Genomic DNA, 54,661 nt, shown 5'->3' with positions numbered 1-54,661 from the left:
GCACGGCAGCGTCTGCAGGGAGACCACCCGCGCGTCGGCGTAGCTGGTCCCCGCCGGCAGGAACGTGGCCGCGACCTGCTCGGCGCGGGTCGGCTCGTCCCCGGGCCAGAGCACGACCAGGCCGACCACGGTGGCCAACCCCACCGGCACGAGCAGCAGGAGCATCAGCGTGACCGCGCGGCGTCGCCGGGTCAGCGTCTCCGGGCTCGGCGGGGGCGCGTCGGGGTCGGGCCCGTGGCTGTGGGTGGAGGGCGGCACCCGGCCAGGCTAGGAGCAGCCCCCGGACCGGGACCGACCGACACCGCGGTTCCGCCCCGCCGGTCAGGCGCTGCGGCCGTCCGGCCCGTCCGGGCGCCGCGACGGACCCCCCGACGGCGGTGCGCCGCCGGCGTCGGCCGGCCCGGCGCCCTCGCCGACCACCTCGAAGCGGCGCCACAGGCCGGTCAGCTGCAGCGGCCGGGCGACCGCGGCCGGCGGCTCGACCAGCGCGACGGTGACCGCACGGGGCTGGGTCATCCGCTGCAGCTGCACGAGGACGGCCATCCCGGCGGAGTTCATGTAGGTGACGCCGCTCAGCTCCAGCTCCACCCGCGAGAGCGTGGGCACCGACAGCAGCTGGTCGGTGACCACGCGGACCAGCGGCCGGCGGGCGGCCTCGGTGAGCTCGCCGGTCACGGCGATGCAGCTGACGTCGCCGTCGAGCCGGGCGTCGACCTCGGGCTCGCCCTCGTGGGGCGCGGCGCCGGGGTCCTCGGGCGCGGGTCCACCGGGTTCTCGGTGCTCGTCCATGCCCGGGGTCTGCCCCCGTTGCCCGCCGTCCATGCGCGACTGGGAACACCCGCCGACGACAGACGTTTACACGGATGCCCGATCGAGGTAATCTCCATTTGCCACTGGAGGTTCATCCTCGGGCAGCGAACTCCACACCGGATCTCCCAGGAGGTTCACCAGCCATGGTGCTGACCGCGTACGACCCCTTCCCGACCGCGTCCGCCGCCTTCCGCGCCCTGGACCAGCTCACCGGCCGCACCGGCACCGCCCGCGCCCTGTCGGGCATGCCGATGGACGCCTACCGCGTCGGTGACAAGTTCGTCGCCCACTTCGACCTGCCCGGCGTCGACCCGGGCTCGATCGACCTGTCGCTCGAGGGCACGACCCTCACCGTCAGCGCGGAGCGCTCGATCCCGCAGCTGGAGGGCGCGGAGTGGGCCGTCGCCGAGCGCCCCTACGGCGCCTACACCCGGCAGCTGGTCCTCGGACGCAGCCTCGACACCGACCGGCTCGAGGCCAGCTACCACGACGGCGTGCTCACCGTGAGCATCCCGGTCGCGGAGAAGGCCCGGTCCCGCAAGATCACCGTGACCCGCGCCGACGTGCCGGCCGCGGTCGAGAGCCGGACCATCGAGGGCGAGCAGGAGCCCGCCCAGGGCGAGACCCGGGCCGTCGAGGGCTGACCGGCGTCCCGTCCGCGGGGGCCGGGCCGGTGCGGCCCGGCCCCCGCGCCGCATCCGGGGCCCCCCGCGCCGCATCCGGGGCCCGCCGGGCCCCGGCACCGCAGGGAGGAGGAGGTCCCGTGCCCGGCCCCGCCGACCGCCAGCAGGGCGACCCGCAGCAGGCCGACCCGGCGGCCGACGCCGTGCGCCGGCTCGACGACCCCGACTTCCCGGCGCTGACCATGAGCCAGGCCGCCGCGCTGCTCGGCGTCCAGGCCGCCTTCCTGCGCAGCCTCGACGGCTCCGGGGTCCTGCAGCCGCACCGCTCCCCCGGCGGCCACCGGCGCTACTCACGCCACCAGCTCGTCCTGGCCGCGCGGCTGCGCGGCCTGCTCGACGACGGCCACACGCTCGCCTCCGCCGAGGTCATCCTCGGCCTGCAGGACGAGCTCGCCGACGCCCGCGCCGACACCGTCCGCCTGCGCGAGACCGTCGCCCGCCTGCGCGCCGGCCGACCGGAGGAGCCGGAGCAGGGCGGCCGTTGATACCCCCTGGGGGTAGGGGTACAATCGGCCGCGTGACCGACTCGGAGAGCGCCCCCGGCCACGTCCACGGCTACATCCACCGCAAGGACGACCACCTCAAGCGGCTGCGCCGCATCGAGGGCCAGGCCCGCGGGCTGCAGCGCATGGTCGAGGACGAGAAGTACTGCATCGACATCCTCACCCAGGTCTCGGCGATGACCTCCGCGCTGCAGTCGGTGGCGCTGAGCCTGCTCGAGGAGCACCTGTCGCACTGCGTCGCCGAGGCCGTCGCCACCGGCGGCCCGGAGGCCGACGCGAAGGTCCGCGAGGCCTCCGCCGCGATCGCCCGGCTCGTCCGCTCCTGATCCCCACCCGCACCCCCGGAGGACCCCGCCATGAGCACCGCCAGCTACACCGTCACCGGCATGACCTGCCAGCACTGCGTCGCCTCGGTCACCGAGGAGGTCAGCGAGATCCCCGGCGTCACCGACGTCGAGGTCGACCTGGCCAGCGGCGGCCTGACCGTCACCAGCGACACCCCCGTCGACGACGCCGCCGTGCGCGCCGCCGTCGCGGAGGCCGGCTACGAGGTCGCCGGCCGCTGACGCGGCCGGTCGGGAGGGAGCCGTCGTGCGCACCGCCACCCGGGTCGCCGCCGTCCTCGGCACCGCGGCCGCCGTCCTCGGCGCCGGCTGGGGCGTGGGCGCCCTCGCCGGACCGGTGGGCGCGCCCCCGGCCGGCGTCGAGGAGCACGCCGGCGACGGCGGCCACGCGCCGGCAGCTCCGGCCGGGGAGCACGACCTGCCCGCCGGGCTCGCCGTCTCCGCCGAGGGCCACACCCTCGACCTCGCGTCCGACGTCCTGCCCGCCGGCGACGCCGTCCCACTGTCCTTCCGGCTGCTGGGGCCCGACGGCGCCCCGGTGACCGCCTACGAGACCGTGCACGAGCAGGACCTGCACCTGGTCGTCGTCCGCCGGGACCTCACCGGCTACCAGCACGTGCACCCCGAGCTGGCCCCCGACGGCACCTGGACGACGACGGTCGCGCTCGAGCCGGGCGCCTGGCGGGTGCTGGCCGACGCCACGCCCACCGCGCTCGGCGAGGACCTCGTGCTCGGCGCCGACCTCGCCGTCGGCGGCACGTGGGAGCCCGCGCCGCTGCCCGCCCCCGCGGCGACCGCGGAGGTGGACGGCTACACCGTCACCCTCGACGGCGACCTGGTGGCCGGCCGGGAGTCCGAGGTGGTGCTCACCGTGAGCCGCGACGGCGTGCCGGTGACCGACCTGCAGCCCCACCTCGGCGCCCGCGGCCACCTGGTCGCGCTGCGCGCCGGCGACCTCGGCTACCTGCACGTCCACCCCACCGGGGAGTCCGGCGGGCAGGTCCGCTTCGCCGTCGAGGTGCCCGCGGCCGGCGAGCACCGGTTGTTCCTCGACTTCCGCCACGGCGACGTCGTCCGCACCGCCGCCTTCCCCGTCACCGCCCGGAGCGCCCCGTGACCACCCCCACGCAGATCGAGCTGTCGATCGGCGGCATGACCTGCGCCTCCTGCGCGGCCCGCATCGAGAAGAAGCTCAACCGGCTCGACGGCGTGACCGCCACCGTCAACTACGCGACGGAGAAGGCCCGGGTCACCTTCGGCGACGGCGTCGCGCCCGAGGACCTGGTCGCCACCGTGGAGAAGGCCGGCTACACCGCCGCCCTCCCCGCGCCGCCCGAGGAGGACGCCCCGGAGGCCGACCCGGACGCCGGGCTGCGGCAGCGGCTGCTGGTCTCCGCGGTGCTCAGCCTGCCGGTCGTGCTGCTGGGCATGGTCCCGGCGCTGCAGTTCGAGTACTGGCAGTGGGCGTCGCTGACGCTGGCCGCGCCGGTGGTCGTCTGGGGCGGCCGGCCGTTCCACCGCGCCGCCTGGACCAACCTGCGCCACGGCGCGGCCACCATGGACACCCTCGTCTCGCTGGGCACCCTCGCCGCGTTCGGCTGGTCGCTGTACGCGCTGTTCCTCGGCACCGCCGGCGAGCCGGGCATGACGCACCCCTTCTCGCTGGCCGTCACCCGCGGCGACGGCAGCGGCGACGTCTACCTCGAGGCGGCCGCGGGTGTGACCACCTTCCTGCTGGCCGGCCGCTACGCCGAGGCGCGCGCCAAGCGGCGGGCCGGGTCGGCGCTGCGCGCACTGCTGGAGATGGGCGCCAAGGAGGTGTCGGTCCTGCGCGGCGGGGCCGAGCAGCGGGTGCCGGTCGAGCGGCTGCAGCCCGGCGACCTGTTCGTCGTCCGGCCCGGCGAGCGGGTCGCCACCGACGGCGAGGTCGTCGAGGGCTCCTCCGCCGTGGACGACTCGATGCTCACCGGCGAGTCGGTACCGGTGGAGGTCGGCCCGGGCGACGCCGTCGTCGGCGCCACGGTCAACGCCGGCGGCCGGCTGGTCGTGCGGGCCACCCGGGTCGGCGCGGACACCCAGCTCGCGCAGATGGCGCGGCTGGTCGAGGAGGCGCAGAACGGCAAGGCGCAGGTGCAGCGGCTGGCCGACCGGGTGTCCGGGGTGTTCGTGCCGGTCGTGCTCGCCCTCGCGCTGGCCACCCTGGGCTTCTGGATCGGCACCGGCGCCGGCGTGGCCGGGGCGTTCCCCGCCGCCGTGGCCGTGCTGATCATCGCCTGCCCCTGCGCGCTCGGGCTGGCCACGCCGACCGCGCTCATGGTCGGCACCGGCCGCGGCGCGCAGCTCGGCATCCTGGTGCGCGGCCCGGAGGTGCTGGAGTCCACGCGGCGGGTCGACACCGTCGTGCTCGACAAGACCGGCACGGTCACCACCGGCCGGGTGGGCCTGGCCGGCGTCGTCGCCGCCGACGGCGAGGACGCGGACGAGGTGCTGCGCCGGGCCGGCGCGCTAGAGGACGCCTCCGAGCACCCCATCGCCGCGGCCGTGGCGTCCGCCGCCCGCGAGCGCACCGGCGCGCTGCCGGCCGTCACCGGGTTCCGCAGCGAGGCCGGGCTGGGCGTGCGCGGCACCGTCGACGGCGTGCCGGTCGTCGTCGGCCGGCCCGCACTGGTGGGCCCGCTGCCCCCGGAGCTGGCCGCGGCGGTCGCCGACGCGGACGCCGCCGGGCGCACCGCGGTCGCCGTCGGCTGGGACGGCGCCGCGCGCGGCGTGCTCGTCGTCGCAGACACCGTCAAGCCGACGTCGGCGGCCGCCGTCCGGCAGTTCCGCGCGCTCGGGCTGCGGCCGGTGCTGCTCACCGGCGACTCGGCCGCCGCGGCCCGCGCGGTCGCCGCCGAGGTCGGCATCGACGACGTCGTCGCCGAGGTGCTGCCCCAGGACAAGGTCGACGCCGTCCGCCGGCTGCAGGCCGAGGGCGCGACGGTGGCGATGGTCGGCGACGGCGTCAACGACGCGGCGGCGCTCGCCCAGGCCGACCTGGGGCTGGCGATGGGCACCGGCACCGACGTCGCCATCCAGGCCAGCGACCTCACCCTCGTGCGCGGCGACCTGCGCGCCGCCGCCGACGCCGTCCGGCTGGCCCGCCGCACGCTCGCGGTGATCAAGGGGAACCTGTTCTGGGCGTTCGCCTACAACGTCGCCGCGCTGCCGCTGGCGATGGCGGGGCTGCTCAACCCGATGATCGCCGGGGCCGCGATGGCGTTCAGCTCGGTCTTCGTCGTCACCAACAGCCTGCGGCTGCGCCGGTTCCGCCCGCTGCCGGGCAACGACACCTCCGTGGCGCCCGCCGGCACACCGGCGCCCGCGCCCGCGTTGGACCCGGCATGACGAGCCGCTGGACCACCGCCGACCTCCCCGACCGGACCGGGCGCACCGTCGTCGTCACCGGCGCCGCGAGCGGGCTGGGGCTGGCCACCGCGCGGGCGCTCGCGGAGCGGGGCGCGCGGGTGGTGCTCGCCGTCCGCGACACCACCCGCGGGGAGGCCGCGGCCGCCGGCCTGACCGGCGACGTCGAGGTGCGCGCGCTGGACCTGGCCGACCTCGCCTCGGTGCGCGCCTTCGCCGGCGCCTGGGACGGTCCGCTCGACGTCCTGGTGAACAACGCCGGGATCATGATGGTGCCCGAGGGGCGCACCGCCGACGGCTTCGAGCTGCAGCTCGGCACCAACCACCTCGGCCACTTCGCGCTGACCAACCTCCTGCTGCCGCACGTCACCGACCGGGTGGTGACCCTGTCGTCCGGAGCGCACCGGATGGGCGCGATCGACCTCGACGACCTGAACTGGGAGCGGCGGCGCTACTCCGCCGAGCGCGCCTACGGCCAGTCCAAGCTGGCCAACCTGCTGTTCACCCTCGAGCTGCAGCGCCGGCTGACCGCCGCGGGCTCACCGGTGCGGGCCCTGGCGGCGCACCCGGGCTGGTCGGCCACCAACCTGCAGGGCCGCACCGGGAACCGGCTGAAGGACGCGTTCGCGCTCCTGGGCAACCGGGTGGTCGCCCAGTCCGCCGAGCAGGGCGCGCTGCCGACGCTGTTCGCCGCGACCGCCGACCTGCCCGGCGGCAGCTACGCCGGGCCGGACGGGCTGGGCGAGCTGCGCGGGTACCCGACGCTGGTCGGCCGGACGGCCGCGGCCAGCGACCCCGACCTGGCGGCCCGGCTCTGGACGGCGTCCGCGCGGCTCACCGACGTCGACTTCCCGGCGGCCCTGCCCTCCCGCTGACCCCGTGGTCGCCTCTCGCGCGGGAGGCGGTCTACAGGGCCGGGAGGAGGAGCAGGACGGTCGGCACCAGCAGGAGCAGGCCGGCGCCGAGCAGGACGGCGGCCCGGACGGCGGCCGGCAGCGGCGCCGGCGGGCTCACCAGCCGCAGCACGCGGGCGGCGACCGCGCTGCCGGTCACCGACAGCGCGCCGCTCGGCACGCCCCCGCCCGCGCCCCCGGCCGTGACGACGATCGCCTGCGCCAGCGTGCGCCGCGGGTCGGGCCCGGCCAGCGAGCCGACCGCGCGGTCGTCGGCGCGCATCTCCACCAGCTCGCGGACGGCGGCGTGCGCGCGGGCGGCCGCGGGCAGCACCGGCAGCGCCGCCTCCCACGCGACGAACGGCAGCAGGTAGAGGTGGTGGTGCTCGGCGAGGTGCGCCCGCTCGTGCGCGACGACGGCGGCCAGCTGCCCGTCGTCGAGCTCGGCGACCATGCCCGAGGACAGCACCAGCAGCGGGCGGGCGCCGGGGATGCAGAACGCCACCGGCGCGGGGTGCTCGAGCAGCCGGGCGTCGGGGGCGGCCGACGACGGCTGCACGACCAGCTCCAGCAGCGCCCGGTGCCGCCGCCGGGTGCGCGCAGTGCGCGCCCACGACAGCGCCAGGACGCCGAGCAGCTCGGCGGCGAGGACGGCGGCCAGGGTGAGGGTGACCCAGTGGTCGCCGCGGACCGGGTCGCGGGCCGGGTGCCCGGTCAGCACCGCCCAGCCGGCCTCGGGCAGTGAGTGGCCCCACGGCGCCAGCCCGTGCACGAGCAGCGCGCCGATGATCGACAGGCCGCCGGCCAGCCCGATCGCCTGCCAGCAGACCAGCGCCACCAGCGGGTCGCGCCGGGGCCACCGGGCGCGGCCCAGCAGCGCCGGCACCGGCCAGGCGAGCAGGGCGGCGAGGACCGCGAGCGCCGCGGCGGTCGCGGGCAGCACGTCAGCGCGCGTCCGGCGCCGTCTCGCTGAGCAGCTGCCGCAGGAGGCGGGCCTCCTCGGGATCGACGCCGCCGACGAACCGGGCGAGCACCGCCTGCCGGTCACCGGCCTGGCCGAGGACCTCGTGCATGAGCTCGGCGGCGTGGTCGGCGCGGCTGGCGCGCGGGCGGAAACGGCGCGGCCGGGCCTCGTCGTGCTCGACGAAGCCCTTGGCCTCCAGCCGGGACAGCACGGTGTGCACGGTGGTGAGCGCCAGCTCGCGGTCGGCCAGCGCGTCGCGCAGCTCGGCCGCGGCCAGCGGCCCGTCGGCCGCCCACAGCACGTCCATGACGGTGCGCTCCAGGTCTCCCAGCGACGCCACGACGACTCCTCCCGGCTCGGCTTCTCTACCCAGCGTAGAACGCGCCCCACCGGGCCGTCGTGCCCCTGGTCCCTGCCCGGCGGGACGAAGGTCCCTGCCTGTCCGCGACCTCACACGCCGATCGTCTACGCGGCGTAGAAAACGACTTCTACAGAGCGTAGAAAGAGTGTGTCGGCTCGAGAGCGGCACAGACGAGGAGCAGCGCGCGTGGACGTGCTCGACATCGCCCGGTGGCAGTTCGGCATCACGACCGTCTACCACTTCCTGATGGTCCCCCTGACCATCGGACTGGGGATCCTGGTGGCGGTCATGCACACCTTCTGGGTGCGCACCGGCAAGCCCGAGTGGCTGCGGATGACCCGGTTCTGGGGCCGCGTCTACCTGGTCAACTTCGTGCTCGGCGTGGCCACCGGCCTGGTCCAGGAGTTCCAGTTCGGCCTGGCGTGGAGCGAGTACTCGCGCTTCGTCGGCGACGTGTTCGGCTCGCTGCTGGCGATGGAGGCGCTGCTCGCCTTCTTCCTCGAGTCGACCTTCCTCGGCCTGTGGATCTTCGGCTGGGGCCGCATCCCGAAGAAGCTGCACCTGGCGGCGCTGTGGGCCGCGGTGATCGGCTCCATCGTCAGCGCGTACTTCATCATCGCGGCCAACTCGTGGATGCAGCACCCGGTCGGCGTCACCGTCGGCGAGGACGGCCGCCCGCAGCAGGTCGACTTCCTCGCCGTCCTGACCAACAACACCGCCCTGGCCGCGTTCAGCCACGCGATCGTCGCCGCGCTCATGGTCGCCGGTGCCCTGCTCGTCGGCATCGGCCTGTACCAGCTGCGCAGGCGCAAGCTGGCCGGCGCCCCCACCACGGACGTCGACCACGCGGTCTGGCGCCGCTCGGTGCGGCTCGGCGGGTACGTGTCGCTGGCCGCGTTCGTCCTGGTCGCCGTCACCGGCGACTGGCAGGGCAAGCTCATGTACGCCCAGCAGCCGCTGAAGATGAGCTCGGCCGAGGCGCTGTGCGAGACCGAGGCGCCCGCGCCGTTCTCGGTCTTCGCCTGGGGCAAGCTCGGCTCCAACGAGTGCGACGACGTGCACAGCTGGACCGTCCCCGGCCTGCTCTCCTTCCTCGCCCACAGCGACTTCGAGACCGCCGTCCCGGGCGTGAACGAGCTGCAGGAGGAGTACGCCGCCGTCTACGGCGCCACCTACCCCGACGACCCGTCGTTCGGGGACCGCGCCGGCCAGGAGATCGACTACACGCCGGTGCTGGCGGTCACCTACTGGAGCTTCCGGCTCATGATCGGCATGGGCGCGGTCTCGGCCGGCGTCGCGGCGTACGCGCTGTGGGCCACCCGCCGCGGCCGCGTGCCGACGTCGCGGATCGGCGTCCACGGGTCGCTGCTGGCCGTCGGCGCGCCGTTCGTGGCCAACGCGGCCGGCTGGGTGTTCACCGAGATGGGCCGCCAGCCCTTCGTCGTCTACCCGAACCCGGACGTGCCCGTGGACGAGCAGGTGTGGTTCTTCACCGCCCAGGCCGTCTCCCCCGGCATCACCGCCGCCGAGGTCTGGACGTCGCTGATCAGCCTCGGCCTGCTCTACGGCGCCCTCGCGGTGGTCGAGCTGTTCCTCCTCGTCCGGCTGGCCCGCCGCGGCGTCACCACCGGGGACACGACGCCGACCCCGCCGGCGGTCGGGTCGTCCCGCCGGGACGACGACGACCCGCGCCCGGGCGACGACCGGGCCGACGACGACGTCCTCTCCTTCGCGTACTGACCGGAGTGCCTGACATGGACCTGCAGACCCTGTGGTTCGCCGCCGTCGCGGTGCTGTGGACCGGCTTCCTGCTGCTCGAGGGGTTCGACTTCGGCGTCGCCGCGCTGCTGCCGGTGCTCGGCCGCCGCGGTGCTGTCGACGGGCGTGCCGACCGCCACCTCATGCTCCGCACGATCGGCCCGGTGTGGGACGGCAACGAGGTCTGGCTGATCACCGCCGCCGGCGCGGTGTTCGCCGCCTTCCCCGGCTGGTACGCCACCTGGCTGCCGGCGCTGTACCTGCCCTTCGTCCTGGTGCTGCTCGGTCTGATCGTGCGGGCGGTGGCCTTCGAGTGGCGGCACAGCTCGCACGACCCGCGCTGGGACGCCGCCTGGACCCGCGTCATCACCGGCGGCTCGCTGGTGGCCGCGGCGGGCGTGGGCGCGGCGCTGGCCGCCACCACCCTCGGCCTGCCGATCGACGCCGACGGCACCCGGGTCGGCGGCGCGTTCGCCGGGCTCGGCTGGTCCGCCCTGCTCGGCGCGGCCGCGGTGGTCGGCTACTCGCTGGTGCACGGCGCGCTGTTCCTCGCGCTCAAGACCGACGGCCCGCTGCGGCTGCGGGCGCGGGCGTTCGCGCTGCGCTGGTCGCCGGTGGCCGCGCTGCCCCTGCTGGCGTGGGCCGGGCTGGTGCAGCTGCGCTCGGGCACGGCGCTCACCGGCGCGCTGTGGCTGGTGGCCGCGCTCGCCGTCGTCGTGACCTGGACCCGGGTGCGGCTGGACCGCGAGGGGCAGGCCTTCGCGGGCTGGGCGACCGTCCTGCTCGCCTCGGCGGCCACGCTGTTCGGCTCGGCCTACCCGGTGGTCGTGCCCTCGACGGTCGACCCGGCCTTCGACGTCACCATCGCCGAGGCCTCGGTCAGCGACTACACGCTCACCGTGATGACCTGGGTGGCCGCGGTCGGCCTGCCGGTGGTGCTCGCCTACCAGGCCTGGACCTACTGGGTGTTCCGGAAGCGCCTGACCGCCGAGCCGCAGTCCGAGCCGGTGGCCGCGTGACGGCAGAAACGGCCATCTCTGCCGCCCCGGCCCGGGGGCCGCTGGCCCCGCTGGCCGGCGTGCCGGGGCTGCCCGGCGCGCTGGCCCGGGCGGCGGCCGCCGCCCTCGGCTCGACGGCGGGGCTGGTGCTGCTCGCCGCCGGCCTGGCGCACGCCGTCGCCCGCGCCGCCGGGTACGCCGACGGAGCCCTGAGCGGCCCGCTCGCGCTGGCCGCCGCCGGGGCCGTGCTGCGGGCGGTCGCCGGGGCGCTGGGCGAGCGGGCCGCCGTCCGCGACGCCCGCCGCGCCGAGGACGCGCTGCGCCGCTCCCTGCTCGACCGGCTGGCCGCATCCCCCGCCGCGGTCGCCGCAGCGGGCGGCCCGGCGCCGGCCGCGGTGCTGGCCACCACCCGGCTGGCCGACCTCGCGCCCGCGCTGGCCACCTACCTGCCGGCGCTCGCGCAGACCGCCGTCGTCCCGCCGGTGCTGCTGGTCGCGCTGGCCGCCACCGACCTGCTCTCGGCCGGCCTGGTCGCGGCCACCCTGCCGCTGGTGCCGCTGTTCATGGTGCTGGTGGGGCTGGCCACCCGCGACGGCACCACCGGCGCCGCCCGCGCCCTGGACCGGCTGGCCGCGCACGTCGCCGAGCTGGTCCGCGGCCTGCCGGTGCTGGTCGGCCTGGGCCGCGCCGCCGACCAGGTGACCGCGCTCGCCGAGCTGGGCGAGGCCACCCGCCGCCGCACGCTGGCCACCCTGCGCCTGGCGTTCCTGTCCGCGCTGGTGCTCGAGCTGATCGCCACGCTGTCGGTGGCGCTGGTCGCGGTCACCGTGGGCCTGCGGCTGGTGCACGGCGACCTCGCGCTCGCCGTCGGGCTCACCGCGCTGCTGCTCGCCCCCGAGGCGTTCGCGCCGCTGCGCGCGCTCGGCACCGCCCACCACGCCGGCGAGGCCGCCACGCTGGCCGCCGCGGAGGCGCGCGCCGTGCTCGCCGCCCCGGTCGCCCCCGCTCCCCCGGCGGCGGACGACGACGACCCGCGCGGCGCCGACGTCGCCGTCTCCGGGCTGACCGTGCGCCACCCCGGCCGCGCGCTGCCCGCCCTCCCGCCGCTGGACCTCGCGCTGCGCCCGGGCGAGCTGGTCGTGCTCCGCGGCCCCAGCGGCTCCGGCAAGTCGACCCTGCTGGCCGCGCTCACCGGCGCGCTCGACCCGGCCGCGGACGTCGCCGGCAGCGTCACCGGCGTCCCCGCCGGCGCGGTCGCGCTGGTCCCGCAGCACCCCCGGACGACGGCGCGCACGGTGGCCGACGAGCTGCGCCGGCACGCCGCCGCCTCGCCGGGCGTGGACGCGGTGGTGGCCGAGGCGTTCGTCGTCGAGGCGCTGCAGCGGGTGGGCGCGCAGGCGCTGGCCGGGCGGGACTGCACCACCCTCTCCCCCGGCGAGCTGCAGCGGGTGGCGGTCGCGCGGGCGCTGGTCCGAGTGCGCCGCGGCGCCCGTCTCCTGCTGCTCGACGAGCCCACCGCGCACCTCGACGAGGCCTCGGCCGCCCGCGTCGCCGCCGTCCTGGCCGGCCTGCGCGGCACGGTCACGGTCCTGCTGGTCACCCACGACCCGGCGCTGGCGGCGCTCGCCGACCGCACGGTGACGCTGGCGGGGCCCGCGGTCCCGGCGTCCCCCGGCGCGAGATCGGCGGTCTCGTGGCGATCGGCGGCTGATGGCCACGAGACCACCGATCTCGCGGGACCGGAGCCGGCCGCCCCCGCCACCAGCACCCCGGCGACGGGGCTCGGCTGGCCGCGGCGGGCGCTGGTGCGGGCGGTCGCGGCCGGCACCGCCTCGGCCGGCGCGGGCGTCGCGCTCACCGCGGTGAGCGGCTGGCTGATCGTCCGGGCCGCGGAGATGCCGCCGATCCTCACGCTGATGGTCGCCATCGTCGGCGTGCGCGCCTTCGGTATCGGCCGCGCGGCGCTGCGCTGGGTGGAGCGGCTCACCGCGCACGACGCCGCCCTGCGGATGGCCGCCGACCTGCGGGTGCGCGTGTGGCGGGCACTGGCCGCGCAGGGCGTGGCCGCCGACCGGACGCCGGGCAGCGCGCTGGCCCGCGTGGTCGGCGACGTCGGCCTGGTGCAGGACCTGTCGGTGCGGGTGGTGCCGCCCGCGGCGGTTGCCGCCGCCGTCCCGGTGCTCACGCTGGCCGGCCTGGCGCTGCTCTCGCCGGCCGCCGCGGGCGCCGCGGCGCTCGTCCTCGGGCTCACCGCGGCCGGCGTGCTGCTGGTGCACCGGCGGGTCGACGCCGGCGCCGCCCGCACCGAGGGCGCGCTGCGGGTGGCCGCGCTGCGCGACGTCACCACCGCCCTCGACGGCGCGGCCGACCTGCGCGCGCACGGCCTCGCCGCCGCCACCGCCGCCGACCTCGCCGCGGTGGCCGGCCGCCGGTCCGCCGTCGCCGCGGCCGGCGCCCGGGCCGGCGCGCTCGGCACCGGCCTGGTCGTCCTCGGCACCGGGCTGGCCGCCGTGGCCGCCACCGCGGTCGGGGCGGCGTCGGGTCTGGGCGGCCCGGAGGTCGCGGTCCTCGGCCTGGCCCCGCTGGCGCTGGCCGAGCCGCTGGCCGGGCTGGTGTCCGCGCTGCAGCGCCGCGGCGCGCTGGCCGACGCCCGCGCCCGCCTCGACGCCGTCCTCACCGCCCCGGTGCCCGCCGATCCCGCCGAGCCGCTGCCCGCCCCCGCGCCGGTGCGCGACCTCGCCGTCACCGGTCTCGTCACCGGCTGGCCCGGCGGCCCGGACGTGCTGCGCGGCCTCACCGCACGGGCGGCCGCCGACGGCGGCTGGCTGGTGGTCCGCGGCCCGTCCGGCGCCGGCAAGTCGACCTTCCTCGCCGTGCTGCTCGCCGCGCTGCGCCCGCGGGCGGGGCGCTACGCGCTCGGCGGCGTCGACACCGCCCGGCTGACCGGCGCGGCCGTCCGGGCGCGCACCGCCTGGCTGCCGCAGGACGCCCACGTGTTCGCCTCGACGATCCGCGCCAACCTGGCCCTGGCCGCCCCGCGCGGCGAGCTGGCCGGCCCCGGCGGGGAGGCGCGGATGACCGCCGCGCTCACCGCCGCCGGCCTCGGCCCGCTGCTGGCCGGGCTGCCCGACGGCCTGGACACCCCGGTCGGCGCCGGCGGAACCGCGCTGTCCGGCGGCGAGCGGCGGCGGCTGGCCGCGGCCCGGGCGCTGCTGGCCGACCGCGACGTCGTCCTGCTCGACGAGCCGACCGCCCACCTGGACCCGCCGACGGCGGCCGCGCTGGTGCGGGACCTGCGCGCCGCGCTGGCCGGCCGGGTCGTCGTCTGCGTGACCCACGACGACGGCGTCGAGCAGCCCGGGGACACCGTGCTCGAGCTGGGCGACCGGCTGGCGCTCACCGCCTGAGGGCGGGACCCGGCAGCGCACGTCCCGGCGTCGCCGGCCCCCTCCCGGGGCCCGCCCCGGGCCTGCGAGGGGTGGGGAGGAGGGGGTCCTTCCTCAGGCGGCCGCGGCGCCGGACCAGCGGCGGACGACGGGCCGGACCCGGCGCACCTCGAAGCCGGGGCTGGCGGGCAGCCGCGGGTCGACGACGACCGGCACGCCGGCCGGCTCGCCGAGCGAGCGCGGACCGGTGCCGTGCCAGCCGAGCTGCACGCCCAGGCGCTCGTAGAGCTCCGGCCGGACGGCGATCTCGCGGGGCGGCGCCACGCCGGGCGCCCAGGCGACGGCCAGCAGGTCCCCGGCGGCGTCGGACGGGCCGGGGTGCGTGCTCGCGGGGAGGGGGACGACGGTGAGGGTCGTGGTGGCCATGACGAGCCTCCGTGGGCGGTTCCCCGTGCTCCGTACAACGCCGGGGGGAACGAGGTCATGCCTACCGCCGGGGTCTGACAGTTCTCCCGTGCTACCCGGTGGCAGCGCCGGGAACCGCGCCGGCGGGGTCAGTTCCCGGCGGGCACCTCGACCGGGACCTCCGGCCCCAGCGTGGCCCCCTGCAGCAGCGGCAGGTCGTCGCCCGACCAGAAGCTGCCCGGGTCGTACCAGTTGCGCGGGCGGTCGGCCGGCAGCAGTCCCATGGCCGCGTAGGTGGCGGCCACCAGCTCGGCGCAGAACACCGTCTCGGCCGCGGTGCCCCGGCGCAGCCGGCCGCTGAGCCAGCCGCGGACCAGCCCGCGGGTGGTCGGGAACGGCCGGCCGTCGAGGCGGGCGACCGTGCGCAGGACGGCGTCCTCCATCGCGCGGGTCACCCCGCCGTCGTCGGCCGGGCCGACCAGCTGGCGCAGCCACGCCCGCTGGCCGTACCGCCGCCGCCAGGTGACGACGGCGTCCCGCAGGTCGTGCAGCTGGACGCCGCGCTGGTGCTGCCCGGTCCAGGCGTCGGGCAGCGAGCGGCCGAGCTCGGCGTGCCACAGCAGCGGCGGGAGGTCGTCGAGGACCACCGCCATCCCGACGTGGTTGACCGGCGCGTTGGTCACCGCGCGGATCACCCGGTCGGCCGGCGAGCCGCCGCGGAACACCCAGACGTCGCCGGTGCGGGTCAGGTCGACCGCGTCGTCGAGAGGGAGCGTGCGCGGGCCGGTCACGCGGCTACGGTAGGCGACCGTGCGGTCACCGACGCGGCTCTGGAAGATCCTCGGCCTCGCCGGGCTGGCCGGCGTCGCGGCCACCGGCGCGGTGCTCGCCCGCGGCGAGCGGCAGCGCCGGGCGTACACGCCCGAGGACGTCCGCGCCCGGCTGCACGAGCGGCACGCGGCCGCCCTCGCCGCCGCGCCGGAGGCGCAGCCGCACGGGGCGGAGCCGCCCGGCCCGGTCGGGGTGCCGGCACCGCGCCGGTGGCTGCGCCTGCCGCGCCGCCGTCGGCGCTGACCCAGGTCACCCCCGCACGGACGGACGGCGACCGCCACACCGGGCGGCGCAGCACCCCCTCCTCCCTCTCCCGCGCCGGGTCGACACTGCTCGCGCCGTCCACGGGGGACCCGTCCTCGGGAGGGAGAGCACCGTGTCCGAGCACCCCAACCTCGTCCGCAGCCGCGAGGGCTACGAGGCGTTCGCCAAGGGCGACCTGGCCTTCCTGACCGAGCAGTGGCGCGAGGACGTCCGCTGGCACGAGCAGGGCACCACCGAGCTGGCCGGCGACTACGAGGGACCGCAGGCCGTCTTCGGGATGTTCGCCCGGCTCATGGAGCTGACCGAGAACAGCCTCCGCGTCGAGCCGGTGCAGATGTGCGCCGACGACGAGTACGGCATCGCCCTGGTCCGGTTCACGGCCCGCCGCGGGACCGCTCACCTGGACACGCTGAGCGCCCAGGTCGCCCGCTTCGACGGGGACGGGAAGCTGGCCGAGTTCTGGAACTGCCCCACCGAGCAGGGCGTCCTCGACGCCTTCTTCGGCGAGCCCCCGGCGTGACGGGTACGGCGCACCCCAACGTCGTCCGCCTGCACGAGGCGTTCGAGGCGTTCGGCAAGGGCGACCTCGACCGGCTGCAGGAGCTCTGGCGCCCGGACATCCGCTGGCACGAGCCCGGGCAGAACCGGCTCAGCGGCGACTACACCGGCATCGACGAGGTCTTCGAGCTCTTCGGCCGGGTGTTCGTGCTGAGCGGGGGCACCTTCCGCGTCGACCTGCAGGCGGCCTCCGCCGACGACACCGACGGCGTGGCGATCGTGCGGGTCACCGCCTCCCGCGGCGACCGGGAACTCGACGTGCTCGCCGCCGACCTCGTCCGGTTCGAGGACGGGCTGGTCGCCGAGTTCTGGCAGGCGCACACCGACCAGGGGGCGATGGACGCGTTCTTCAGCTGACCGGCCGACGACGAGGAGGCGACCGTGACCGGCTCCCCGCACCCCCACCTCACCGTGCTGCTGGCGGGCTACGAGGCCTTCGGCAAGGGCGACCTCGGCCGCCTCCCCGAGCTGTGGACCGACGACGTCCGGTGGCACGAGCCCGGAGCGCACCCGCTCGCCGGCGACTACACCGGTCCGCAGGAGGTCGTCGGCCTCTTCGGCCTGGTGTTCGAGGTCACCGAGGGCAGTTTCCGGGTCGAGGTGAGATCCGCCTTCGCCGACGACACCGACGGCGTGGCGGTCGTCCGGTTCACCGCCTCACGCGGGGACCGGCACCTCGACGTCCTCGCCGCTCAGCTGGTCCGCTTCCAGGACGGGCGGGTCGCCGAGTTCTGGGACGCGCACACCGACCAGGCCGCGATGGACGCGTTCTTCAGCTGACCCCGCCCGCGGGGAGCACCGGCCCCTCGTCCTTGAGCGCGACGCCGGAGGCGCCCAGCTCGCGGGCGGAGGAGAGCAGTGCGGCCACCGTGTCGGCGGCCTGCGCGTAGGACAGCCCGTGCGGCGGGCGGACGTTGGACACGCAGTTGCGCTCGGAGTCCACCCGTCCCGGCCGCGGGTCCCAGGTGAGGTAGACGCCGAGGGAGTCCGCCGACGACAGCCCCGGCCGCTCGCCGATCAGCACCACGACGGCGCGGACGCCGAGGGCCTCCCCCACCGCGTCGCCCAGCGCCACCCGCGCCTGGGTGGCCACGACGAGCGGCGCGACCGACCAGCCGGGCAGCCGCTCCAGCAGCGCGGCGGCCAGCCCCGGCCCGTGCGCCTGCACCGCCCGCGGGCTGAGGCCGTCGGCCAGCACGAGCGCGAGGTCGGCGCCGGTCCGCGGCAGCGCCGTCCCCTCCGCCGGCTGCCGGCCGAGGTCGGGGCGCTGCAGGTAGGTGGCGCGGTCGGGCGCGGCCGAGGCGACGGTCAGGACCTCCCCGGCCAGGGCCGCGCGCACCGCGTCGACGTCGAGCGGCGAGTGGACGGCGTCCCGGGCGGCCGCGTGCGCGGCGCGGAACTCCAGCTCGCGGTGCGTGGGCAGCGCGTCCCCGGCCCGCCCGAGCGCCACCCGCGCCCGGGTCGCGGACCGCAGCACCGCCCACGGGTCGTTCCCGGCGAGGTCCGGCGCGCTCACGAGGACGCCGCCGCGAGGAGGGCCCGCGCGGCCGGGGCGTCGGGGGCGAGCTCGCGCACCCGGCCGGCGTCGTCGAGCAGGTCCATCCGGGCCAGCCACGCCTCGAACTCCGGGGCCGGGCGCAGGCCGAGCACCTGCCGGGTGGTGAGGACGTCGGAGAACGACAGCGACTGGTAGTGCAGCATCACGTCGTCCGAGCCCGGGACGGCGATGACGAACGAGCAGCCGGCCGCGCCGAGCAGCAGCACGAGGGAGTCGGTGTCGTCGCCGTCGACCTCGGCGTGGTTCGTGTAGCAGACGTCCACGCCCATCGGCAGGCCGAGCAGCTTGCCGCAGAAGTGGTCCTCCAGCCCGGCGCGCAGCACCTGCTTGCCGTCGTAGAGGTACTCCGGGCCGATGAACCCGACGACGGTGTTCACCAGCAGCGGCCGGAAGTGCCGGGCGACGCCGTACGCGCGGGCCTCCAGCGTCTGCTGGTCCACCGGCCGCCCGCCGACGCCGAGGTGCGCGCCGGCCGACAGCGCGGACCCCTGCCCCGTCTCGAAGTAGGTCACGTTCTCCCCGACGGTGCCGCGGCCCAGCGCGAGCGCCCCGGCGCGGGCCTCGGCGAGCAGGTCGAGGGTGACGCCGAAGCCGCGGTTGGCCTCCTGGGTGCCGGCGACCGACTGGAACACCAGGTCCACCGGTGCGCCCTGCTCCAGCGCGCGCAGGGTCGTCGTCACGTGGGCGAGCACGCAGGACTGCGTCGGGATCCCGTAGCGGCCGATCACCGCGTCGACCAGCTCCAGCAGCGCCACCGTGCGGGCCGGGGAGTCGGTGGCCGGGTTGATGCCGATGACCGCGTCGCCGGAGCCGTGCAGCAGCCCGTCGACGATCGAGGCGGTGACGCCCACCGGGTCGTCGGTGGGGTGGTTGGGCTGCAGCCGGGAGGCGAGCGTGCCGGGCAGGCCGATGGTGCTGCGCAGCCCGGTCACCACCCGCGTCCGCCGGCCGACGGCGACCAGGTCGGCGTTGCGCATGAGCTTCGACGTCGCCGCGACCATCTCCGGGGTGAGGCCGGGCGCGAGGGCGCTGATCGACGCCTCGTCGCCGGCCGCCGCCCGGGCCAGCAGCCGGTCGCGGAACTCGCCCACCGTCAGCGACGCGACCGGCGCGAACGCCGCGGCGTCGTGGGTGTCGAGGACCAGCCGGGTGACGTCGTCCTCGTCGTAGCCGACCACCTGCTCGTCGAGGAAGGTGGCCAGCGGCAGGTCGGCGAGCACCGTCTGGGCGGCCACCCGCTCGGCGGCCGACCCGGCCGCGCACCCGGCGAGCACGTCCCCGGAGCGCAGCGGCGTCGCCTTCGCCAGCAGCTCGACGAGCGTGGGGAACTCGTACGTGTGGCCGCCGAGGGTCGTGCGGCGGACGGTCACGGCGGCTCCCCGGGTCGGCGGCCCGGTCAGCGTGGCCCGGCGGCGCCCGGCGGGTCAACGGGGTGGGACGGAACGGAACACGCCGTTCACGGGATGCCGTGCCAGCGCCCCTCCTCGGCGTTGCCGGCCGGCCGGGACTCGAAGACGTTGCCCTCGGTCGGCTCCGTCCGGTGGTCGTCGGCGAGGGCGAACACGCGCAGCAGCGGCCCGACGAGGGCGTCGTAGACCGCCGGGAACAACCGGAAGCCGAGGATGACGACCGGGTTGGCGAAGCCGGACTGGATCAGCCGGCGCGGCCGGTCCAGCCGGGCGACGACCGAGCGGGCGACCCGCTCCGGCGAGTAGATCGGGATCGGCGGGCGGCCCTTGAGGCCGATGTAGCTGCCGGCCTGCGAGTAGATCGGGGTGTTCACCCCGCCCGGCGCCACCGCCGACACGTGGATGCCCGCGGCGTCGCGCGTCTCCTGCTGCAGGACGCGGATCAGCCCGAGCTGGCCCCACTTGGCGGTGATGTAGCTGCCCATGAGCGGGGTGGTCACCGAGGCGAGCAGCGAGCTCACGACGACGAGGTGCCCCGCGCCCTGGCGGCGGAACTGCGGGAGGACGACGCGGGCCAGGTTGGCGGTGCCGTGCAGCGCCGTGTCGACGACCCGCTCGTACACCGCCTTCGGCACGTCCTCGATCCGCCCGTAGGCGATCACCTGCGCGGCGTGCACGACGACGTCGAGGCGGCCGGAGCGGACCACGGTGCCCTCGACGACGTCGCGCAGCGCGTCCTCGTCGAGCACGTCGGCCGGGCAGACGACGACGTCGGCCGCGCCCTCCGCGCGGACCTGGGCCGCGGTCTCCTCCAGCGCCTCGCGGCCGCGCGCCAGCAGGACCAGCGACGCGCCGCGCCGGGCGAACAGGCGGGCGGTGGCGCGGCCGATGCCGCTCGAGGCACCGGTGATGAGCACGGTCTGGGGCATGCGGGGACGACTCCTCGGCTCGGCGATCCTCCCCGGCTACCCCGGTCGGTTGCCCGCCATGCGATCGAGCACGCCGAGCAGCCAGCCGGGCCCGCGGACGTCGGTGCCCCCGGGCAGGCGGGCGCGCAGGCCGCGGTCGGCGGTCACCGCGAGCACCGCCCGGCCGGCGTCGGCCAGCGCGGCGGCCTCCGCGGCCAGGGCGTCGTCCCCGCTGCCGGCCGCGCGCACCAGGCGGACGCCGTCGGGGGCCGGCACGGCCCGCGCGGCGCCCTCGACGACGACCACCACCTCGTCGACGTCCTCCGGGAGGGACGCGCCGGCCAGCCGCCGCAGCAGCCGGGTGGTCGCGCCGGCGCGGTCGCGCCACCAGCCGTCGGGGCGGGCGCCGACGACGTTGGCGGCGTCGACGAGCAGGACGGTCACGTGTCCTCCCAGCGGGTGACACCGTTCGCGCAGGTCCGGAAGGGGGTAGCGGGCGGGCCAGCACTCCCCCACCACGAGGAGGTCCGATGGCGAGCACCGACCGTACCCACCACGACCACGACGCGACGGCGACCACCGAGGGCGCGCACGCGACCCGCGGCGCCGCCCGCGACGCGATCGACGCGCAGCGGGACCGCTTCGGCGGGATCAAGTGGGGAGCGGCGTTCTTCGGCTGGCTGTCGGCGAACGGGCTGGCCGTCGTCCTCGTCGCGCTGCTGGCCGCCGCCGGGGTGGGGCTCAGCCTCGCCGAGGTCGACGGCGTCGAGGACGTCCCGTCCGACCCGACCAGCGCCCTCGGCGTCGCCGGCGGGATCGCGCTGCTGGTCGTCCTGTTCCTGGCCTACCTCGCCGGTGGCTACGTGGCCGGGCGGATGGCCCGCTTCGACGGCGCCCGGCAGGGGCTGGCGGTGTGGCTGATCGGGCTGCTCGTCGTCGTGCTGCTGGCCGTGGCCGGGACGGCGCTGGGCGCGCAGTACAACGTGCTGCAGCAGCTGAACCTGCCACGAATCCCGATCGACGAGGGCACCGCGACCACCGCCGGGATCGTCACGCTGGCGGCGGTCCTGGTCGCCACGCTGGTCGGCGCCCTGCTCGGCGGCAAGCTCGGCACCCGCTACCACCGCCGGGTCGACCGGGCCGGCTTCGGCGTCTGACCGACCGCAGGGCCCCGTCGTCGGCGGGGCCCCGCGGTCGTACCCCGGTCCTACGCTGCGCCGCATGTGCCGCAACATCCGCCCCCTGTCGAACTTCGAGCCGCCGGCCACCGAGGACGAGGTCCGGGCCGCGGCGCTGCAGTACGTCCGCAAGATCAGCGGGTCCGCGCACCCGTCCCGGGCCAACACCGAGGCCTTCGAGCGCGCCGTCGAGGAGGTCACCGCCGCGTCCGCCCGGCTGCTGGAGTCCCTGGTGACGACGGCGCCGCCGAAGGACCGGGAGGTCGAGGCGGCCAAGGCGCGCGCCCGCGCCGCGGTCCGCTACGGGACCTGACGCCCCAGCGGGTCGTGCACGATCCGCTTGCCCTCCCCGGGCATGGCCTCCAGCGGAGCGGGTAGGGGGCGGTTCCCCGATCCCTACCCCTCCAGGAGAGTCCCGATGGCCCGCAACACCCTGTCCCGCGCCCTGCACGACCTCGGCCTGTCCGCCTGGTTCGGCGGCACGCTGGCCAACGCCGTGGCCCTGAACGCCGCCGCGGCGGACGCCGGCGGGGACGCCGGCCGGGTCGCCAACACCGGCTGGAACCGGTGGACGCCGGTCAACGCGCTGGCCATCGGCGCGCACCTGGTGGGCAGCGTCGGCCAGCTCATCGGCAACCGCCGCCGGGTGGCCCAGCAGGAGGGCGTGGCGGGCATGTCCGCCGTCAAGACCCTGCTCACCGCCGCCGCGCTGGGTGTCACCGCCTACAGCCGCTCGCTGGGCCAGGTCGTCAACAGCCAGGACAACCCCTCGGCGAAGTCCGGCACCAAGCCGACCAAGCGCACCAAGGCCGAGATCGCCCACGCGCAGCAGCAGCTGGACTCGCTGCAGTGGGTCATCCCGGCCCTGACCGGCGCGCTGGTCGCCGTCAGCTCCTACGCGGGCGAGCAGCAGCGGCCCGGCGAGGTCGCCAAGGGCGTCGCCCGCCGCTGACCGCGGTCCCGACCCGCCGCACCGCCCGCACCGACCCGGGAGGGACCCGTGTCCCGTACCGACACCCGCACGACGGCGTTCTCCGGCAACACCGTGGCCGACCGGTCCCCCGGCGGCCACGGCGCCACCGTCTGCCCCGACTGCACCGACGGCCTCGGCCGGCCCCGGGAGGTGCGCCCGGGCTCGTGGCGCGACCGCATCCGGCAGAACCCGCCGCTGCACGTGGCGTACCGGGTCGCGGTGTTCGCCGCCGGGTTGCTGTTCGTGCTGCTCGGCCTCGCGCTCACGGTGCTGCCCGGGCCGCTCACGATCCCGCCGATCCTGGTCGGGCTGTGGGTGTGGTCGACGGAGTTCGACTGGGCGCGGCGGTTCTTCGCCGCGTTCCGCCGCAAGGCGGTCGCGGCGTGGCAGCACGCGAGGCAGCACCCGGTCAGCTCGGCGGTGGTGACCGTCGGCGGGCTCGCGGCCGCGGCCCTGGTGTTCTGGGCGGCCGGGCACTTCTCCCTGGTCGACCGGGCCACGACCGCGCTCGGCCTCGGCTGACCCCGCCCGTCCCCGGCCGCCGTCCGCACCCCGCGGACGGCGGCCGGCGCGTGTCCGGGCCCGTTCCGCGGGCACACCGACCCCCGTGACGGGACCGCACGCCCTGCCCCGCCGGCTGCCCCGGCTGGTCCGGCGCGGGCGCACCCCGGGGCTGCGCACCGGCAAGACCGTGCTCGCCGCGGTGCTGGCGTTCCAGGTCGCGACCTGGCTGGACACCAGCAGCTCGCCGGTCCTCGCGCCGCTGACCGCGCTGCTCGTCGTCCAGCTGACCATGTACGAGACGCTGGCGACCGGCTGGGAGCGGATCGCCAGCGTCACCGCGGGCGTCCTGATCGCGGCGCTGTTCGCCTCCGTCGTCGGCCTGTCCTGGTGGAGCCTCGGGCTGGTGGTCGGGCTCTCGCTGGTCGTCGGCCGGCTGCTGCGGCTGGGGCCGCACCTGGCCGAGGTGCCCATCAGCGCGATGCTCGTGCTGGCCGTCGGCGGGGCGGAGAGCGCGGCGCTGGACCGCGTCTACGAGACGCTGGTCGGCGCGGCGGTCGGGGTGCTGGTGAACCTGGTCGTCGCGCCGCCGCTCTACGTCCAGCCCGCCGGCCAGGCGATCGCGGAGCTGGCCGAGCGCATGACCGGGTTCTGCGAGGACCTCGCCGCGGCGCTGCGCGGTCCGTGGTCGCGCCGCCTCACCGACGAGCTGCTGGCCCGCGCCCGCGCGGTGAGCACGGAGGTGGCCCGCGCCGACCGCCGGCTCGCCCGCACCGAGGAGAGCGCCCGCCTCAACCCGCGCGGGCGGGCGGCGCGGGAGGCCCAGCCGCGGCTGCGGAACACGCTGACCGCGCTCGAGCGGGTGCACGTCACCCTGCGCAACGTCGCCCGCGTCCTGCTGGACCGCACCTACTTCCTGCCCGAGGACGACGCCGACCGGGCGTGGTCGGGGCCGGCGCGGGAGGCGCTGGCCGACCTGCTGGTCGCCGTCGCGACCAGCCTGCGCGACGTCGCGGCCGTGGCGGTCGGCACCGGGCCGGCCGCCGGCATCGACCCCGCCCGCCTGGAGACGCTGCTCGCGCTGCGCGCCCGGCTGGCCGAGGCGCTGGTCGTCGACCCCCGGGCCGACCCCGCCGCCTGGTCGCAGCACGGCGCCCTGCTCGACGCCCTGGACCTGCTGCGCGTGGAGCTGGGCACCGCGCTGCAGCCGCCGACGGCGTCCTGGGCGCCGCCCCCGCTGGCCGCGGCGCAGCGGCGCGCGGTCCGCCGGGCGATGACCCGGCGCCGGCGCCGCTGACCTCAGGGCGCGGTGAGCACCACCGGGCCGTCGTCGGTCACCGCGACGGTGTGCTCGACGTGCGCGGCACGCCGGCCGTCGGCGGTGACCACCGCCCAGCCGTCCTTCTTGTGCTTGTAGCGGTCGCCCCCGGCCAGCAGCATCGGCTCGATCGCCAGGGTGCTGCCGGCGTGCAGGCGCACCCGGTCCAGGCCGGCGGAGGGCCGGTTGGGCACGAACGGCGGCTCGTGCATCGAGCGGCCGATGCCGTGCCCGCCGTGGTCGGGCAGGTGCGCGTAGCCGTACCGCCGGGCGACGTCGTCGACGGCGCGGGCGACGTCCTGCAGCGTCGCGCCGGGCACCGCGGCGGCGATGCCCGCGGCCAGCGCCTCCTCGGTCGCGGTGACCAGCCGCGCGTCGTCGTCGGAGGCCCGCTCCCCCACCAGCAGCGAGACCGCGGCGTCGCCGTTCCAGCCGTCGACGACCGTGCCGCAGTCGACGCTGAGCAGGTCGCCGTCCTTCAGCCGCTGGCCACTGGGGCGGCCGTGCACGACGACCTCGTTGGGCGACAGGCACAGCACGCCGTTGTAGGCCGTCGGCGCCCACGCCGGCTTGTAGCCGAGGAACGACGACGTCGCGCCCGCCTCGTACATCGTGGTCCTGGCGAGGTCGTCGAGCTCGCGCAGCCGCACGCCGGGGACCGCCGCCGCCCGCACCGCGGCCAGCGTCCGCGCCACCGCGCGCCCGGCCTCGCGCATGGCGTCGAGCTCGTCGGGGGTCCGCGGGGGCAGCACGGTCAGGTCCACGCCCTCGACGGTACGAGACGCCCGGCGCACGGCTGGCCGCGCCGCCCGGCCGGTGCCACGGTGACCGCCATGGACTTCCGGAGGGTCAGGCCCGGGCAGTGGCACCGGGCCGCGCGCGTCGAGATCACCGAGCCCGGCGGGCTCCCGACGGCGCGCGAGGTGCACGAGCGCTGCCACGTCCTGTTCACCGAGGGCTGGTGCTACGTGGAGACCTCCGAGGGCAGCATCGACGTCTACCCCGCCTACCGGGTGCGCGCCGCGCACGACCTGCGCGAGCCCGACCAGCCCGACGAGGCCCCCGGGACGGCGCCCAGCCCGCTGCTCTAGCCGGCGCCCGTCCCCCGCCGCACCTCGCCGGGGTCGGGCGTGCGGAAGACCGTGTCCCCGCCGTCGGCGTCAGCGGGCGACCCGCCGTCCTGCTCGGGGCGGTCGGGCTCCTCGCCGCCGACGCCGAACCCCTCGGCCGGCGGCGGTGCGCCGGCGCCCGGGTCGGCGGCGGCGACCTCGTCGTCCGGGCGGTACCGGTTCGGTGTCATCGGCTCCCACATCGACATGGCCCTCCCCTACCCGGCCGGGGTGTTCGCCCCACCCACCGGGTGAGCAGCAGGTGATCACCGGACGTCCGGCGGGTACACGGCCCGTGAACGGCCGGGATCACGGGATCCACGGGGCGGCCGGTCACGGAGGGAGCACGCGACGATGACGACGACGGGCTCTGGTCAGCGGGCACGACGGGAGGCCCGGCCGGTCCCCGCCCAGTACGGGGCCGACGGCGCGGACGACGGTCGGCGGGAGAGCCGTCCCGAGCGGATCGACCGCGAGCTGATGGAGCTGCTCAACGAGCTGCGCGTGGCGCTGCCCGGGGTGCAGTTCCTCTTCGCCTTCCTGTTGATCGTGCCGTTCCAGCAGGCGACGTCGCGCGCGACCGACTTCCAGCGCGACGTCTACTTCGTGACGCTGGTGGCCGCCGTGGTGGCCACCGCACTGCTCATCGCCCCGGCCGCGCAGCACCGGGCGCTGTTCCGCCAGCACGACAAGGAGGACCTGCTGCGGCGCAGCAACCGCAACGCCTTCCTCGGGCTGTGCGTGCTCGCCGTCGCGATCGTCTCCGCGGTGGTGCTGGTGGTCGACTTCCTCTTCGCGCTCCCGCAGGCGCTGCTCACCGGCGGCGTGGTGGCGCTGCTGCTCGGCTGGCTGTGGATCGGCAGCCCGGCCGTCCAGCGGGCACGCGGGGGCCGCGCCCACGACTGACCCGCCGGGGGCTCAGCGGCCGAGGGCTGCGCAGACGGCGTCGGCGACGGCGGTAAGGACCACCGTGCCCCCCACCACTCGCACGCTCGCGGCGGGCCCCTGCACGGTGGCCGAAGTGCAGCGGTCGCGCGCCACGTTGCCCGCGAGCTTCGCCGCCCACCAGTCGCGGTTGGCCCTCGGCAGGTGCCCGCACTCCGGGCAGCCGTGCCAGAGGCACCCGGTAAGGACCCCGTCCTCCTCACCCCTCGCAAGCTCGCGGCGAGCCTCTGGACGGGGCCGGGGCCGGACGTCGACGCGGTAGCGGACGCCGCGGGCGTGCAGCCGCCGCCGCACCGCCAGCTCCGGGGCGGTGTCGCGGCGCCCCTGCCGCCGGAAGCGCGCCGCCACCACCTCCGACGACGGTGGCGGGGCGGGCCCGGGTCCCTGCACGGCCGCGCACGCTGGGCCCGGGGTCCGACACCGATGAGTCGCCGCCCCCTCCCCGGTCAGAAGCGTCAGACCCGCGCGGCACCGTGCGGGCACCCGACTCGGGGAGCAGGGGGTGGGGCACGTGACGGCGTACGTCGGTGATGCGGCGCCGGCCGGTGGGCAGGCGCGCGGGAGCGACGGGGTCCCGGCGATCGAGGCCGTGGGCCTGGTCAAGCGCTTCGGCACCACGACGGCGGTCGCCGGGGTCGACCTGCTGATCCCGCAGGGCGGCGTGCACGGCTTCCTCGGCCCCAACGGAGCCGGCAAGACGACGACGATCCGGATGCTGGCCACCCTGCTCCCACCTGACGGCGGCACCGCCCGGGTGTTCGGCCACGACGTCGTCACCGACGCCGACGCCGTCCGCGCGCGGGTGAGCCTGACCGGCCAGTTCGCCTCCCTGGACGAGGTGCTCAGCGGCGCGGAGAACCTGCTGCTGCTCGCCCGGCTGCTCGGCTACTCGCGGGCCGCCGCCCGCCAGCGCACCGACCAGCTGCTGTCGGCGTTCGGCCTCACCGAGGCCGCGGGCAAGCAGGTGAAGAACTACTCCGGCGGCATGCGGCGGCGGATCGACATCGCCGCGAGCATCGTCGTCCGGCCCAACCTGATCTTCCTCGACGAGCCGACCACCGGCCTGGACCCGCGCAGCCGCAACCAGGTGTGGGACGTCGTGCGGGCACTGGTCCGCGGCGGGACGACGGTGCTGCTGACCACCCAGTACCTCGACGAGGCCGACCAGCTCGCCGACCGCATCTCCGTCATCGACGCCGGCCGCGTCATCGCCGAGGGCACGCCGGGTGCGCTGAAAGCGTCGGTGGGGTCGGGCACGCTGCACGTGCGGGTCGGGGACCCGGCCCGCCGGGGCGCGGCCCGCGAGCTGCTCGAGCGGGTGCTGGCCGTGCCGGTGACCGAGGACGGCGACCCGGCGGCCCTCACCGCCTCCGTGCCCGACGCCGGGCCGGCCGTCCGGGCGCTCACCGAGCTGGAGGCCGCCGGCATCCCGCTGGCCCAGTTCGCCCTCGGGCAGCCGAGCCTCGACGAGGTCTTCCTCGCCCTGACCGGCCGGCCCGCCGAGACCGCCGCTCCGTCCGCCCCCGACCCGGAGGACCCGCGATGACCACCCTCGACAGCCCGCCGGCCGCGACCGCCTCCGCCGAGGTCGCGGCCCCGGACACCGACGCGGTCCTCGCCGCCCTCGGCTCGGGGGAACGCCCGCGGCCGCAGCGGCCGCTGGCGGCGTCGGCGACCTTCGGCCGGCGCACCCTGCTGCGGATCAAGTACGTCCCGGAGCAGCTGTTCGACGTCACCGTCTTCCCGGTCATGCTCACGCTGATCTTCACGTACCTGTTCGGCGGCGCCCTGGCCGGCTCGGTCGACCGCTACCTGCAGTTCTTCCTGCCCGGCATCCTCGTGCAGAGCATCCTCATGATCACGATGTACACCGGGGTGGCGCTCAACACCGACATCGAGAAGGGCGTCTTCGACCGCATCCGCTCGCTGCCGGTCTGGCGGCCCAGCGCGCTGGTCGGCGCGCTGCTCGGCGACGTCGTCCGGTTCACCCTCGCCTCGGCGGTGGTCATCGGCCTGGGCCTCGCGCTCGGGTTCCGGCCGCAGGGCGGGCCGGGCGGGGTGCTCGCGGCCGTGGCGCTGCTGCTGGTCTTCGCCTTCGCGCTCGGCTGGATCTGGACCTACCTCGCGCTCGTCGTGCGCACGCCGAACGCGGTCATGGGCTGGAGCATGCTGGTCATCACGCCGCTGACGTTCGGCAGCAACATCTTCGTCGACCCCGCCACGATGCCGGGCTGGCTGGAGGCCGTCGTCGAGGTCAACCCGGTCAGCCACCTGGTCAGCGCGGTGCGCGGGCTGGTGCACGGCGCGGTCGCTGGCTCCGACGTCGTCCTCGTGCTGGTGTGGGCCGCCGCGCTGGTTGCCGTCCTCGGCCCGCTGACGATGCGCCGCTACCGCACCCGGAACTGACGTCGGCTACAACGGGAGGGTGCCCGCCTCGCAGCTGACCCTCCGCACCGCCCCCTTCGCCGAGCTCACCCCGTTCGAGGTCTACGCCCTCTGCCGGTTGCGGGTCGACGTCTTCGTCGTCGAGCAGGAGTGCGCCTACCCCGAGCTCGACGGCCGGGACACCGAGCCGGCCACGCGGCACCTGTGGTTCGAGGAGGACGGGCAGGTCCTGGCCACCATCCGCGTCCTCGACGACGGCGCGACCCGGGCGATCGGCCGGGTCGCCACCGCCGCCACCGCGCGCGGGCGGGGGCTGGCCGCGCGGCTGATCGAGGCCGGGATCGAGCTGTGCGACGGCGCCCCGATCACGCTGGGCGCGCAGGCGCACCTGCAGGGCTGGTACGAGCGCTTCGGCTTCCGGCTCAGCGGGCCCGGCTACGTGGAGGACGGGATCCCGCACGTGCCGATGCGCCGCGAGCCGGCCTGACCCGCGCTCAGGCCGCCGTCGCCGGGCCCAGGTCGGCGGCGCCGAACGCGGCGTCGAACCGGTCGCACCAGATGACGACGCTCGTCCAGCCGGTCGCGTCGACCCCCGCGGGCACGGCGTAGTTCTGGTCGCCCACATTGCCCTTGAGCGGCCCGAGGTCGACGAACTCCTCGTCGAACGCGGCCTCCTCGCCGGTGGCCGGGTTCTGCGACAGGTACACGTACAGCGCCGGGCCGTTGGAGGTCGCGAAGCCCTCCAGCCGGACGACGACCTGCCCGTCGGGGAGCCGCACCACCCGCGCGGTGCCGACGGTCTCGTGCTCGCGGGAGACGAACGTGCCGGTGGCCAGGTCGACCGGGCCGGGCGGCGCCACGGTGATCACCGCTCCCCCGCCGTCGCCGGTCCCCGGGGTCTCCTCCGCGGCCGCCGACGGCAGGCTCTCGTCCACCCGCTCGTCGTAGAAGAGCTTCTGCGGCTGGAACCAGACGAGCGTGACGGCGGCCAGCGCCACCACCACGACCGCCGCCGCCAGCCAGGGCCAGGTCCTCCGCCGCGTCGACACGGCGGCGGACCCTAGCCGTGGGTGTGCCGCCCGTGGGGTTCCGCGAGCGTGACCGCCCGGTGGGCGGGTACCGCGCGCCCCATGGCAGACGACGGGACCCCCGGCGGGTTCGCCGGACGACTCGGGGCGACGGTGCAGGACGCCGGCGACGGCGCCGCGACGGTGGCGTTCGAGGTCCGCGACGAGCACCTGAACCCGGCGGGCACGCTGCACGGCGGCGTCGTGGCGACGCTGGTCGACACGGTGATGGGCCAGGCGGTGCGCAGCACGACCGGCGACGGCCAGGTGCCCGCGACCAGCCAGCTCACCGTCACCTACCTGCGCCCCGGGAGGCCCGGCCCGCTCGAGGTGCGCGGGCGGGTGCGGACCCGCGGCGAGCACCTGACCATCTGCGAGGCCGACGTCGAGCAGGAGGGGAAGGCGCTGGCGCACGCCGTCGCGACGTTCGCGCTGCTCGAGCGCTGAGAACGCGCGAGCGCCCCGCCGGCCGGGCCGGCGGGGCGCTCGTACAACGGTGCTCGAGGGATCAGATGCCCTCGGCGCAGTAGACCGTGCCCTCCTCGCCGGTCCTCCCGTCCCACAGCACCTGCGTGGTGGTCGGGAAGTCGCCGCAGGGCTGGTAGCTGTCCTCGAAGAACTCGCTCTCGGTCACCTTCTCCTCGATGACACCGACGATGCGCGCCTCGGCCGACGAGTCGTCGCAGCCGACCGTCTCGTAGGAGGTGCCCTCGGACACGATGCAGTCGCCGACCTCGGGGGCGCCGAAGTCGACGAAGCGGAACGCGGCGATGCCGCCGGCGACCGCGACCGCGGCGACGACGCCGCCGATCTTCCTGCCCTTGCCGGGCGTGCCGGCCGGAGCCGGGCCGCCGAACGGCGCCGGCTGACCGGGCTGGCCGGGACCGAACTGCCCGGGCGCGCCAGGCTGGCCGAACGCGGGCTGACCGGGCTGCGGCTGCCCGGACACCGGCTGCCCGGGCTGGCCGTACGGCGGCTGGCCGGGCTGGGGCTGGCCCCACGCGCCGGGCTGCCCGGGCTGGCCACCGGCGGGCGGCTGCCAGCTCCCCGGCTGCGAGGCGCCCTGCGGCGGAACGGGCTGGCCGGGCTGCGGGCCCCCTGCCGGCGGCGGGGTGCCGGGCTGTCCCGGGTTCGTCATGACGTGCTCCTCGGTGCTCCGACCGGCGCCGGGGTGGCACGCGGTCCGACGGGCACCTTCACACACGACGAACGCGCTGGTCAGGAGGACGCGCCCCAGCGTCCCCCGCGCGGGTCAGGTCGGGACCGGGGCCGGGACGGGGTCGTCGAGCACCATGCTGACGCTCGCCGGGGCGCCGGCCGGGTCGTCCTCGTACACCTCGTCGTCGTCCCCCGTGCCGCACTGGCTGACCAGGAGGATGAAGGCGAACACCAGGACGATCAGGCCGAGGAAGGTCCCGAGGAGCACCGCCCGGCCGCGCTTGGGCCGCGGCTGCATGCCGCGCCGCGGATCGTCGGGGTCGGGCGGTCGGGCGGCCTGGGACATGGGCGGGCTCCTCGTGCAGGGACGGGCGGGGCGGCATGTGCTGCGCCCTCTCATCCCACACATGCCCAGCGCGCCCGCCGGTACGCCTGCGGGCCGAGGTGGTGGGCGGCACGATCGCCGCATGACCACAGCCACGTGGAACGGGACCGTCATCGCCGAGTCCGACGACGTCGTCACCGTCGAGGGCAACGCCTACTTCCCGCGCGAGTCGGTGCGCGCGGACGTGCTGCGCCCGTCGTCGACGCACACCACCTGCCCGTGGAAGGGCCGTGCCTCCTACTTCTCCCTCGAGGTCGACGGGCGGACCAACCCGGACGCGGCCTGGTACTACCCCGAGCCGAAGGACGCGGCGCGGGAGATCACCGGCAGGGTGGCCTTCTGGCGGGGCGTCGAGGTCCGCTGAACGACGAGGGCCCGGCCGCCGCGGCGGCCGGGCCCTCGCGTCGGTCCGTCACGAGCTGGGGCGGCCGCCGGCGAGCTCGCGCGCGGAGGCGGCCTCGTCGGGCGCGAGGGCGGCGCTGCGCTCCTGGCGCTCGATGGCCCGGTGGTAGGCCTCCCAGGCATCCTCCGGGGGAACGCCCAGCGCCGCGGCGATCTGCTCCCAGCTCGCCCCGCCGCGCAGCGCGGCGCGGAAGCCGGTCAGCTGGCTGTCGTGGGCCTTGCGGGCGATGACCTCGCACAGCGCGAGGATCTCCAGGGACTCCGGCACGTCGAGGGAGGTCTGCTGGCTCAGCAGCGAGGTCCAGTCGTCGTCGTCCCGGTCCCGGACGGTGTTCAGAGTCGTCGCCCCGGAGTCCCGCCGGCTCAGGAAGTCGAGGCGGGTGGCGGCCGTCTGGAGCGAGAACTCCTGCTCCAGGGCCTCGGGAGTGATCTGCATGTCCCCACCTTCCCCGAGGAACCGGACGGTCGCGACCCGCTGCGACGCGGATCTCCCCCGGTCAGCGGAGGGCCCGCACCCAGGGTGGGTGCGGGCCCTCCGGAGCGTGTCAGCCGGGCGTCACTCGTCGTCGACGCCCACGGCCTCCTTGGCCACCGCGGCCAGCGCCACCTGCGCGGCGCTGATCACGTCCGACCGGTTCTTGTGCGTCTCCTCGTACCGGATGATCACGTTGATCTGGCGCGGGTCGCGCAGGGCCTTGGCGGCCTCGGCGGCGTCCGGGGTGGACAGCGAGTCGAAGCCCTTGACGGGCAGCTCGTCGGCGGAGACGTCGCCGAGCTCCTCGCGGGCGGCCCGGGCGGCGTCGGCGGCCTCTCGGTTGCCCTCGCGGGCGGCGACCCGCTCGGCCCGGCGCAGCGTGGCGGCCCGGCCGGCGCCCAGGGTCTCGCGGACGGCGCCCGCGAGGCCGCTGGCCTTGTTCGCCGCCTGCCCGAGCCCCTCGCCGACCTGCTGCCGCCGCTGCTCGGCGGTGTCGACCGCCTCGTTGACCCGGTTGGCGACGAACCGGTACGGCGCGACGACGGCCCGGCTGGCGGCGCCGGCGACCTGCTGGAACGGGGTGGGCCGCAGCGCGGCGGGGCCGCCCAGCGCCTCCTCGGCCAGCACGACGCGCAGCCAGTCGACGGTCGCCTCGTGGGCGGTGACCAGCCCCTCGGCGAGCCGGACGACCTCCTCCAGGCCGGCCCGCTGGCCGAGCACCTTGAGGTACAGGGCGCGGTCGAGCAGCTGGTGCTCGAGGGTGAGATCCTGCAGCAGCGCCTCCTCGATGGGCGCGGCCTGCTCGAAGGTGGCCTTGAGGAGGGCGGCCAGCCGGCCGAGGGCCGGGGTGATGACGTCGGGCACGCCACCGAGGTCGCGCAGCACGGCGGTGGTGAGGCGGGTGCGCTCGGCGGCGTTGTCGGCGTTCTGGGTCAGCTCGCGGCGGACGGCGTCGGTCCGGGCCTGCAGCACCCGGGTGCGGGCGATCTGCTCCTCGGTCTGGCTGAGCAGGACGAGCGCGCGGAGCTGGTTGACGATCTTGGCGTTGTCGTTGTCGGTCACGGCAGGGACTCCAACGATCGGGGACGACCGGACGCCCTCTTCCTGCCCCGCCACCGGGCACTGCTAACAACAGCAAGCGGATTGCTAGCAGTGAGCCGGGTCACGTCCTCGGCGGCACCCAGTCGGCCGAGATGCCGAGCCGCTCCCCGATCGCCCGCATCTCCGCCTCGAACAGCGGCGCGGCGTCGACCAGGGCGAACTTCAGGTGCCCGAAGACCTCCATGCAGACCAGCCCGTACAGGCGCACCCAGCAGGAGAGGAAGACCGCCATCACGCCCAGCGGCAGCTCGACCGGGAGCTTCGCGCACCAGGCGCGCAGCTGCTCCTGGAAGTCGGGGGCGAGGTCGGCGTCGGCCGGGACCGGGAACGGCCGCTGGAGGTACACGGCCGCCAGGAGGGCGGCGAACACGCCGCCGAAGCGGCGGCCGGCGACCGCGGCCGGCCCCTCGCCGGTCTCGTCGGGGACGACGCCGTCAGCCGCAGAGCCGAAGAGCAGCCCGAACTCGGCCGGGTGGCCGACCGCCCACGTGCGGAAGGCGCGCGCGGTGACCAGGAGCTGCGCGCCGGGCCGGGGCGGGGCGACGGCGTCGCGGGCGGCCTCCAGGTGGTCGACCAGCTCGTCGTAGAGGTCGGCCACCACCTGCTCGACGAGCTCCTCACGGCTGGCGTAGTAGCGGTACAGCGCCGGCGCGGTCAGCCCCACCTCCCGCGCGATGGCCCGCAGCGCCAGCCCGTCCGGCCCGTGCTCGACCAGCACGCGGCGGGCCGCACTCCGGATGTCACGCAGCGTCTCGGCGCGCAGCCGCTCGCGCCTGCTCACCGGCTCCGCCACGGCCGACCACCTCCCGGGGTTGACGTCAGTGAACGGCGTATGCAGAGTTATCGCCGTTCGCTAACACTGTTCACCCAGTCTACCGGGAGAGGGAGGGGCTGCCGTGTTCGAGGCCCTCGGACGAGTGGTGTACCGACGGCGACGGTGGGTGCTGGCGATCGGCGCCGTCGCCGTCGTCGTCGCGGGCGTGTGGGGCACGGGCGTCTTCGGCCGGCTGACCAGCGGCGGCTTCGAGGACCCGGGCAGCGAGAGCGCCCGGGCCGCCGAGCTGGCGGTCCGCGAGCTGGGCCGCGACGCCTCCGACGTCGTCGTCCTGTACCGCAGCGACGACCTGACCGTCGACGACCCCGCCTACCGCGACGCGGTCACCGCGTCCCTGACCGGGCTCCCCGGCGGCGTGGTCGAGCGGGCCACGACCTGGTTCGACACCGGCGCCGCGCCGCTGGTGAGCGAGGACCGCCGGTCCACCTACGCCGTGCTGCAACTGGCCGGGGACGCCGACGCGCGCGCCGACGCCGTCGACGTCGTCGAGGAGGAGCTGTCCGCGCCGGGCCTGGAGACGTCGATCGGTGGTGCGGCCACGGTCGAGCGCGACATCAACGAGCGGGTCAGCGCCGACATCGCCCGCGCCGAGATGATCTCGCTGCCGGTGCTGGCGGTGCTGCTCGTCGTCGTGTTCGGCAGTCTGGCCGCCGCGAGCCTGCCGCTGGCCGTCGGCGTCACCGCGATCCTCGGGGCGTTCACCGCGCTGCGGGTGGTCAGCCTGTTCACCGAGGTGTCGGTGTTCGCGGTCAACATCGTGACGATCCTCGGGCTGGGGCTCGCGATCGACTACGGCCTGTTCGTGGTCAGCCGGTTCCGCGAGGAGGTGCGCCGGCAGGCGACGGTGGAGGACGCGCTGGCCCGCACGATGGCGACGGCGGGCCGCACGGTCGCCGTCTCCGGGATCACCGTGGCGCTGTCGCTGGCCGGGCTGGTGGTGTTCCCGCAGGTGTTCCTCCGCTCGATGGGCTTCGGCGGGGTGAGCGCGGTGCTGGTGGCGATGCTCGCTGCGCTGACCCTGCTGCCGGCGCTGCTGGCGGTGCTCGGGACGCGGGTGGACGCGCTGGCGGTGCCGTGGCGCCGGAGGGTGCGGGACGCGGAACCCGGCCGCGGCGTGTGGGAGCGGATCGCCCGCGGCGTCATGCGCCGGCCGGTGCTGGTGACCGTCGCCGTCGTCGGGCTGCTGCTGGTGCTGGCGCTGCCGTTCCTGCGGGTGCAGTTCGGCGCGATCGACGTCCGCGCGCTGCCGGCCGGCACCGAGAGCCGGGTGGTGGCCGAGACGATCGACCGGGACTTCCCGCCCGCGCCGTCGGGCCCGGTGACCGCCGTCGTCAGCCTGCCCGACCCGGTCGACTCCCCCGCCGGCGCCGCCGCACTCGAGGCCTACGTGGCCGACGTCGCCGCCCTGCCGGAGGTGGACGGCGCGACGGTCACCGGCGCGGCCGGCACGACCGCGCGGGTGGCGGTGGCCTACGACGGCGACCCGGTCGACGCCGACGCCCGCGCGCTGGTCGCCGACGTCCGCGACGTGCCCGCCCCGCCGGGCGGTGAGGTGCTCGTCGGCGGCGAGAGCGCGGTGATGACGGACCTGCTGGACAGCCTCGGCTCGCTGCTGCCGTGGATGGCGCTGATCGTCGTCTCGACGACGTTCGTGCTGCTGTTCCTGGCCTTCGGCTCGGTGGTGCTGCCGGTCAAGGCGGTGCTGGTGAACGTGCTGTCGCTGGGCGCCTCGTTCGGCGCGCTGGTGTGGATCTTCCAGGACGGCAACCTCTCCGGCGTCCTGGGCTTCACCCCGACCGGGTTCATCGAGGCGACCCAGCCGATCCTCGTGCTGGCCATCGTCTTCGGGCTGTCGATGGACTACGAGGTCTTCCTGATGTCCCGCATCCGCGAGCAGTACGACCTCACCGGCGACAACACCGCCGCGGTGGCCACCGGGCTGCAGCGCACCGGCGGGATCATCACCAGCGCGGCGCTGCTGCTGCTCGTGGTGATCGGGGCGTTCTCCACCTCCGGGATCACCTTCATCAAGATGATCGGCGTCGCGATGGCGATCGCGATCGTGGTGGACGCGACCGTCGTCCGGACGCTGCTGGTGCCGGCGACGATGCGGCTGCTCGGGCGGGCCAACTGGTGGGCGCCGGGACCGCTGGGCCGGCTCTACGCCCGGTACGGCATCCGCGAGTCCGACGGCGAGGTGCCGGTGGCGCCGCAGCCGCGGGTGCCCGAGCCGGCCGGCGTCGGCTGAGCCACGGGTCGCACCGGCTCCGCGGACCGCCGCGGAGCCGGTGCGGCGTCTCAGCGCGCCGGCGCCGGGGGGACCGGGGGCCGGCGGCGGGTCTCCAGCCGCAGCACCGGCTGGGTCAGCTGCGCCAGCGCGGCGCAGCGGGCGCAGACCGGGCCGGGGTGGGTCTCGGCGGCGCAGGTGTCACACAGCACGCGGGTCTCCTCGCTCGGGAGTCCGTCAGGACTCGGGAGCCAGAACATGCCACCCCCCTGCGACGTCGCGCCCGCCCGTGGGACGGGTGTGACGTCTCGTCAGCGATCCGTCACCGAAGCCGGCGACGACGGCGCGGCGGGACCGCTCCCCCACCCCGGGCGGCGGCGCAGGACGGCGGTCGCGACGGGGCGGGACGCGGGCGCGCAGGCCTGGTCAGGGCCACTGTGCGAGGTGCTCAACGGGACCTCCCGGGACGGTGGCCACCGACGATGACGCCACCCGGGCCGTGGCGCGAGGCCCGGCGCACCGGTGGGACGAGACGTCACACGATCGACCCACCCCGTTCCCCCGTCCGGCACCTCGCGGTCGCCGGCGACGGCCGGACGTGCCGTGCGCCGCCTGTCGACCTGACGTCGTCTCGGGGCGCGGGAGACAGCAGCAGGTCGACGAGCGGCGCGGGGTCAGCCGGCGAGCAGGGCCAGCAGCCGGTCGAGGTAGGGCACCTGGCCCTTCACCAGCTTGGCCCGCGCCTCGTCGACGCCGAACCAGGCGGCGCGGTCGATCTCCGGGAACTCCTGCACCCGCCCCGACCGCGGCGGCCACTCGATCGTGAACGTGTTGCTGACCGCGGCGTCCGCGTCGAGGTCACCCTCGCCGGCCCACACGGTGAGCACCTTGCCGCCGGCCCGCAGCTCGCCGAGCGGCACCAGCGACGCCGCCGGCACCGGACTGCCGAGCTCCTCCTCGAACTCGCGGTGCGCGACCGCGAGCGGGTCCTCGCCGTCGGCGTACTCGCCCTTCGGGAACGACCAGGCGCCGTCGTCCTTGCGCGCCCAGAACGGCCCGCCCATGTGGCCGAGCAGCACCTCCACCGACGGCGTGCGCCGGTACAGCATCACCCCCGCGCTGCGTCTCGGCACCGGCTCAGCCTGTCACGGGCAGCGCGGACCCCGGTCGCCGTTGCCCCGGTCGTTGCCGCGGCCGTCCTGGCCCCGGCCCGGCGGGTCGTCGCAGGGGACCTGCGGCTCGGCGGCCGGGACGGGCGCGGCCGTCGTCGTCGCGGCGGGCGCGGTCGACGGGACGGCGGGCGGCACCTCGGCGACCACCTCCGGGACGGCGGCCGCGGAGGTCGGGGACGGCGGAGGCGCGGCCGACGACGGGTGCGGCGACGCCGGGCGCGCGACCGGGTCGGTCGTCGGCGTGGCCGTCCGGACGACGGGCGGCGCGGCGTCCACCGCCGTCCCGCTCACCGCCGGAGCGACCAGCACCGCCAGGCCGCCGACGGCGAGCAGCACCGCGAGCGCCCCGAGCACCGCGAGCCACCGCCGGCGGGCGGCCGACCGCGCCGCCCGGTGCCGCGAGGAGGTGGGCAGCCGGTCGGTGTCGAGCCCGTCGGAGAGCCCGTCGAGGAGGTCCCCGGTGAGGCCGTCGGGCGGGCCGTCGGGCGGGGGCTCGGGAGCGGTGCGCACCCGGCCGAACGTACGGACGGGACGACCCCGTTCCGGCCACCGACCCGCTCCCCCGTGCCCGCCCGGCAACGTCTCGGCCCTCCCGTCACACCCGCCCCAGACGCTCCACGCGGATGACCGGACCGGTCCGTCCGGGCCGGTAGACAGGACGGCATGAGCACCACGGACACCCGCCCGCATCCGCACGACGGGGTCCGGGCTGCCGTGGCGATCTCGGCCACCAGCACGCCGGTGCTCTCCTACGCCCTCGCGCACAACCGCGTCCCGGTCGTGTCGCGGCTGGCGTTCACCAACCACGGCGCGGCGGTCCGCGGCGCCACCGTGCGCCTGGGCGTCCAGGACGCCGAGGGCCCCATCGGCAGCCCGGTCGAGCTGCTGGTCGACCTCGACGCCGGCACCACCACCGTGCTCAGCGACGTCGGCCTGGTCATGGACCCCGCCGCGATGCTGCAGATCGAGGAGCAGCGGCCCGGCTCGATCGAGATCGACGTCGCCGTCGACGGCGTGGACGTCGCCGGCACCGCCGTCCCGGTGCAGGTGCTCGCCGCCAGCCAGTGGCTGGCCACCCCGGTGCCGCTGGCGCTGGAGATGCTCGCCGCGCACGTGCTGCCCAACCACCCCGCGGTCACCGCGCTGCTGGCCGAGGCCGCCGCGGTGCTCGAGGAGCGCACCGCCGACCCGTCGGTGCAGGGCTACCAGGCCGGGCCCGAGCGGGTCGACGAGATCGTCGCCGCGATCGCCGCGGCCGTGCGCGCCCGCGGCATCCGCTACACCGAGCCCCCGGCCAGCTGGGCGGACATCGGCCAGAAGGTGCGCACCCCCGGCGACGTCCTCGACGGCCGGGTCGGCACCTGCCTGGACACCGTCGTCGTGCTGGCCGCCGCGCTCGAGGCCGCCGGCGTCCGGCCGCTGCTGTGGGTGGCCGAGGGGCACGCCTTCCTCGGCTACTGGCGGGAGGAGCGCACCGCGGAGAGCGCGGCCACCACCGACGTCGCGCCGCTGGTCAACCTGGTCGACCTCGGCCTGGTGCGGCTGGTGGAGACGACGCTGCTCACCGGCCGCAGTCCCGAGGAGCCCGACGCCGACCGGCTGCACCGCGCCGCCTACGACGCCTGGCTGCCCGGGGCGCTGGACCGCGTCGTCGGCGTCACCGACGTCCACCGCGCCCGCCGCGACGGCATCCTGCCGCTGCCCGCCCGCACCCGCGGCCCGGACGGCTCGGTGCAGGTCGTCGAGTACCGCGCCGCCGAGCACGACCCCGCCGCCCGCCCGGCCGGCCGGCACGCCGCGCCGGTCGCCGGCGGCCGCACGGGCGTGCCGCCGCGGGTGCAGCAGTGGAAGAACAGCCTCCTCGACCTCAGCCTGCGCAACCGGCTGATCAACTACACCGAGGGCGCCGGCGTGCCGCTGGTCGTTCCCGACGCCTACCTCGCGGGCCTGGCCGACCTGCTCACCGGCGACGACGCCGTCACCCTGCTGCCGGGCGACCGGCTGGCCGCCGTGCACGTCGAGCGCGGCGTGCGGTCGGCCCGCGAGCTGCCGGTCGGCCTGCTCGGCGAGGCGCTGGTCGAGCGGCGTGCTGTGCACGCCGACGTCACCGAGGGCGGCTACCTGCCCCGGCTGCGCGGGCTGGCGCACCGGGCGCGGACCGTCCGCGAGGAGACCGGCGCCAACAACCTCTACGTCGCGATCGGCAGCCTGGCCTGGGAGCTCGACGGCCGGGCGCTGCGCTCGCCGCTGGTGCTGCTGCCGGTGGTCCTCTCCCCCGCCGGCCGCACCGGCGCCTACCGGCTCACCGCCGACGAGTCCTCCGCCGCCAGCCCCAACTGGTGCCTGCTGGAGAAGCTGCGCCAGGTGCACGGCCTGACCGTCCCGGGGCTGGACGGCGAGGGCACCGACGTCGACACCGCGCTGACCGCCGTCCGCCAGGCGCTGGCCGACGCCGGGCTGCCGTTCCGCGTCGAGGCCACCGCCGACCTCGCCGTCCTGCAGTTCGCCAAGTACCGGCTGTGGCGCGACCTCGACGAGCACTGGGCCGAGCTCACCGCCAACCCGCTGGTGCACCACCTCGTGCACGCCCCGACCGAGGCGTTCACCGACCCGGTGCCGGCCGCGGCCGCCGACGTCGACCTCGACGAGCTGGCCGCCCGCTGCCCCGTCCCCGCCGACGCCTCGCAGCTGCGTGCGGTGGCCGAGGGCGTCGCCGGGCGCACGTTCGTGCTCGAGGGCCCGCCCGGCACCGGCAAGTCGCAGACGATCACCAACCTGCTCACCCGCGCGGTCGCCGACGGCAAGCGGGTGCTGTTCGTGGCCGAGAAGCGGGCCGCGCTCGACGTCGTCGCCCGGCGGCTCGAGGCGGTCGGCATGGGCCCGTTCGCCCTCGACCTGCACGACCGGGGCGCCCGCGCCGCGGAGGTCCGCGCCCGGGTGCGCGCGGCGCTGGACCACGCGGTCGCCGTCGACGAGCAGGGCCTGGCCGCCGACGGCGACGACCTGCGCGCCGCCCGCCGCACGCTGGCCCGCTACGCCGACCGGCTGCACGCGCCGAACGCCGCAGGGCTGTCCTACTACTCCGCGCGCACCGCACAGCTCGCGCTCGGCGGCGACGTCCCGCAGCTGCCGGTGCCGCAGACCTTCGCCGCCGCCGCGCCCGCCGCGACGCTGGCCGAGGTGCGCCGCGCGCTGGCGCTGCTGCCCGACGTCGCCGACCTGGTCCGCCCCTCGCCCCGGCACCCCTGGGCGTTCGTCGACACCGCGCGGGTCGACCTGCGCGCCGCCCAGTCCGCGGCCGCCGAGGTCGACGCCGCCATGCGCGCGCTGCCGGCCGAGGAGCACCTGGCGCGGGCGCTGCGCGAGGTGCGCACCCCCGGCGACCTCGACGACCTCGCCCACCTGCTGTCCGGCCCCACGGCGGGCTCCACGATCGGCATGGACGTCCTCGACGAGGTGCCGACCGAGCGCTGGACGACCGCGACGTCGACGGTGCTCGGCGAGGTCGCCGCCTTCGCCTCCGCCGTCCACCCCGGGCTGGAGCTGGCCACCCCCGAGGCGCTGGCGCTGCCGCTGGCCGACCTCTACGTCGCCGCCCAGACCGCGCAGGCCGCCCGCTGGTGGGCCCGCCGGCAGGGGCTGCGCGCGGTGCGCGCGCAGCTCGCGCCGGTGCTGCGCCCGGGCGTCACGGTGAAGCTGCGCGACGTCGCCGAGCTCACCGCCTCGCTGTGGCGGCTGCAGACCGCCGCCGCCGGCATCGCCGCCCGCGCCTCGGTGATCCCCGGGCTGTCGGTGCCGGCCGGCTGGAACCCGCTGCTGGAGCCCACGCTGCTCGACGGGCAGGTCGCCTGGCTGCGCCGCGCCGGCGCGGTCGTCGACAGCGCCCGCGAGTTCGCCGTCGCGCTGCGCCGGTACGTCGTCGCCGGGCCCGGTCCGGACGCCGCCGCGGCCACCGCCGTCCGCCGGCTGCGGGACGGGCTCGACGCCCTGCTGCGGGTCTGCTCCAGCACCCCGGCGGCGCTGGCCGCCTGGTGCGGCGACGACGGCGTGGTGCTGCGCTGGGCGATGACCCGCCCCGAGCGCGGCGTCGAGCACAGCGGCCTGATCTCGCTGCGCCGCTGGGCGGAGTTCCTCGACACCCTGGAGCCGCTGCGCGCCGCCGGGCTGACCGGGGCCCGCGCCGCGCTCGTGTCGGGCCGGCTGCCCGCCGAGGACGCCCCGCGGGCGTTCGAGCACGGCCTGGCCGCCGCGTCGACGGCCGAGCGCCGCGCCGCCACCGGGCTGGACGGCTTCGACGAGGCCGCGCACGGCAAGGCGATCGCCCGCTTCACCGCCGCCTCCCGCGCGGTGCGCCGGCACCTGACCGCCGCGCTGCCGGCCGAGGTGCTCGCCGGCCGGGACCTCGGCGACACCGACGACCGGCTCGGCGCCCTGCAGCGCGAGCTCGGCCGCTCCCGCCGCGGGCCGGGTGTGCGCGCGCTGCTGGCCGAGTACGGCGACCTGGTCACCGCGGTCATGCCGTGCGTTCTGGTCAGCCCCGACTCGGTGGCGCGGTTCTTCCCCGCGGAGGCCGGGCTGTTCGACCTCGTGGTCTTCGACGAGGCCTCGCAGATCCGCGTCGCCGACGCCGTCGGCGCGCTGGGCCGGGCCAGGGCCGCCGTGGTCGTCGGCGACAGCGAGCAGATGCCGCCGACGTCGTTCGCCGAGCCGGTGTCCGTCCTCGACGACGAGCTCGCCGAGCTGCTCGGCACCGCCGTCGAGGACGAGGAGTCGATCCTCTCCGAGTGCGTGCAGGCGCGGGTGCCCCGGCACTGGCTGTCCTGGCACTACCGCAGCCAGGACGAGTCGCTGATCGCGTTCAGCAACGCGCACTACTACGAGAACCGGCTGTCGTCCTTCCCGGCGCCCACCCACGGGCGGCCCTCGGCCGACGTCGACGGCCGCGGCATCTCGCTGGTCCGCGTGCAGGGCACCTTCCACCGCGCCGGCGCCGGCCGGCTGCTGCGCACCAACCCGATGGAGGCCAAGGCCGTCGTCGCCGAGATCCGCCGCCGCTTCGACGCCTCCCCGGACGCGGTGCCGTCGATCGGCGTGGTCACCTTCAACGCCCAGCAGCGGGCCTACATCGAGTCGCTGCTGCGCGACGCCGGCGACGAGCGGCTGGCCGAGGCGCTCGACCGCACCGACGGCGAGGGCCTGTTCGTCAAGAACCTGGAGAACGTGCAGGGCGACGAGCGCGACGTCGTGCTGTTCTCCACCGGCTTCAGCCCCGACGACCGTGGCGTGCTGCCGCTGAACTTCGGCCCGCTCAACCGGGTCGGCGGAGAGCGCCGGCTCAACGTGGCGATCACCCGCGCCCGGCGGCAGGTCGTCGTCTTCTCCTCCTTCGACCCGTCGGCGCTGCGCGCGGAGCAGACCTCGTCGCTGGGCATCAAGCACCTGCGCGCCTACCTCGACCTGGCCGCGCTCGGCACCGACGCGCTGCCCCGCGAGGCCCGGCGGCCGTCGGTGCCCGACCGGCACCGCGAGGAGATCGCCGCGGCGCTGCGCGAGCGGGGGCTGGCGGTGCGCACCGACGTCGGCCTGTCGGAGTTCCGCGTCGACCTGTCCGTGGCCCGGCCCTCCGCGCCGGACAGCCCGGTCGTGGCGGTGCTGCTCGACGGCCCCGAGTGGGCGCGCCGGCGCACCGTCGGCGACCGCGACGGCCTCCCCGTCGAGGTGCTGTCCGGGATGCTCGGCTGGCCCGCCGTCGAGCGGGTGTGGCTGCCCTCGTGGCTGCGCGACCGCGACGCCGTCCTCGACCGCCTGGTCGCCGCGGTGGCCGCGGTCCCCGAGCCGGCGCCCGCTCCCCCGGCCGCCGCGCCGGTCGTGGTGGAGGAGGCCCCGGCCCCCGTCGTCGAGCTCCCCGTCAGCGTGGAGCCCGGGCCCACCGACGACCCGGAGCCCGAGCCGGAGCCGCGCGGGCTGCCGACCCTGCGCTCGATGGTGTCGGCCGCGGTCGCCGCGCTGCCGGTGCCGCGGCACGCGCCGGTCGAGGCCCCGGTGGTCACGACGCCGGTGACCCCGGTGCCGCTGACCGTCGTCCCCGACCCCGTCGAGGAGCCCACGCAGGAGCTGCGCTTCCGCGCGTGGGCGCCCAAGCCCGCGGGCGACCGCAAGGTCCTGGACGGCCTGGCCGACCCGCGCAACGCCCGCCTGGTCAAGCGCGTCCTGACCGCCGGGGTCAGGGCCGAGGGGCCGGTGCACCGCGACCGCCTCGTCCGGCTGGCCGCCGGCGCGTTCGGGCTGACCCGGGTGAGCGAGGCGCGCCGCGACGCGCTGCTGGCCCTGCTGCCCGCGGGCTCGCTCGACGGCGACGTCGTCTGGCCCGAGACGCTGGACCGGGAGACCTGGACCGCGTTCCGCCGCCAGGCCACCAGCGCCGCGCGCCCGCTCGAGCAGGTGCCGGTGCAGGAGGTCGGCAACGCGATGGTCGCGCTGTGCCGCGCGTCCGGCGGGCTGACCCAGGACGAGCTGTTCCTCCGCACCGCCGAGGTGTTCGGCTACCGCCGCCGCACGCCGTCGCTGGCGCCGCTGCTGGCCGAGGCGCTGGCCCGCGTCACCGCCGCCGGCCGCGTCACCGCCGGCGACGACGGCCGCCTCACCGCCTGAGGGCGGCAGAAATGGCCATTCCTGCCGCCGGAGCAGGATGGAGCACCGTGAGCACCGCCGGGACGACCGAGGCAACCGCTGTCCGGGACTTCGCCGCCGACGTGCGCGACGCGGTCGGCCGGCTGGCCGGGGTCGCCGAGCGCACGCCGCTGCAGCGCAACGAACGGCTGTCCGCGCTCACCGGCGCCGACGTCTGGCTCAAGCGGGAGGACCTGCAGGTCGGCCGCTCGTACAAGGTCCGCGGCGCGTACAACACGATCAGCCGCCTCGACGACGCCGCCCGCGCCGCCGGGGTCGTCTGCGCGAGCGCCGGCAACCACGGCCAGGGCGTCGCGTACGCCTGCCGGGCGCTCGGCGTGCGCGGCGCGGTCGTCGTCCCGGGCACGACGCCGCGGCAGAAGCGCGCCCGCATCCAGGCCCTCGGCGGGGACACCGTCGAGCTGGTCGTCACCGGCGACACCTACGACGACGCCGCGGCCGCCGCCGCGGCGCACGCCCGCGCGACCGGCGCCACGCTGGTGCCGGCATTCGACGCCTGGCCGGTCGTCGTCGGGCAGGCGACCGTCGCCGTGGAGGTGCTCGACCAGCTCGGCGGCCGCGCGCCCGACGTCGTCGTCCTGCCGCTGGGCGGCGGCGGGCTGCTGGCCGGCTGCGGCACCTGGCTCGCGCAGGCCGCCCCCGGCACCCGGCTGGTCGGGGTGGAGCCGGCGGGCGCGGCGAGCATGGCCGCGGCGCTGGCCGCCGGGCGGCCGGTCGAGCTGGCCGAGATCGACACCTTCGTCGACGGCGCCGCGGTCCGGCGGGCCGGGGCGGTCACCCACCCGCTGGTGCGCGACTGCGGCGCCGAGCTGGTCACCGTCCCCGAGGGGCAGGTCTGCACCGAGATGCTCGACCTCTACCAGGTCGACGGGATCATCGCCGAGCCCGCGGGCGCGCTGGCGTCGGCCGCGCTCACCGGCGGCACCGTGCGGGTCGAGCCGGGGCAGACGGTGGTCTGCGTGCTGTCCGGCGGCAACAACGACGTCAGCCGGTACGCCGAGGTCATCGAGCGCTCCCTGGTGCACCGGGGGCTCAAGCACTACTTCCTCGTCGAGTTCCCCCAGGAGCCCGGCGCGCTGCGCCGCTTCCTCGACGACGTCCTCGGCCCCGAGGACGACATCGTGCTGTTCGAGTACGTCAAGCGGGACGACCGGGAGACCGGCGCCGCGCTCACCGGCATCGAGCTCGGCGCCGCCTCCGCGCTGCCCGGCCTGCTCGACCGGATCGCGGCCAGCCCGCTGCGCATCCAGCACCTGGCGCCGGACACCCCGGCCTACCGCTACCTCGTCCGCGGCGGCGCCCCGGGCTAGACCCGGGCCAGCCCCACCACGGTGACGTCGTCGGTGCCCGCCGGGTCCAGCGCCGCGACGACGCCGTCCACGACCTCCTGCGGCTCCCCGGCGAGCCGCGCCACCGCCGCGCGCACCGCCTCCATGCCCTCGGGCAGCGGGCGGTCGCGCCGCTCGACCAGCCCGTCGCTGTAGAGCAGCAGCCGGTCGCCGGCGTCCAGCCGCAGCCCCACCTCGGGGAAGTCGGCGTCGTCGAGCAGGCCCAGCGCCGGCCCGCGGCCGTCGGTGACCAGCCGCGCGGCGCCGTCGCGGGCGTGCACGGCGGGCAGGTGCCCGGCGTTGGCCAGCGCCAGCTCGCCGCCGGCCGGGTCGAGCTGGGCCACGAGGGCGGTGGCCATCTCCCCCGGCAGCAGCGCCGCGACCAGCCGGTTGAGCTCGGCCAGCGCCGCGGCCGGGCCCTCGTCGCGCAGCAGCGCGGCGCGCAGCGCGTGCCGCAGCTGGGCGGTCACCGAGGCGGCGGCCAGGCCGTGCCCGGCGACGTCGCCGAGCACCACGGCCAGCCGGCCGCTGGGCAGCGGCACCAGGTCGTACCAGTCGCCGCCGACGACGTCGGCCTCGCTCGGCCGGTAGCGGGCGCCGAGCGCGACGCCGGGCACCTTGGGCAGCTCCTCCAGCAGCAGGGTGCGCTGCAGCGCGGCCGAGAGCCGGTCGTCCTCGCCGGCGCGGGCGAGCACCGCCTCGCCGAGGTGGGTGGCCAGCGCCCGGGCGGCGTCGACCTCGTGCGCGTGCCACGGGCGGGCGGTGCCGCGCACGGTCTCGGTCCAGCGGGCGAACGAGCGGCGCGGGGACAGCCGCCCGTCGGTGACCTTCGACGTGCCCGGGTCGCCGCCCCAGCTGACCTCGCGCGGGGTCTCGGGGCGGAACCAGGCGAGGAAGTCGCCGCGCCCGCCGCCGACCTCGACGGCGAGCACGCCGCTGGCGTCGTCGGCGAGGTCGTCGAAGCCGGGCAGCGCGAGGGTGAGCCGGTCGGTGGCGCCGCCGGCCCGCAGCACCGCGGGGACGACGGCGGCGACCCGGTCGGCCGGCGGGGTGCGGCCGAGCAGGCGCAGCCGCCCGTCGAGGCGGACCGCGGCGCCGGCGGCGGGCAGCAGGTCCAGCGCGGTGAGGTCGCCGTCGACGAGCGCGGCCGCGGGGGTGCGCGGCGTGCGGCCGATCGCGGCCACCAGCTCCGCCTCCCGCTGCGCGACGGCGACCACCCGGTCGCGCTCGCCGGCCTCGACGGTGGTGTGCAGCAGCAGCGAGGCGGTGCGGCCGAGGAACTCCGCGGCGGTGCGGTCGGCGTAGGAGGGGCGGTGCGCGCCGCTGTAGCCGTGGCAGGAGATGAGCCCCCACAGCCTGCCGCGGTCGACGAGCGACACCGACATCGACGCGGTGACGCCCATGTTGGCCAGGTACTCCAGGTGCACCGGCGAGACGCTGCGCAGCATCGCGCCGGACAGGTCCAGCGGCCGCCCCGTCCCGGGCACCAGCGGCGGCTCGAGCGGCACCGGCGTGTACGTGGCGTCGGGGATCAGCCGCATCCAGTTGGTGGCGTACAGGGCGCGGGCCTGGGCGGGGATGTCACTGGCCGGGTAGTGCAGGCCGAGGAAGGGCTCGAGGTCCGGCCGCCGGTCCTCGGCGACCACCTCGCCGTTCCACTCGGCGTCGAAGCGGTAGACCATCACCCGGTCGAAGCCGGTCAGCGCCCGCACCTCGCGGGCCAGCACGGCGGTCAGCCCCTCCAGCGACGTCGGCGCGGACAGCCGCTGCAGCACGGTCGGCAGCCGCCGGTGCCAGGCCGCGCCGGCCTGCTCGGCGCCGGCGACCGGCTCCCACTCGGTGACCAGCAGGTCGCCGCTGCGGGAGAGGACCAGGTCCAGCTCGGTGCCGGCGGGCGCCACCCGCAGCGGGTCGGCCTCGGCGAGGTCCGCGGCCAGCGCCGCCCGCAGCCGGTCGAGCTCGGCGGGGGTCAGCAGGTCGGCCAGCGTGCGGCCGGTGGGGTCGGTGCCGAGGACGTCGGCGGCGTTGGCCGAGGCGACGACGACGGCCAGGTCGGGCTCGGTGACGGCGAGCAGCGCGCCGTGCGGCTGGATCGCGCCGGGGACGGCGATCGGTTCCTCGGCGCAGCGGGCGAGCGCCTCGTCGTCGACCCGGCTGCGGAGCGGGTCGGGAGCCGGGGACGGGAGGATCGGGGCGGCGCTCATCGCGGCCGACCCTACGACCCGACCTCCCCGTCGCTCAGGCTCGCCGTCTCGACCACCGGCACCAGGCGGGACAGGTCCAGCAGGTCGATGACCATGCGCACCGGCTGGTTGTCCCGCGGGCAGACGACCTGCAGCGCGGTTCCGGCCGCGGCGGCCTGCTTGGCGGCACGGACCAGCTGCCGGGCGCCGGAGGAGTCCATGAAGACGGTGGCGGTCAGGTCGATGACCAGGGACCGCGGGTGGGTGGCCAGTTCGTCGTCGACGTACGCGGCGAGGAGCGCCACCGTGGCGATGTCGAGTTCACCGCGTACCCTCAGCGCGGGCCGCCCGTTCACCGCCACGCGGTCGACGGCGAACAGCACGATCAGGCTCCCTCGGTACCCGGAACGGACCCGAGGAGCGTACGCGCCGTCACGGGAAGGGGCCCGGCATGGACATCGCGTTCACCGTCCGGCTGCCCGTCGACGTCGACAGCGTGCCCTTCGTCCGCGGCCTGTGCCGGCAGGCGCTCGAGCACCTGCGGATCGAGCAGGCCGTCGTCGAGGAGACGACGCTCGCGCTCACCGAGGCGTGCGCGAACGTCGTCCAGCACGCCGGGGACCACGCCGGGTACCAGGTGTCGGTGGAGATCGACCGGGCGCTGTGCCGGATCACCGTGGTCGACGACGGCACCGGCTTCGACCTCACGGAGGCGGCCACCCGGCCGGGCCTCGACGGCGAGCGCGGCGCGGGGCTCACGCTCATGCAGGCGCTGGTCGACCGGCTGGACTTCCGCCTCGACCCCGAGGGCCGGCACTGCGTCAGCCTGGAGAAGCGGCTGAACAGCCGCCCGTCGCTGCGCCTGCTCGACCGCGGCTGACGACGGACCCACCGCTCCTGCGGACGCTCGTGCTCTGCACACACCTGTGTGCAGAGCACGAGCTCGCGCGGGACTAGGTGTCCAGCAGGTTGGCGCGGGCGCGGGCGGCGAAGCCGTTCGCCGAGAACCGGCCGGCGAGCGAGTCCGGCTTGCGGCGGGCCTGGTCCTCGAAGCAGGCGACGAACTCGCCGATGAGGCCCAGTCGCGGGTACCCGGCGAGGACGGCGGCGCGCAGGTCGGCGGGCCAGGCGTGCGGGTCGCGGCCGGAGATGTCGAGACCGGTGGCCAGCTCCAGCAGGTGCCCCTCCGGGTCGGCGGCGACGTCGACCTCCGGCGCCATGTGCGCCACGACGATCTCGGCGACCCGGCGCCGTCGCGCGGCCGGCCAGCCCGCCCCCGCGGCGAACACCCAGCCGACCGCCCCGCCGGCCTGCTCGAACGGCACGGTCGCGCTGTCGAAGACCGGCTCCAGGCCGAGGTCGTGCACCATCGCCGCGACGAACAGCAGCTCGTCGTCGAACGCGATGCCGTGCCGGGCGGCGTGGTCGGCGGCCCACAGGTAGGAGCGCAGGCAGTGGTTCACCAGCGCCGGTGAGCTGAACTCCTGCACCACCTCCCGTGCGAGGCGGCAGGCGGTGGTGTCGGGAAGGGCGGGGAGGGAGGCGGTCACGGTCGGCGAGTGTGCCGCCGCCGGGACCGCCGTCGGGCCCTCCTCCCCGCCCGCCGCGCACCCTGGCAGGCCCCTTGCGGAACCCGGCAGGGACCGTGTCCTGACGAGGGCCGTCACGCCGAGGGCGTGAGCTCCTTGACCCGCTCGATGAGCCCGCCCGCGCAGGCGTCGATGAACCCGTCGGGGTCCGGGCCGACGTTCTGCAGGACGAGGTGGTCGAAGCCGGCGTCGACGTAGGGCTGCGCCTGCTGCACGTGCACGTCGAGGTCGGGGCCGACGGAGAACTGGCCACGGATGTCCTCGGCCTTCACCGTCCGGCTGGCGGCGTCGAAGTTGACCGGGTTGGGCAGCTCGCTCATGACCTTCCAGCCGGTGAGCGCCCAGCGGCTGGTCTTCAGCGCCTCCTCGACGGCGGACTCCTCGTCCTGCGCCCACGCCATCGGCACCTCGGCGTAGAGCGGGCCCTTGCCGCCGGCGTCGCGGAAGGCAGCGACGAGGTCCTCGCGTGGCTCGGTGGCGAACAGCCCGTCGCCGTACTCCGCGGCCAGCTCCGAGGCGTTGTGCCCGCCGCTGGCCACCGCGATGACCGGGAGCTCGTCGGGCAGGTCGAACACCCGGGCGTCCTCGAGCTGCAGGTACCTGCCCTCGAAGGTCTGGTAGCCGCCCTGCCAGAGCAGCCGGATGATCTGCAGCGCCTCGCGGAGCATCTCGTGCCGCACGTGCACCGCCGGCCAGCCGGTGCCGACGACGTGCTCGTTGAGCCGCTCCCCCGCGCCGATGCCGAGGGTGAACCGGCCCTCGGCGAGGATCTGCACCGTGGCCGCGGCCTGGGCGATGACCGCCGGGTGGTACCGGATGATCGGGCAGGTCACGCCGGTGACCAGGCCGATCCGCTCGGTCTTCGCGGCCATCGCGCCGAGCATCGACCAGGTGAAGCCGCTGTGCCCCTGGACGTCGAGCCACGGGTGGTAGTGGTCGCTCATCTCGACGAAGTCGAAGCCCGCCTCCTCGGCGCGCACCGTCTGGCGGACGATCTCCTCGGGCGGGAAGGCCTCGGTGGCGAGTTTCAGTCCGACCTGCATCGCGTGCGTCCTCACTGTCGGGTCCAGCGGTCGCACGAGGGCTGCCCGGGCCCGGCGGAACGAAAACGGCACGCCGGGGTCCCGGACCGCCGCTGCCGGCGGACCGGGACGCCCGTCCCCGCGGCTCAGACCGGGACGACGTCGACCCGCAGCCCGAGCTGCTGCAGGAGGGTGAGCTGGTCGAAGTAGCCGACCACGCGCGTGATGCCCTCCGGCCCGGCCTCGACCAGGTCGACCCCGGGCAGCTCGCAGCGGCGTTCGGTCGGCGCCTGCAGGCCCGGCAGCACGCCGCTGTTGGTGCCCTGGATGCGCCAGCGGACGTACGCCCGGGAGCCCTCGCCGACCAGGTCCTCGACGGTCAGCGTCAGGTCGGGGAAGGCCGCCAGAAAGCCGGACACGAACCCGGCGACCGCGCCCTTCGGCAGGGGCTCCGGCAACGAGGGGTCGGTGTAGACGCCGTCGTCGGCGAAGGTCGCGGCGACGGCGTCCCCGTCGTGGTCCTGCCAGCCGCGCAGGTACCGCTCGGCCAGCTCGGCGGCGCTGAGTGTCGTGGTCATCCCGGTCTCCCCTCGGACGGTGGGCGGGGCACCGCGGCGCGGACGGGGGCCGCCGCGCGCCACGGCGAGGTGGTCGCGCGAGGGCGCCGAGGCTAGTGCCGCGCCGCCCGGAAGCCGAGGGAGTTCCCCGCGGCGGGGTCCCCGGGTAATCCGCTCGCGCTGCGCGAGCCGAGCGCGTTGACTGCCCCGGCCCTCCGTTCGACCGCGGGGACCGGGCCCTGCACCCACAGAGAGAAAGGACGATGGAGAAGATCAGCGAGAGGCTGCTCAGCTGGGCGTCGATCCTCGAGGACGCCACCCGCGAGCAGGCCGAGCGCACCGCCTCGCTCCCGTTCATCCACCCGCACGTGGCGCTCATGCCCGACGCCCACCTGGGGCTCGGCGCGACCGTCGGCTCGGTCATCCCGACCGACGGCGCGATCATCCCGGCGGCGGTCGGCGTGGACATCGGCTGCGGGATGATGGCCGTGCGCACCCAGTTCACCGGCGACGACGTCCGCGGCCGCGACCTGGGTGTGCTGCACGAGCAGATCGCCCGCGCCGTGCCGCTGTCGGCCGGCCGCGCCAACCGGAAGGTGCGCGACACGGCCGCGCCGCGGGTCGAGGAGCTCCGCGGCCTGCCGGGCGCCGACCAGGCCGACGGCGTCGTGCGCGACTGGCCGCTGCAGCTGGGCTCGCTCGGCTCGGGCAACCACTTCATCGAGGTGTCCCTCGACGAGGCCGACCGGGTGTGGCTGTTCCTGCACTCGGGCTCGCGGGGCGTCGGCAACAAGCTGGCGTCCAAGCACATCCGGGTGGCGCAGGAGCGGACGCGGGCCCGCGGCGTCGTCGTCCCCGACCGCGACCTCGCCTACCTGGCGGAGGGCGAGCCGGAGTTCGACGCCTACATCGAGGCGCTGCGCTGGGCGCAGCGGTTCGCCGCGCTCAACCGCGAGGAGATGATGGACCGCGTCGCCGACCAGGTGTCCCGGTTCCTGACCGAGGAGGTGCGGCGCGAGCAGGTGGTCCAGTGCCACCACAACTACACCGAGCGGGAGACCCACTACGGGCGCGAGGTGTGGCTGTCCCGCAAGGGCGCGATCGCCGCGCGCCCCGGCCAGTGGGGGCTCATCCCGGGCTCGATGGGCGCGGCGTCCTACGTCGTCGTCGGCAAGGGCGACGCCGCGTCGCTCACCTCCGCGCCGCACGGCGCCGGGCGGGCGTTCTCCCGGTCGGCCGCGCGCAAGCGGTTCAGCCGGGCCGACCTCGACCGGCGGATGAGCGGCATCGCCTGGGGCCGCTCGGACGCCTTCCTCGACGAGCACCCCGAGGCGTACAAGAGCATTGACGTTGTGATGTCAGACGCTGCTGATCTAGTGGAGGTGAAGCACCAACTGCGGCAGATCGTGAACGTGAAGGGCGACTGATGTGGATGCTTTCCTGCCGTACTTCGCCGGGTTCTTCGACGGCGAGGGGAGCATCGGCATCTACGGGAACGGCAACAAGGTGCGTCCCGGCCGCACACTCCGTGTCCAGGTGACCCAGCGGGCTACGCCTCGGTCGACGGACCTGCTGAAGAAGTGTCAGACCCGTTGGGGTGGCTCGCTTTCCCTCATGAACCGGCAGCACGCGAACCAAGCCTGGAACTGGCAGGCAAGCGCGGGTAGTGGCGTGCGCGTACTCCAGGACATCCGGCCTTGGCTGTACATCAAGGCTGCTGAGGCGGACATCGCTCTGGCCTACTGGGAACAGCGGTCTGCAGTCACCCGCGGCGCGAATGGACGGTGGCTGGCCCTCGATGAAGCGGATCGACTTCTGGGCGAACACGCGGAGGCCGCGCTCAAGGCCGCCAAGCGTGAAAACGCGCGATCGGATGGTGAGCTGGAAACCGCCCTGCAGATCGTCGAGCAGCTCGAATCGGAGGACGGACCTCTGTGAGACATCTGTCCCGTCGGCAAGGTGCTGTCCCCGAGCACGAGCATGCTCCGCGACTTCCCCGCACAGCCGCGAACCCAGCACAGTGACCCGGTGACGACGTCGATCGAGGCCGCGGCGCTCGAGCAGGTGGCGCCCGGCGTCTTCGCCTACGTGCAGCCCGACGGCAGCTGGATGATCAACAACACCGGCGTGGTCACCGGCGACGACGGCACGGGGCTGATGGTGGACACCACCTCGACCGAGGCCCGCAACCGCGCGCTGCTGGCCGCCGTCGGGTCGGTGGCGCCGGGCCGGCTGCGGGCGCTGGTGAACACCCACCACCACGGCGACCACACCTTCGGCAACTGGCTGGTGCCCGCCGAGACCCCGGTGGTCGGGCACGTGCACGCGCGGGAGGACCAGCTCGCCGCCGGGCTGCTGGCCGCGCGGGTGCTCACCGGCCCCGACTACGGGCACCTGGAGGTGCGCCCGCCCGACCTGACGTTCACCGGCGCGCTGACGCTGCACCTCGGCGAGCGGGCGGTGGAGCTGCACGCGGTCGGGCCGGCGCACACGCGCGGCGACGTCGTCGTGTGGCTGCCCGAGCAGCGGGTGGCCTTCGCGGGCGACATCGCCTTCGCCGGCGGCCAGCCGTTCCTCGCCGAGGGCAGCGTGGCCGGCTACCCGCGGGCGATCGAGGCGCTGCGCGCGCTGCAGCCCGACGTGCTGGTGCCCGGGCACGGCCCGGTGTGCCGCGGCGAGGAGGTCCCCCGGCTGCTCGACGACCTCGCCGGCTACGCCACCTTCGTCGACGCGACCGCGCGCGAGGGGCACGCGGCCGGGTGGTCGCCGCTGGAGACCGCCCGCCGGCACGCGGACAACCCGTACGCCGGGTGGCAGGAGTCGGAGCGGCTGGTGGGCAACCTGCACCGCGCCTACGCCGAGCTCGACGGGCGCCCCCCGGGCGAGCGGCTGCCGCTGACCGCTATCTGGCCGGACATGGTGGCGTTCCACGGCGGCCCCATCGGCTGCCGGGCGTGAGGGAGGAGAGCTGATGCGCTGGGTCACCTACGTCTCGCCGTCCGACGGCGCGGAGCGGGCCGGGCTGCTGCGCGACGGGCGGGTGCACGGGTTCGACGCCGCGCTGGTCGACCTGCTCCCCGACCTCGCCGCGGCGGCCGGGCGCACCCCGGCCGAGGTGGTGCCGGAGGACGGGCTGGTGCTGCGGGCGCCGGTGCCGCGGCCGCCGTCGGTCCGCGACTTCCTGTCCTTCGAGCAGCACGCGCGCAACGCCGCCGCCGCGTTCGGCCGGGAGGTCTCGCCGGTCTGGTTCCGGCAGCCGGTCTTCTACTTCACCAACCCGGCGGCGGTGCGCGGGTCCGGCGAGCCGGTGCCGGTCTCCCCCGGCTCCGCGGCGTTCGACTACGAGGTGGAGGTCGCCGCGGTCGTCGGCCGGGGCGGGTCGGACCTCACGCCGGAGCAGGCCGAGGCCGCGATCGCCGGCTACACGGTGTTCGTCGACTGGAGCGCCCGCGACGTGCAGGGCGTGGAGTCCCAGGTCGGCCTGGGCCCCGCCAAGGGCAAGGACGGCGCGACGACGCTCGGCCCGGTCCTCGTCACGCCCGACGAGCTCGAGCCGTACCGCTCCGGCGCCGGCTACGCGCTGCGGATGGCGGCCGCGGTCGACGGTGTCAAGCAGGGCGGTGGCAGCTGGGCCGACGTGCGCTGGTCGTTCGGGCAGATGCTCGCCTACGCCTCGCGGGGCACCGAGCTGCGGCCGGGCGACGTCGTCGGCAGCGGCACGGTCGGCACCGGCTGCCTGCTGGAGCTGCGGTCGCTGCACGGCGAGGAGCGGCACCCGTGGCTGCGGCCGGGCGTGGAGGTCGCGGTGACGGTCGAGCGGGTCGGCACGGTGACCGCGCCGATCGTCGCGGGGCCGGATCCCGTGCCGCTGGGTCCCCCGGCGTCCTGACCTGACGCGCGGTGGGGGGGGGGGGGGGGGGGGGGGGGGGGGGGGGGGGGGGGGGGGGGGGGGGGGGGGGGGGGGGGGGGGGGGGGGGGGGGGGGGGGGGGGGGGGGGGGGGGGGGGGGGGGGGGGGGGGGGGGGGG

60 protein-coding genes (1 of these 60 cut by a window edge) are annotated in these 54,661 nt (G+C 76.6%); 34 read left to right on the top strand and 26 right to left on the bottom strand.

Going from position 1 to position 54,661, the window contains the following annotated elements:
• Positions 1-258 carry the 5' portion of a YibE/F family protein gene (locus ACI8AA_RS04255; RefSeq protein WP_457043280.1) on the bottom strand. It extends 1,011 nt beyond the left edge of the window, so 258 of the gene's 1,269 nt are visible here — the first part of the coding sequence; it begins with the start codon at positions 256-258; its stop codon lies off the left edge, out of view.
• Between the two features lie 63 nt (positions 259-321).
• Positions 322-789 (bottom strand): STAS domain-containing protein, encoded by a 468-nt coding sequence (locus ACI8AA_RS04250; protein WP_457043279.1) that lies wholly within the window; start codon positions 787-789, stop codon positions 322-324.
• A gap of 164 nt (positions 790-953) precedes the next feature.
• Between ACI8AA_RS04250 and ACI8AA_RS04245 the strand changes: the two genes are divergently transcribed.
• From ACI8AA_RS04245 to ACI8AA_RS04215, 7 genes are all read left to right on the top strand, one after another.
• On the top strand, positions 954-1,454 hold the full coding sequence (locus tag ACI8AA_RS04245; RefSeq protein ID WP_457043278.1) for an Hsp20/alpha crystallin family protein: 501 nt from the start codon (positions 954-956) through the stop codon (positions 1,452-1,454).
• Positions 1,455-1,573: 119 nt separating this feature from the next.
• Positions 1,574-1,978 carry a helix-turn-helix domain-containing protein gene (locus ACI8AA_RS04240; RefSeq protein ID WP_457043277.1) on the top strand — a complete coding sequence of 135 codons (405 nt, stop codon included), beginning with the start codon at positions 1,574-1,576 and terminating at the stop codon, positions 1,976-1,978.
• Positions 1,979-2,010: 32 nt separating this feature from the next.
• Positions 2,011-2,322 carry a metal-sensitive transcriptional regulator gene (locus tag ACI8AA_RS04235; RefSeq protein WP_387990729.1) on the top strand — a complete coding sequence of 104 codons (312 nt, stop codon included), beginning with the start codon at positions 2,011-2,013 and terminating at the stop codon, positions 2,320-2,322.
• Positions 2,323-2,352: 30 nt separating this feature from the next.
• Positions 2,353-2,562: a heavy-metal-associated domain-containing protein gene (locus tag ACI8AA_RS04230; protein ID WP_457043276.1), complete on the top strand. Its 210-nt coding sequence runs from the start codon at positions 2,353-2,355 to the stop codon at positions 2,560-2,562.
• A gap of 25 nt (positions 2,563-2,587) precedes the next feature.
• Positions 2,588-3,457: a hypothetical protein gene (locus ACI8AA_RS04225; RefSeq protein ID WP_457043275.1), complete on the top strand. Its 870-nt coding sequence runs from the start codon at positions 2,588-2,590 to the stop codon at positions 3,455-3,457.
• Positions 3,454-5,724, top strand: a complete 2,271-nt coding sequence (locus tag ACI8AA_RS04220) for a heavy metal translocating P-type ATPase (RefSeq protein WP_457043274.1) — start codon at positions 3,454-3,456, stop codon at positions 5,722-5,724. Before ACI8AA_RS04225 ends, ACI8AA_RS04220 begins: the two co-directional genes overlap by 4 nt.
• Positions 5,721-6,617: an oxidoreductase gene (locus ACI8AA_RS04215; RefSeq protein ID WP_457043273.1), complete on the top strand. Its 897-nt coding sequence runs from the start codon at positions 5,721-5,723 to the stop codon at positions 6,615-6,617. Before ACI8AA_RS04220 ends, ACI8AA_RS04215 begins: the two co-directional genes overlap by 4 nt.
• 31 nt (positions 6,618-6,648) lie before the next feature.
• On the opposite strand, the gene ACI8AA_RS04210 is transcribed toward ACI8AA_RS04215, so the two are convergent.
• Both ACI8AA_RS04210 and ACI8AA_RS04205 read right to left on the bottom strand, forming a co-directional pair.
• A complete protein-coding gene (locus ACI8AA_RS04210; RefSeq protein ID WP_457043272.1) occupies positions 6,649-7,578 on the bottom strand; it encodes a M56 family metallopeptidase in 930 nt (309 codons plus the stop codon).
• A gap of 1 nt (position 7,579) precedes the next feature.
• Positions 7,580-7,939 carry a BlaI/MecI/CopY family transcriptional regulator gene (locus tag ACI8AA_RS04205; RefSeq protein ID WP_457043271.1) on the bottom strand — a complete coding sequence of 120 codons (360 nt, stop codon included), beginning with the start codon at positions 7,937-7,939 and terminating at the stop codon, positions 7,580-7,582.
• Positions 7,940-8,146: 207 nt separating this feature from the next.
• On the opposite strand from ACI8AA_RS04205, the gene ACI8AA_RS04200 reads away from it, so the two are divergent.
• From ACI8AA_RS04200 to cydC, 3 genes are read left to right on the top strand one after another with little or no spacing between them, the layout of a single operon-like run.
• Positions 8,147-9,700, top strand: a complete 1,554-nt coding sequence (locus ACI8AA_RS04200; RefSeq protein WP_457043270.1) for a cytochrome ubiquinol oxidase subunit I — start codon at positions 8,147-8,149, stop codon at positions 9,698-9,700.
• A 14-nt stretch (positions 9,701-9,714) separates the two neighbouring features.
• Positions 9,715-10,737: a cytochrome d ubiquinol oxidase subunit II gene (gene cydB / locus ACI8AA_RS04195; protein ID WP_457043269.1), complete on the top strand. Its 1,023-nt coding sequence runs from the start codon at positions 9,715-9,717 to the stop codon at positions 10,735-10,737.
• Positions 10,734-14,123 (top strand): thiol reductant ABC exporter subunit CydC, encoded by a 3,390-nt coding sequence (cydC, locus tag ACI8AA_RS04190; protein WP_457043268.1) that lies wholly within the window; start codon positions 10,734-10,736, stop codon positions 14,121-14,123. The genes cydB and cydC overlap by 4 nt, the downstream gene beginning before the upstream one ends.
• A 93-nt stretch (positions 14,124-14,216) precedes the next feature.
• Here cydC and ACI8AA_RS04185 read toward each other — a convergent pair whose 3' ends face one another.
• Both ACI8AA_RS04185 and ACI8AA_RS04180 read right to left on the bottom strand, forming a co-directional pair.
• Positions 14,217-14,528 carry a hypothetical protein gene (locus ACI8AA_RS04185; protein ID WP_457043267.1) on the bottom strand — a complete coding sequence of 104 codons (312 nt, stop codon included), beginning with the start codon at positions 14,526-14,528 and terminating at the stop codon, positions 14,217-14,219.
• Positions 14,529-14,656: 128 nt separating this feature from the next.
• On the bottom strand, positions 14,657-15,298 hold the full coding sequence (locus ACI8AA_RS04180) for a hypothetical protein (RefSeq protein ID WP_457043266.1): 642 nt from the start codon (positions 15,296-15,298) through the stop codon (positions 14,657-14,659).
• Positions 15,299-15,317: 19 nt separating this feature from the next.
• Between ACI8AA_RS04180 and ACI8AA_RS04175 the strand changes: the two genes are divergently transcribed.
• The 4 genes from ACI8AA_RS04175 to ACI8AA_RS04160 all read left to right on the top strand — a co-directional run bounded on the left by ACI8AA_RS04175 (position 15,318) and on the right by ACI8AA_RS04160 (position 16,940).
• The gene (locus tag ACI8AA_RS04175) at positions 15,318-15,581 is read left to right on the top strand and encodes a hypothetical protein (RefSeq protein WP_457043265.1); all 264 of its coding nucleotides are present in this window, start codon (positions 15,318-15,320) and stop codon (positions 15,579-15,581) included.
• A gap of 133 nt (positions 15,582-15,714) precedes the next feature.
• Positions 15,715-16,122, top strand: coding sequence for a nuclear transport factor 2 family protein (locus ACI8AA_RS04170; protein WP_457043264.1), 408 nt, complete (start codon positions 15,715-15,717; stop codon positions 16,120-16,122).
• Positions 16,119-16,517 (top strand): nuclear transport factor 2 family protein, encoded by a 399-nt coding sequence (locus ACI8AA_RS04165; RefSeq protein WP_457043263.1) that lies wholly within the window; start codon positions 16,119-16,121, stop codon positions 16,515-16,517. Before ACI8AA_RS04170 ends, ACI8AA_RS04165 begins: the two co-directional genes overlap by 4 nt.
• Before the next feature lie 24 nt (positions 16,518-16,541).
• Positions 16,542-16,940: a nuclear transport factor 2 family protein gene (locus ACI8AA_RS04160; RefSeq protein WP_457043262.1), complete on the top strand. Its 399-nt coding sequence runs from the start codon at positions 16,542-16,544 to the stop codon at positions 16,938-16,940.
• On the opposite strand, the gene eutC is transcribed toward ACI8AA_RS04160, so the two are convergent.
• The 4 genes from eutC to ACI8AA_RS04140 all read right to left on the bottom strand — a co-directional run bounded on the left by eutC (position 16,933) and on the right by ACI8AA_RS04140 (position 20,479).
• Positions 16,933-17,676 (bottom strand): ethanolamine ammonia-lyase subunit EutC, encoded by a 744-nt coding sequence (gene eutC / locus ACI8AA_RS04155; RefSeq protein ID WP_457043261.1) that lies wholly within the window; start codon positions 17,674-17,676, stop codon positions 16,933-16,935. The two genes, ACI8AA_RS04160 and eutC, sit on opposite strands and share 8 nt — an antisense overlap.
• A complete protein-coding gene (locus ACI8AA_RS04150; RefSeq protein ID WP_457043260.1) occupies positions 17,673-19,088 on the bottom strand; it encodes an ethanolamine ammonia-lyase subunit EutB in 1,416 nt (471 codons plus the stop codon). Before ACI8AA_RS04150 ends, eutC begins: the two co-directional genes overlap by 4 nt.
• A gap of 86 nt (positions 19,089-19,174) precedes the next feature.
• A complete protein-coding gene (locus ACI8AA_RS04145) occupies positions 19,175-20,056 on the bottom strand; it encodes an SDR family NAD(P)-dependent oxidoreductase (RefSeq protein ID WP_457043259.1) in 882 nt (293 codons plus the stop codon).
• Between the two features lie 36 nt (positions 20,057-20,092).
• A complete protein-coding gene (locus tag ACI8AA_RS04140; RefSeq protein ID WP_457043258.1) occupies positions 20,093-20,479 on the bottom strand; it encodes a hypothetical protein in 387 nt (128 codons plus the stop codon).
• An 86-nt stretch (positions 20,480-20,565) separates the two neighbouring features.
• On the opposite strand from ACI8AA_RS04140, the gene ACI8AA_RS04135 reads away from it, so the two are divergent.
• The 5 genes from ACI8AA_RS04135 (at position 20,566) to ACI8AA_RS04115 (ending at position 23,984) form a co-directional block, all read left to right on the top strand.
• A complete protein-coding gene (locus ACI8AA_RS04135) occupies positions 20,566-21,192 on the top strand; it encodes a hypothetical protein (protein WP_457043257.1) in 627 nt (208 codons plus the stop codon).
• A 64-nt stretch (positions 21,193-21,256) separates the two neighbouring features.
• Complete coding sequence (locus ACI8AA_RS04130) at positions 21,257-21,526, top strand: DUF2277 domain-containing protein (RefSeq protein ID WP_457043256.1); 270 nt, start codon at positions 21,257-21,259, stop codon at positions 21,524-21,526.
• Between the two features lie 105 nt (positions 21,527-21,631).
• Entirely contained in the window at positions 21,632-22,165 is a 534-nt protein-coding gene (locus ACI8AA_RS04125) for a hypothetical protein (RefSeq protein ID WP_457043255.1), read from the top strand.
• A 48-nt stretch (positions 22,166-22,213) separates the two neighbouring features.
• Entirely contained in the window at positions 22,214-22,708 is a 495-nt protein-coding gene (locus ACI8AA_RS04120; RefSeq protein WP_457043254.1) for a PGPGW domain-containing protein, read from the top strand.
• Positions 22,709-22,793: 85 nt separating this feature from the next.
• Positions 22,794-23,984, top strand: a complete 1,191-nt coding sequence (locus tag ACI8AA_RS04115; RefSeq protein WP_457043253.1) for an FUSC family protein — start codon at positions 22,794-22,796, stop codon at positions 23,982-23,984.
• Between the two features lie 2 nt (positions 23,985-23,986).
• On the opposite strand, the gene map is transcribed toward ACI8AA_RS04115, so the two are convergent.
• Positions 23,987-24,769, bottom strand: coding sequence for a type I methionyl aminopeptidase (gene map, locus ACI8AA_RS04110; RefSeq protein ID WP_457043252.1), 783 nt, complete (start codon positions 24,767-24,769; stop codon positions 23,987-23,989).
• 69 nt (positions 24,770-24,838) lie between these two features.
• On the opposite strand from map, the gene ACI8AA_RS04105 reads away from it, so the two are divergent.
• Positions 24,839-25,096, top strand: coding sequence for a hypothetical protein (locus ACI8AA_RS04105; protein ID WP_457043251.1), 258 nt, complete (start codon positions 24,839-24,841; stop codon positions 25,094-25,096).
• On the opposite strand, the gene ACI8AA_RS04100 is transcribed toward ACI8AA_RS04105, so the two are convergent.
• Positions 25,093-25,305 (bottom strand): hypothetical protein, encoded by a 213-nt coding sequence (locus tag ACI8AA_RS04100; protein ID WP_457043250.1) that lies wholly within the window; start codon positions 25,303-25,305, stop codon positions 25,093-25,095. The two genes, ACI8AA_RS04105 and ACI8AA_RS04100, sit on opposite strands and share 4 nt — an antisense overlap.
• 163 nt (positions 25,306-25,468) lie before the next feature.
• On the opposite strand from ACI8AA_RS04100, the gene ACI8AA_RS04095 reads away from it, so the two are divergent.
• From ACI8AA_RS04095 to ACI8AA_RS04080, 4 genes are all read left to right on the top strand, one after another.
• Positions 25,469-26,020 carry a DUF6328 family protein gene (locus ACI8AA_RS04095; RefSeq protein ID WP_457043249.1) on the top strand — a complete coding sequence of 184 codons (552 nt, stop codon included), beginning with the start codon at positions 25,469-25,471 and terminating at the stop codon, positions 26,018-26,020.
• A 550-nt stretch (positions 26,021-26,570) separates the two neighbouring features.
• Entirely contained in the window at positions 26,571-27,605 is a 1,035-nt protein-coding gene (locus tag ACI8AA_RS04090; RefSeq protein WP_457043248.1) for an ATP-binding cassette domain-containing protein, read from the top strand.
• Positions 27,602-28,465 (top strand): ABC transporter permease, encoded by an 864-nt coding sequence (locus tag ACI8AA_RS04085; protein ID WP_457043247.1) that lies wholly within the window; start codon positions 27,602-27,604, stop codon positions 28,463-28,465. Before ACI8AA_RS04090 ends, ACI8AA_RS04085 begins: the two co-directional genes overlap by 4 nt.
• Positions 28,466-28,484: 19 nt before the next feature.
• On the top strand, positions 28,485-28,931 hold the full coding sequence (locus ACI8AA_RS04080; RefSeq protein ID WP_457043246.1) for a GNAT family N-acetyltransferase: 447 nt from the start codon (positions 28,485-28,487) through the stop codon (positions 28,929-28,931).
• A 7-nt stretch (positions 28,932-28,938) separates the two neighbouring features.
• On the opposite strand, the gene ACI8AA_RS04075 is transcribed toward ACI8AA_RS04080, so the two are convergent.
• Positions 28,939-29,493: a DM13 domain-containing protein gene (locus ACI8AA_RS04075; protein ID WP_457043245.1), complete on the bottom strand. Its 555-nt coding sequence runs from the start codon at positions 29,491-29,493 to the stop codon at positions 28,939-28,941.
• 81 nt (positions 29,494-29,574) lie between these two features.
• Here ACI8AA_RS04075 and ACI8AA_RS04070 point away from each other — a divergent pair, with 81 nt between their 5' ends.
• Positions 29,575-29,958: a PaaI family thioesterase gene (locus tag ACI8AA_RS04070; RefSeq protein ID WP_457043244.1), complete on the top strand. Its 384-nt coding sequence runs from the start codon at positions 29,575-29,577 to the stop codon at positions 29,956-29,958.
• A gap of 61 nt (positions 29,959-30,019) precedes the next feature.
• Here ACI8AA_RS04070 and ACI8AA_RS04065 read toward each other — a convergent pair whose 3' ends face one another.
• Together ACI8AA_RS04065 and ACI8AA_RS04060 are read right to left on the bottom strand one after the other, a co-directional pair.
• Complete coding sequence (locus ACI8AA_RS04065) at positions 30,020-30,649, bottom strand: LppU/SCO3897 family protein (protein WP_457043243.1); 630 nt, start codon at positions 30,647-30,649, stop codon at positions 30,020-30,022.
• Positions 30,650-30,763: 114 nt separating this feature from the next.
• Entirely contained in the window at positions 30,764-31,015 is a 252-nt protein-coding gene (locus ACI8AA_RS04060; protein ID WP_457043242.1) for a hypothetical protein, read from the bottom strand.
• Positions 31,016-31,136: 121 nt separating this feature from the next.
• Between ACI8AA_RS04060 and ACI8AA_RS04055 the strand changes: the two genes are divergently transcribed.
• Complete coding sequence (locus tag ACI8AA_RS04055; protein ID WP_457043241.1) at positions 31,137-31,418, top strand: DUF427 domain-containing protein; 282 nt, start codon at positions 31,137-31,139, stop codon at positions 31,416-31,418.
• A 48-nt stretch (positions 31,419-31,466) separates the two neighbouring features.
• On the opposite strand, the gene ACI8AA_RS04050 is transcribed toward ACI8AA_RS04055, so the two are convergent.
• The 3 genes from ACI8AA_RS04050 to ACI8AA_RS04040 all read right to left on the bottom strand — a co-directional run bounded on the left by ACI8AA_RS04050 (position 31,467) and on the right by ACI8AA_RS04040 (position 33,825).
• Positions 31,467-31,892 (bottom strand): hypothetical protein, encoded by a 426-nt coding sequence (locus tag ACI8AA_RS04050; RefSeq protein ID WP_457043240.1) that lies wholly within the window; start codon positions 31,890-31,892, stop codon positions 31,467-31,469.
• A gap of 120 nt (positions 31,893-32,012) precedes the next feature.
• A complete protein-coding gene (locus ACI8AA_RS04045) occupies positions 32,013-32,993 on the bottom strand; it encodes a ferritin-like domain-containing protein (RefSeq protein ID WP_457043239.1) in 981 nt (326 codons plus the stop codon).
• A gap of 100 nt (positions 32,994-33,093) precedes the next feature.
• Complete coding sequence (locus ACI8AA_RS04040) at positions 33,094-33,825, bottom strand: TetR/AcrR family transcriptional regulator (RefSeq protein ID WP_457043238.1); 732 nt, start codon at positions 33,823-33,825, stop codon at positions 33,094-33,096.
• A gap of 103 nt (positions 33,826-33,928) precedes the next feature.
• Here ACI8AA_RS04040 and ACI8AA_RS04035 point away from each other — a divergent pair, with 103 nt between their 5' ends.
• Complete coding sequence (locus ACI8AA_RS04035) at positions 33,929-36,115, top strand: MMPL family transporter (RefSeq protein WP_457043237.1); 2,187 nt, start codon at positions 33,929-33,931, stop codon at positions 36,113-36,115.
• Positions 36,116-36,165: 50 nt separating this feature from the next.
• On the opposite strand, the gene ACI8AA_RS04030 is transcribed toward ACI8AA_RS04035, so the two are convergent.
• The 3 genes from ACI8AA_RS04030 to ACI8AA_RS04020 form a co-directional block, all read right to left on the bottom strand.
• Positions 36,166-36,306: a hypothetical protein gene (locus tag ACI8AA_RS04030; RefSeq protein WP_387988812.1), complete on the bottom strand. Its 141-nt coding sequence runs from the start codon at positions 36,304-36,306 to the stop codon at positions 36,166-36,168.
• A 462-nt stretch (positions 36,307-36,768) separates the two neighbouring features.
• Complete coding sequence (locus ACI8AA_RS04025; RefSeq protein WP_457043236.1) at positions 36,769-37,227, bottom strand: NUDIX domain-containing protein; 459 nt, start codon at positions 37,225-37,227, stop codon at positions 36,769-36,771.
• A 12-nt stretch (positions 37,228-37,239) separates the two neighbouring features.
• Complete coding sequence (locus tag ACI8AA_RS04020) at positions 37,240-37,776, bottom strand: hypothetical protein (RefSeq protein WP_457043235.1); 537 nt, start codon at positions 37,774-37,776, stop codon at positions 37,240-37,242.
• A gap of 153 nt (positions 37,777-37,929) precedes the next feature.
• Here ACI8AA_RS04020 and ACI8AA_RS04015 point away from each other — a divergent pair, with 153 nt between their 5' ends.
• Positions 37,930-43,917, top strand: a complete 5,988-nt coding sequence (locus ACI8AA_RS04015) for a DUF4011 domain-containing protein (RefSeq protein ID WP_457043234.1) — start codon at positions 37,930-37,932, stop codon at positions 43,915-43,917.
• 47 nt (positions 43,918-43,964) lie between these two features.
• The gene (gene ilvA / locus ACI8AA_RS04010; RefSeq protein ID WP_457043233.1) at positions 43,965-45,266 is read left to right on the top strand and encodes a threonine ammonia-lyase IlvA; all 1,302 of its coding nucleotides are present in this window, start codon (positions 43,965-43,967) and stop codon (positions 45,264-45,266) included.
• Here the strand turns inward: ilvA and ACI8AA_RS04005 are convergent.
• The gene (locus ACI8AA_RS04005; RefSeq protein WP_457043232.1) at positions 45,263-47,488 is read right to left on the bottom strand and encodes a SpoIIE family protein phosphatase; all 2,226 of its coding nucleotides are present in this window, start codon (positions 47,486-47,488) and stop codon (positions 45,263-45,265) included. The genes ilvA and ACI8AA_RS04005 overlap by 4 nt on opposite strands.
• Before the next feature lie 11 nt (positions 47,489-47,499).
• Positions 47,500-47,850 (bottom strand): STAS domain-containing protein, encoded by a 351-nt coding sequence (locus tag ACI8AA_RS04000; RefSeq protein WP_457043231.1) that lies wholly within the window; start codon positions 47,848-47,850, stop codon positions 47,500-47,502.
• Positions 47,851-47,918: 68 nt separating this feature from the next.
• Between ACI8AA_RS04000 and ACI8AA_RS03995 the strand changes: the two genes are divergently transcribed.
• Positions 47,919-48,347 carry an ATP-binding protein gene (locus tag ACI8AA_RS03995; protein ID WP_457043230.1) on the top strand — a complete coding sequence of 143 codons (429 nt, stop codon included), beginning with the start codon at positions 47,919-47,921 and terminating at the stop codon, positions 48,345-48,347.
• A 73-nt stretch (positions 48,348-48,420) separates the two neighbouring features.
• On the opposite strand, the gene ACI8AA_RS03990 is transcribed toward ACI8AA_RS03995, so the two are convergent.
• The 3 genes from ACI8AA_RS03990 to ACI8AA_RS03980 form a co-directional block, all read right to left on the bottom strand.
• The gene (locus ACI8AA_RS03990) at positions 48,421-49,017 is read right to left on the bottom strand and encodes an HD domain-containing protein (protein ID WP_457043229.1); all 597 of its coding nucleotides are present in this window, start codon (positions 49,015-49,017) and stop codon (positions 48,421-48,423) included.
• A 113-nt stretch (positions 49,018-49,130) separates the two neighbouring features.
• The gene (locus ACI8AA_RS03985; RefSeq protein WP_457043228.1) at positions 49,131-50,099 is read right to left on the bottom strand and encodes a TIGR03557 family F420-dependent LLM class oxidoreductase; all 969 of its coding nucleotides are present in this window, start codon (positions 50,097-50,099) and stop codon (positions 49,131-49,133) included.
• Positions 50,100-50,224: 125 nt separating this feature from the next.
• Positions 50,225-50,656 (bottom strand): ester cyclase, encoded by a 432-nt coding sequence (locus ACI8AA_RS03980; protein WP_457043227.1) that lies wholly within the window; start codon positions 50,654-50,656, stop codon positions 50,225-50,227.
• A 242-nt stretch (positions 50,657-50,898) separates the two neighbouring features.
• On the opposite strand from ACI8AA_RS03980, the gene ACI8AA_RS03975 reads away from it, so the two are divergent.
• From ACI8AA_RS03975 to ACI8AA_RS03960, 4 genes are all read left to right on the top strand, one after another.
• The gene (locus tag ACI8AA_RS03975; RefSeq protein ID WP_457043226.1) at positions 50,899-52,062 is read left to right on the top strand and encodes an RtcB family protein; all 1,164 of its coding nucleotides are present in this window, start codon (positions 50,899-50,901) and stop codon (positions 52,060-52,062) included.
• A 1-nt stretch (position 52,063) separates the two neighbouring features.
• Complete coding sequence (locus ACI8AA_RS03970; protein ID WP_457043225.1) at positions 52,064-52,573, top strand: hypothetical protein; 510 nt, start codon at positions 52,064-52,066, stop codon at positions 52,571-52,573.
• A gap of 90 nt (positions 52,574-52,663) precedes the next feature.
• Positions 52,664-53,593 carry an MBL fold metallo-hydrolase gene (locus tag ACI8AA_RS03965; protein WP_457043224.1) on the top strand — a complete coding sequence of 310 codons (930 nt, stop codon included), beginning with the start codon at positions 52,664-52,666 and terminating at the stop codon, positions 53,591-53,593.
• Between the two features lie 13 nt (positions 53,594-53,606).
• Positions 53,607-54,524: a fumarylacetoacetate hydrolase family protein gene (locus ACI8AA_RS03960; RefSeq protein ID WP_457043223.1), complete on the top strand. Its 918-nt coding sequence runs from the start codon at positions 53,607-53,609 to the stop codon at positions 54,522-54,524.
• Positions 54,525-54,661: the final 137 nt, after the last annotated feature.

The organism is Geodermatophilus sp. SYSU D01180 (assembly GCF_054050415.1).
This window is presented reverse-complemented; position numbering and strand designations above follow the sequence as displayed.

Excerpts from the sequence above, each read along its gene's own strand:
- ACI8AA_RS04250 (WP_457043279.1), bottom strand. The coding sequence starts at position 789 with ATGGACGAGCACCGAGAACCCGGTGGACCCGCGCCCGAGGACCCCGGC.
- ACI8AA_RS04245 (WP_457043278.1), top strand. The coding sequence starts at position 954 with ATGGTGCTGACCGCGTACGACCCCTTCCCGACCGCGTCCGCCGCCTTC.
- ACI8AA_RS04230 (WP_457043276.1), top strand. The coding sequence starts at position 2,353 with ATGAGCACCGCCAGCTACACCGTCACCGGCATGACCTGCCAGCACTGC.
- ACI8AA_RS04215 (WP_457043273.1), top strand. The coding sequence starts at position 5,721 with ATGACGAGCCGCTGGACCACCGCCGACCTCCCCGACCGGACCGGGCGC.
- cydB (WP_457043269.1), top strand. The coding sequence starts at position 9,715 with ATGGACCTGCAGACCCTGTGGTTCGCCGCCGTCGCGGTGCTGTGGACC.
- ACI8AA_RS04185 (WP_457043267.1), bottom strand. The coding sequence starts at position 14,528 with ATGGCCACCACGACCCTCACCGTCGTCCCCCTCCCCGCGAGCACGCAC.
- ACI8AA_RS04145 (WP_457043259.1), bottom strand. The coding sequence starts at position 20,056 with ATGCCCCAGACCGTGCTCATCACCGGTGCCTCGAGCGGCATCGGCCGC.
- ACI8AA_RS04135 (WP_457043257.1), top strand. The coding sequence starts at position 20,566 with ATGGCGAGCACCGACCGTACCCACCACGACCACGACGCGACGGCGACC.
- ACI8AA_RS04130 (WP_457043256.1), top strand. The coding sequence starts at position 21,257 with ATGTGCCGCAACATCCGCCCCCTGTCGAACTTCGAGCCGCCGGCCACC.
- ACI8AA_RS04125 (WP_457043255.1), top strand. The coding sequence starts at position 21,632 with ATGGCCCGCAACACCCTGTCCCGCGCCCTGCACGACCTCGGCCTGTCC.
- ACI8AA_RS04105 (WP_457043251.1), top strand. The coding sequence starts at position 24,839 with ATGGACTTCCGGAGGGTCAGGCCCGGGCAGTGGCACCGGGCCGCGCGC.
- ACI8AA_RS04100 (WP_457043250.1), bottom strand. The coding sequence starts at position 25,305 with ATGACACCGAACCGGTACCGCCCGGACGACGAGGTCGCCGCCGCCGAC.
- ACI8AA_RS04095 (WP_457043249.1), top strand. The coding sequence starts at position 25,469 with ATGACGACGACGGGCTCTGGTCAGCGGGCACGACGGGAGGCCCGGCCG.
- ACI8AA_RS04085 (WP_457043247.1), top strand. The coding sequence starts at position 27,602 with ATGACCACCCTCGACAGCCCGCCGGCCGCGACCGCCTCCGCCGAGGTC.
- ACI8AA_RS04070 (WP_457043244.1), top strand. The coding sequence starts at position 29,575 with ATGGCAGACGACGGGACCCCCGGCGGGTTCGCCGGACGACTCGGGGCG.
- ACI8AA_RS04065 (WP_457043243.1), bottom strand. The coding sequence starts at position 30,649 with ATGACGAACCCGGGACAGCCCGGCACCCCGCCGCCGGCAGGGGGCCCG.
- ACI8AA_RS04060 (WP_457043242.1), bottom strand. The coding sequence starts at position 31,015 with ATGTCCCAGGCCGCCCGACCGCCCGACCCCGACGATCCGCGGCGCGGC.
- ACI8AA_RS04055 (WP_457043241.1), top strand. The coding sequence starts at position 31,137 with ATGACCACAGCCACGTGGAACGGGACCGTCATCGCCGAGTCCGACGAC.
- ACI8AA_RS04050 (WP_457043240.1), bottom strand. The coding sequence starts at position 31,892 with ATGCAGATCACTCCCGAGGCCCTGGAGCAGGAGTTCTCGCTCCAGACG.
- ACI8AA_RS04015 (WP_457043234.1), top strand. The coding sequence starts at position 37,930 with ATGAGCACCACGGACACCCGCCCGCATCCGCACGACGGGGTCCGGGCT.
- ACI8AA_RS04005 (WP_457043232.1), bottom strand. The coding sequence starts at position 47,488 with ATGAGCGCCGCCCCGATCCTCCCGTCCCCGGCTCCCGACCCGCTCCGC.
- ACI8AA_RS03995 (WP_457043230.1), top strand. The coding sequence starts at position 47,919 with ATGGACATCGCGTTCACCGTCCGGCTGCCCGTCGACGTCGACAGCGTG.
- ACI8AA_RS03985 (WP_457043228.1), bottom strand. The coding sequence starts at position 50,099 with ATGCAGGTCGGACTGAAACTCGCCACCGAGGCCTTCCCGCCCGAGGAG.
- ACI8AA_RS03980 (WP_457043227.1), bottom strand. The coding sequence starts at position 50,656 with ATGACCACGACACTCAGCGCCGCCGAGCTGGCCGAGCGGTACCTGCGC.
- ACI8AA_RS03975 (WP_457043226.1), top strand. The coding sequence starts at position 50,899 with ATGGAGAAGATCAGCGAGAGGCTGCTCAGCTGGGCGTCGATCCTCGAG.
- ACI8AA_RS03960 (WP_457043223.1), top strand. The coding sequence starts at position 53,607 with ATGCGCTGGGTCACCTACGTCTCGCCGTCCGACGGCGCGGAGCGGGCC.